General features: G+C 42.5%; 31 protein-coding genes. 15 read left to right on the top strand and 16 right to left on the bottom strand.

Translation table 11 applies throughout. From position 1 onward, the window contains the following. Positions 1–177: 177 nt before the first annotated feature. From JIG41_RS15115 to JIG41_RS15100, 4 genes are all read right to left on the bottom strand, one after another. Entirely contained in the window at positions 178–930 is a 753-nt protein-coding gene (locus JIG41_RS15115; RefSeq protein ID WP_199525042.1) for a hypothetical protein, read from the bottom strand. A gap of 92 nt (positions 931–1022) precedes the next feature. After that, the gene (locus JIG41_RS15110) at positions 1023–2300 is read right to left on the bottom strand and encodes a LysM peptidoglycan-binding domain-containing protein (RefSeq protein ID WP_199525041.1); all 1278 of its coding nucleotides are present in this window, start codon (positions 2298–2300) and stop codon (positions 1023–1025) included. 118 nt (positions 2301–2418) lie between these two features. Further along, a complete protein-coding gene (locus tag JIG41_RS15105; RefSeq protein ID WP_083202792.1) occupies positions 2419–2958 on the bottom strand; it encodes a hypothetical protein in 540 nt (179 codons plus the stop codon). Positions 2959–3091: 133 nt separating this feature from the next. After that, positions 3092–3619, bottom strand: a complete 528-nt coding sequence (locus JIG41_RS15100) for a sugar O-acetyltransferase (protein WP_065979513.1) — start codon at positions 3617–3619, stop codon at positions 3092–3094. Positions 3620–3773: 154 nt separating this feature from the next. Between JIG41_RS15100 and JIG41_RS15095 the strand changes: the two genes are divergently transcribed. The 4 genes from JIG41_RS15095 to JIG41_RS15080 all read left to right on the top strand — a co-directional run bounded on the left by JIG41_RS15095 (position 3774) and on the right by JIG41_RS15080 (position 9202). Next, positions 3774–4535, top strand: a complete 762-nt coding sequence (locus JIG41_RS15095) for a DeoR/GlpR family DNA-binding transcription regulator (protein ID WP_065979512.1) — start codon at positions 3774–3776, stop codon at positions 4533–4535. 95 nt (positions 4536–4630) lie between these two features. Beyond that, positions 4631–6451 carry a glutamine--fructose-6-phosphate transaminase (isomerizing) gene (gene glmS, locus JIG41_RS15090; protein ID WP_199525040.1) on the top strand — a complete coding sequence of 607 codons (1821 nt, stop codon included), beginning with the start codon at positions 4631–4633 and terminating at the stop codon, positions 6449–6451. Positions 6452–6553: 102 nt separating this feature from the next. Continuing rightward, the gene (locus JIG41_RS15085) at positions 6554–7738 is read left to right on the top strand and encodes an alpha/beta hydrolase-fold protein (protein WP_409372741.1); all 1185 of its coding nucleotides are present in this window, start codon (positions 6554–6556) and stop codon (positions 7736–7738) included. A 168-nt stretch (positions 7739–7906) separates the two neighbouring features. After that, entirely contained in the window at positions 7907–9202 is a 1296-nt protein-coding gene (locus JIG41_RS15080) for a DEAD/DEAH box helicase (protein WP_074989534.1), read from the top strand. A gap of 54 nt (positions 9203–9256) precedes the next feature. On the opposite strand, the gene JIG41_RS15075 is transcribed toward JIG41_RS15080, so the two are convergent. Together JIG41_RS15075 and JIG41_RS15070 are read right to left on the bottom strand one after the other, a co-directional pair. After that, positions 9257–9502, bottom strand: coding sequence for a DUF3297 family protein (locus JIG41_RS15075; protein ID WP_174403901.1), 246 nt, complete (start codon positions 9500–9502; stop codon positions 9257–9259). Positions 9503–9587: 85 nt separating this feature from the next. Further along, the gene (locus JIG41_RS15070) at positions 9588–10052 is read right to left on the bottom strand and encodes an energy transducer TonB (protein ID WP_182395884.1); all 465 of its coding nucleotides are present in this window, start codon (positions 10050–10052) and stop codon (positions 9588–9590) included. A gap of 179 nt (positions 10053–10231) precedes the next feature. Between JIG41_RS15070 and JIG41_RS15065 the strand changes: the two genes are divergently transcribed. After that, entirely contained in the window at positions 10232–12316 is a 2085-nt protein-coding gene (locus JIG41_RS15065) for a TonB-dependent siderophore receptor (protein ID WP_199525039.1), read from the top strand. Beyond that, positions 12306–13451 carry a DUF1624 domain-containing protein gene (locus JIG41_RS15060; RefSeq protein ID WP_199525038.1) on the top strand — a complete coding sequence of 382 codons (1146 nt, stop codon included), beginning with the start codon at positions 12306–12308 and terminating at the stop codon, positions 13449–13451. The genes JIG41_RS15065 and JIG41_RS15060 overlap by 11 nt, the downstream gene beginning before the upstream one ends. 64 nt (positions 13452–13515) lie before the next feature. Here the strand turns inward: JIG41_RS15060 and JIG41_RS15055 are convergent, their stop codons facing one another. From JIG41_RS15055 to JIG41_RS15035, 5 genes are all read right to left on the bottom strand, one after another. Beyond that, entirely contained in the window at positions 13516–18459 is a 4944-nt protein-coding gene (locus JIG41_RS15055; RefSeq protein WP_199525037.1) for a S8 family serine peptidase, read from the bottom strand. 161 nt (positions 18460–18620) lie between these two features. Then, on the bottom strand, positions 18621–19814 hold the full coding sequence (locus tag JIG41_RS15050; RefSeq protein WP_199525036.1) for an ATP-binding protein: 1194 nt from the start codon (positions 19812–19814) through the stop codon (positions 18621–18623). Between the two features lie 6 nt (positions 19815–19820). Next, positions 19821–20534, bottom strand: coding sequence for a response regulator transcription factor (locus JIG41_RS15045; protein ID WP_036973631.1), 714 nt, complete (start codon positions 20532–20534; stop codon positions 19821–19823). Further along, positions 20534–20917, bottom strand: coding sequence for a DUF3019 domain-containing protein (locus JIG41_RS15040; protein ID WP_118844767.1), 384 nt, complete (start codon positions 20915–20917; stop codon positions 20534–20536). The genes JIG41_RS15045 and JIG41_RS15040 overlap by 1 nt, the downstream gene beginning before the upstream one ends. 3 nt (positions 20918–20920) lie before the next feature. After that, entirely contained in the window at positions 20921–21808 is an 888-nt protein-coding gene (locus JIG41_RS15035) for a MipA/OmpV family protein (protein ID WP_036973629.1), read from the bottom strand. Positions 21809–22154: 346 nt separating this feature from the next. Here JIG41_RS15035 and tkt point away from each other — a divergent pair, with 346 nt between their 5' ends. Continuing rightward, on the top strand, positions 22155–24155 hold the full coding sequence (gene tkt / locus JIG41_RS15030) for a transketolase (protein WP_075594490.1): 2001 nt from the start codon (positions 22155–22157) through the stop codon (positions 24153–24155). Between the two features lie 124 nt (positions 24156–24279). Here tkt and tal read toward each other — a convergent pair whose 3' ends face one another. Then, the gene (tal, locus tag JIG41_RS15025) at positions 24280–25233 is read right to left on the bottom strand and encodes a transaldolase (protein WP_182395874.1); all 954 of its coding nucleotides are present in this window, start codon (positions 25231–25233) and stop codon (positions 24280–24282) included. Positions 25234–25464: 231 nt separating this feature from the next. On the opposite strand from tal, the gene JIG41_RS15020 reads away from it, so the two are divergent. From JIG41_RS15020 to JIG41_RS14990, 7 genes are all read left to right on the top strand, one after another. Continuing rightward, the gene (locus tag JIG41_RS15020; protein WP_036973626.1) at positions 25465–27117 is read left to right on the top strand and encodes a ribulokinase; all 1653 of its coding nucleotides are present in this window, start codon (positions 25465–25467) and stop codon (positions 27115–27117) included. Next, on the top strand, positions 27114–27809 hold the full coding sequence (locus tag JIG41_RS15015) for an L-ribulose-5-phosphate 4-epimerase (protein WP_036973625.1): 696 nt from the start codon (positions 27114–27116) through the stop codon (positions 27807–27809). The genes JIG41_RS15020 and JIG41_RS15015 overlap by 4 nt, the downstream gene beginning before the upstream one ends. A gap of 23 nt (positions 27810–27832) precedes the next feature. Continuing rightward, positions 27833–29332 carry an L-arabinose isomerase gene (gene araA, locus JIG41_RS15010; RefSeq protein WP_036973624.1) on the top strand — a complete coding sequence of 500 codons (1500 nt, stop codon included), beginning with the start codon at positions 27833–27835 and terminating at the stop codon, positions 29330–29332. 131 nt (positions 29333–29463) lie between these two features. After that, positions 29464–30048: an HAD family phosphatase gene (locus JIG41_RS15005; RefSeq protein WP_036973623.1), complete on the top strand. Its 585-nt coding sequence runs from the start codon at positions 29464–29466 to the stop codon at positions 30046–30048. Between the two features lie 215 nt (positions 30049–30263). Then, entirely contained in the window at positions 30264–31331 is a 1068-nt protein-coding gene (locus tag JIG41_RS15000; protein WP_249406682.1) for an aldose epimerase family protein, read from the top strand. Between the two features lie 12 nt (positions 31332–31343). Beyond that, the gene (locus tag JIG41_RS14995; RefSeq protein ID WP_230236565.1) at positions 31344–33293 is read left to right on the top strand and encodes an RICIN domain-containing protein; all 1950 of its coding nucleotides are present in this window, start codon (positions 31344–31346) and stop codon (positions 33291–33293) included. Between the two features lie 141 nt (positions 33294–33434). Next, positions 33435–34115: a hypothetical protein gene (locus tag JIG41_RS14990; protein WP_065979501.1), complete on the top strand. Its 681-nt coding sequence runs from the start codon at positions 33435–33437 to the stop codon at positions 34113–34115. A 118-nt stretch (positions 34116–34233) separates the two neighbouring features. On the opposite strand, the gene JIG41_RS14985 is transcribed toward JIG41_RS14990, so the two are convergent. From JIG41_RS14985 to JIG41_RS14970, 4 genes are all read right to left on the bottom strand, one after another. Continuing rightward, on the bottom strand, positions 34234–35823 hold the full coding sequence (locus JIG41_RS14985) for a carboxylesterase/lipase family protein (RefSeq protein ID WP_065979500.1): 1590 nt from the start codon (positions 35821–35823) through the stop codon (positions 34234–34236). A gap of 11 nt (positions 35824–35834) precedes the next feature. Further along, a complete protein-coding gene (locus JIG41_RS14980; protein ID WP_065979499.1) occupies positions 35835–36695 on the bottom strand; it encodes an alpha/beta fold hydrolase in 861 nt (286 codons plus the stop codon). 143 nt (positions 36696–36838) lie between these two features. Then, positions 36839–40273, bottom strand: coding sequence for a LamG-like jellyroll fold domain-containing protein (locus JIG41_RS14975; protein ID WP_065979498.1), 3435 nt, complete (start codon positions 40271–40273; stop codon positions 36839–36841). Between the two features lie 296 nt (positions 40274–40569). After that, on the bottom strand, positions 40570–41532 hold the full coding sequence (locus JIG41_RS14970) for a glycoside hydrolase family 43 protein (RefSeq protein WP_065979497.1): 963 nt from the start codon (positions 41530–41532) through the stop codon (positions 40570–40572). Positions 41533–42096: 564 nt separating this feature from the next. On the opposite strand from JIG41_RS14970, the gene JIG41_RS14965 reads away from it, so the two are divergent. Continuing rightward, positions 42097–44928, top strand: a complete 2832-nt coding sequence (locus JIG41_RS14965) for a TonB-dependent receptor (RefSeq protein ID WP_199525034.1) — start codon at positions 42097–42099, stop codon at positions 44926–44928. The last annotated feature ends 176 nt before the right edge of the window (positions 44929–45104 follow it).

Genomic DNA, 45104 nt, shown 5'->3' with positions numbered 1-45104 from the left:
GAAGAGGCACAAGGGCGCGAATACATCATAGGGCCGAGGTAGCTCCTCATTATGAGCCCGCATATAAGTACGCAGTCTAACAAAATTAACGAAGGGTATTGTGCAATAGGAGGAGTCCATATAAGGTACTTTAGTGCCGAAGTACCTGATATGCCCTTCATACATAACCCCTAATATTCACGGCGCTGTGTCTGGCGAATTACTTGATATATCACACTGTTCTATTTCTTTTACATCTGCGCGGCCATCGCTTAGGTAGCATTGTTCTAGTAAAGAGCAATAGCAGATCTCGGTTTTGATGCTATTACGTTGCTTGTTTACTTTGTCCCATTGAGTTTCATTAAATCCCGTTCGCTTGAAACCAAAAAGTTTAAGTTCGCTGCCAGATGCCAGTAAACGGTTATCACTGGCACTCGTCATAATCCAGCCAAATGCTTCGAAAATATTTATGTTGGGAGAATCATCTTGCAGAGTTTGTAGCTGTGTTTCATATGCTTGTGTATCAAAACAGCATGCAGAAATTACTTTATAGATATCTAAATATGATTGGTCGTTATAGTGATACTTCACATACTTTACTATCGCAGGTCCTGATCCTGAATTAGTGAGTACAAAGGTGATTTCAGGTAGATTTTTTTCTTCATCATAATTCCCCGTCATAACTTCAAGCCAAGGCCATGTGGCGGCTTTTACTTGTCGTTCTGCAGCATTTGCTTGCAGGTATGTGGCATAAAAAGACGCTGCTGAAATAATAATGGCACACAGTGCGAGAAAGAGGTTTAGGCGCTCATTGGTAAACCAGGCTTTAGGCTGTTTAGAGTCGTCGGGTTTAGTGCTTACCGTGGTTGATTTTAGTTGGTGTTTATCGCTTGCCTCTTGCTGATGTGTCTCAAGAGTTGATTCGGTGACGTCCTTTTGTTGATTATCCATGACTTTGTCGTTGTTATTTTTATAGACTACTAAAGATACAACTTTAATTGGATATATAAAAGAGACAGGGAGTAAAACTCCCTGATTTGGTATTAACTATTTGAGATAAATACGGTGAGCTTTTCGCCTACTCTTAGACTATCTCTAGAAAGGTTATTCCATTGCTTTAGTTTTGTTATGCTGACTTTGTATTGCTTTGCTATTTTCCATAAGCTGTCGCCAGATCTTACTTTGTATTCAATTTGTTGATCAGCTAATTGCGGTAATATGAGTTTTTGACCTACGCGAATAGTGTTCGTTTTTAAGCTATTAAAGGTTTTAAGCTGGCTGACTGTCACTTTATAACGTTTTGCTATTACGCTTAAGCTATCGCCGCGTTTTACGGTGTAGTGTTGCCACTGGCTGTAATCATTACTTTTCTGATTTGCTAACAGTGTTTTAAAAGTTGACTGTTGATCTTTTGGTACCACAATATGTGGCGCATCTATTACTGCAGGGTAGCGAATTACGCCATGGTTTAACTCTTCGAGTTCTTGCCATTTTGCTTTGTCAGCTAAGATCACAGCCCCTGACACAGGCAAGATGCTAATTGCTTCTTCATTTTTAATCGACGGAAAGACCATTTTTTGATGTTTAAGCAACTGTGCAGCAGCGAGCAGCTTGGGCACATATTGACGAGTTTGTGATGGTAGTTTTAAGCTGAAAAAATCGGTTGGTTTACCTTGCTTTTGATTACGAGCAATGGCTTGTAACACTCGCCCCTCACCGATATTGTAGGCAGCAATAGCATGATACCAATCGCCATCAAAGCGTTTATAAAGATACTCTATAAAATCGAGAGCTGCACGTGTGCTGTCAATCACATCTTGGCGACCATCATACCAAGGGGTAATTTTTACTTTAAAGTATTTGGCGATTGAAGGAGTGAGTTGCCATAAACCCGATGCATGCTTGTGCGAATAGGCACTGGCATCAAAATCGCTCTCTATAAGCGGCATTAGGGCAAGTTCTATGGGTAAGTCACGGTTTTCTACTGCTGTGACGATATGATACAAATACGGCGCTGCACGGCGGCTTATTTCTTCCATATAATTCGGATGAGTAAGGTACCAAGCAATGCGCTTTTGTACATCAGGATGACTTGAATCGCTAAACTGCAGTTGAACGCGAATACGCTGCCACACATCTTCAAGTTCACTTGGTTTTAGCGGTGGCAGCACCGCATCTACTTGTTCTGTTTTAGATTCTGTAACCACAGTATCTGGATTTGCCTTAATTATGGGCTTCTTTTCAGTAAGAGACTCAGGGGCAGTCTGACAGCCTGTTACAATAAGACAAACAACAAGGCCTAAAAATCGATTTAAAAACACGTATTAAAATACTCCGTTAACTTAGGTGCGGGTAAACTAAAGCGCCTAAGCTTAACATAGGGTGAGCTAAAAATGACCATTAGATTAACAACGTGCTAACTCACTCACCCAATTGAAATTAAAACGAAATACTAACTTGTAACCCAGCATAACCATGGTTTTGTGCCTCCCAATAGCGGCTGTCTATTTCTCGGGCTCTAGCATAGATCTCTATCCTGAATGGCTTAGAGTCCACGCCTATACCAACACCCACATAGCCATCGATACTATTGTTATCGTCATCGAAGCGGTCGTTATAGTCATGGTCTTTTCGGTCGTCGTAGAAAGCAAGCTCAATTAAATCTAAGCCTACTTCGCCATAGACAAAAAAGTCACTGAAATAGCCAAATTTTATGCCAGTATCGAGAGTTAAAAATGTCTCCCGATCACCTTTTTTAGTAAACACTTCAGCTGACCCAAGCGCTGTTGTCAATGCTGCGCCAAAATTGCTGTTGTTATTTTTAGCCATAAATTCGACACCTGCCGAGGTGATTGAGTCAGTGCTATTACGTTCTGACTTCACAAACAGGTTTATATTAGGGTTGTCATAAATCCCTGCAAAGCTTGTAGAAGGAATTAAGGCAAGTGGTGCAAAAAGTGCTAAGCCGAGATATTTCATATTGAATTTAATCCATTAACTGTAATGGGTACAATAATATCAATCTTGGTGAGTTCTAATTGTAAGAAAATGTTCTAAATTGGCAGGTTAGCCGACAATGTGTGCTCAATTTAATATCGCTATATTGTAATTTTTAAAGATCTTTAATCTTCACTGCGGGGTTACCTGCTACTAGGGTATTTGCCGCGACATCTTTGGTAACTACGGCCCCTGCGCCAACTATGGCATTATCAGCAACTTTAATACCTGCAAGTATAATCGCGCCTGCACCAATCCATACATTATTACCAATGCTAATCGGCGCTGCAAAATTAGCTTTAGCTAAACGCTCGGTGGGGTTTACTGCATGCGATACTGCAAGAATTTGCACATTTGGGCCAATTAAGCAGTCATTACCTATGGTAATTTGTGCATCAGATAACGGCGCATCAAGTATTGTACAGTGAATATTTATGAAGGTTCGATCACCTATTTTAATACCACTGCCATAATCACAATGAAAACCCGCTTCAATAACGACCTGTTCACCACACTGAGCAAACATGCCTTTTAGTCGTTTTAAATTGCCTTTACTGGGACTTTTGGCAAATAAACGGCAAATCTCATGTGCGTTTTTACGCTGGTCAATCAGGGGTTTATCTAGGCTATTAAACTCTTTCATGGTGATCAGTCTTAGTCAATTCTAAAGATAGCTTATCGCGTAAAAGTCAGAGATCAAAATAAACTTAGTGGGGTTATAAAACATTCACTTGCCATTTATATTGTTTCGTTTAAAATCCCGTAACTTTCGAAACGAAACTTATGTGATCAGGTTAATGACAAAACGAAACACTCAACAACGTCGTCATACAATATTAAGTCAGGTTAATGAACTTGGCGAAGTAGCCGTTGAAGCGCTGGCTGAGCAGTTTCAAACCTCCGAAGTGACCATTCGTAAAGATTTAACAGCGCTTGAAAAAAGTGGCTTATTACTGCGCCGCTATGGTGGGGCTATTGCATTACCGCAAGAGATTGTGAGTGATGAAGTAGACTCAGTACGTAAAATAGCAATCGCTAAAGCGGCTGCGGGCCTTATTAAAGATCATAACAGAGTGATCATAGACAGTGGTCGCACAACGGCTGCCATGATCCCTGAGCTTGCAAGTAAACGTGGCCTAGTAGTAATGACGAATGCCATTAAAGTCGCTAACCGTTTATTAGCACTGGAAAACGAACCGACATTATTGATGACCGGCGGCACCTGGGATCCGCATTCAGAATCGTTTCAAGGCCAAGTTGCAGAGAACGTTTTGCGCTCTTATGACTTTGACCAACTGTTTATTGGTGCCGATGGCATTGATGTAGATAGAGGCACAACGACCTTTAATGAATTAGTGGGCCTTAGCCAAGTAATGGCTGAATCGGCTCGTGAAGTCGTTGTTCTTGTTGAGTCAGATAAAATAGGCCGAAAAATACCGAATTTAGAACTGCCTTGGCAGCAAATTACCACACTTATCACAGACAACAACCTTAGCGAAGAGAAACGCGAGGCGATAAGAAAATGTGGTGTGCAGCTGATTTGTGCAGACATTGAATAACCCGTAATAAGACCGACAACATCTTATTACATAAATTTTATGACAACACATACTGCCCAAAGTAAAACACTTTGGCATGTGCAAAAGGAGAGATTATGTGTGGAATCGTTGGGGCTGTTGCAGAACGCCCAGTAAATAAAATTCTTGTTGAAGGCTTAAAGCGCCTTGAATACCGTGGCTATGACTCAGCAGGTGTGGCTTTACTTAAAGGTAATGAACTAAACACAGTTAAAGCAGTGGGTAAGGTTGCAAACTTAGAAGCTGCACTTAATAATGCCGCTGTTAATGGCACTACCGGTATTGCACATACGCGTTGGGCAACGCATGGTGGTGTAACAGAGGCCAATGCGCACCCGCATATTTCAAAAAGCGAAATTGCCCTTGTTCATAATGGTATTATTGAAAACCATGCCAGCCTACGTGAAGCGTTAAAAGGCGATGGGTATGAGTTTTTATCAGAAACTGATACCGAAGTAATGGTGCACCTTATTCACCAGTTACGTCAGCAACATGACACGCTATTAGCAGCAGTACAAGCTGCAGTTAAGCAGTTTGAAGGTGCATTTGGTACTGTTGTTTTCGATAAAGCGAACGACAACGAAATCATTGTAGCGCGCTCAGGTAGCCCACTGGTGATTGGTTTAGGTCTTGGTGAGAACTTTATTGCATCTGACCAACTTGCCTTACTACCTGTTACACGCAGCTTTATTTACCTTGAAGAAGGTGATGTAGCGCGTATTACCCGTGATAGCGTGGAAATTTTTGATGCGAATGGCGAAGCTGTAGAGCGTGAAGTGATTGAATCAAACATCACCCAAGATGCATCAGGTAAAGGCGAATATCGTCATTACATGCTGAAAGAAATTTACGAACAGCCACTTGCGGTTCGTAATACACTTGAAGGTCGCCTTGTTAATGACACTGTAGCGATTGATGCCTTTGGCGACAGTGCCCAGCAAATCTTTAAAGATGTAAAACACGTGCAAATTATTGCTTGTGGGACGTCTTATCACTCAGGAATGGTGGCTCGTTACTGGCTTGAACAGTTTGCGGGTGTGAGTTGTAACGTTGAGATTGCGTCTGAGTTCCGTTACCGCGAATCATTTGTGCATGAAAATAGCTTATTAGTCACTATTTCTCAGTCAGGTGAAACAGCCGATACCCTAGCTGCATTGCGATTAGCTAAACAGCAAGGTTACATGGCATCGATGACCATTTGTAACGTACCGGGTTCACCTTTAGTACGTGAATCTGATTTAGCCTTTATGACGAAAGCGGGTGCCGAAATTGGCGTTGCATCAACGAAAGCCTTCACAACACAACTTGTTGGCTTATTAATGCTAACAGCGTCTATTGCGCAAGAAAAAGGCCTCGACCAACGTGCAATTGTCAATGCAATTAAAACACTCCCTAACAAGCTTGAAGAAGCATTGTTATTAGCGGATGGCATTGAAGAGTTAGCAGAAGAATTTGCCGACAAGCATCACTCACTATTCTTAGGCCGTGGCTCACAATACCCAATTGCGATGGAAGGTGCGCTTAAGCTGAAAGAAATTTCATACATTCACGCGGAAGCATACGCAGCAGGTGAGCTTAAACATGGCCCGCTAGCTTTAATTGATGCCGACATGCCAATTATTGTTGTAGCACCCAACAACGAGCTACTTGAAAAGCTTAAATCAAACGTAGAAGAAGTACGTGCTCGTGGCGGTATTATTTATGTATTCGCAGATAAAGATTCACACTTCGAATCTGACGAAACAATGCGTGTGATCAACGTAAACCATGTTGATGACGTGATTGCACCAGTTGTATATACAATTCCACTACAGTTACTTTCATACTACGTAGCGGTGATTAAAGGCACCGACGTAGACCAACCACGTAACCTAGCGAAATCGGTGACAGTTGAGTAAAATCAATTAGTTGAATTTTTAAAAAAGGCGTTCTAGGCGCCTTTTTTTATACCTGTAATTCTGTTAGCTTAAAAAATTACCAATATTTCTTAAGGATAAGTCGTGCGATTATTTAAGTTACTCTGTATTAGCGGTTTTTTACTCTGTACTAACCATGTAATGGCTCAACCAGCGGCAGATGAGCCGGTTATAAATTACAGCCAGCAAACGCATACTTTTGAATCAAGTATGCTTAATGAGCAGCGTACTGTCGTTGTGCAATTACCGAAAAGCTATCAAACATATCCAAACAAAAGATTTCCCGTTATTTATCGTTTAGATGGGGCAGGTAATTTACCATTAATTAATGCAGTGCTTGAGCGCTTACAACAAGATGACCAAGCGCCAGAGGTGATTGTAGTTGCGATTGAAAGTACCAATCGACTTAGAGATTTTTATCCCACCGTGAACAAAGAACCGCAAGGACCCGTTGGCGAGGGCGGTGGTGCAGCAAAGTTTTTAGCTTTCGTAGAGCAAGAGCTGATGCCTCTGGTTAATAAACAGTATCGCACTCATGATTATAGCGTTATTGCGGGAGCCTCAGCTGCAGGTGTATTTGCTCTTTACGCTATGCAGGCTAAGCCAGAGCTATTTCAAGCGCATATTGCTTATAGCCCCGCGGTATGGTGGAACTATGGCGCTCCGGCTAAGAGCTTAAAAACCTTTGTTACTAAAGCCAACAGTATCAACAGCTATGTATATATAAATATCGGTGAAGAAGTCGGCATTATGCGCGAAAGATACGATGATATGCAGCAAACTATGCAAAATAGTAAGGTGCAAAATCTGCGTTTTAAGAGCGACGCCTTTGCTGGCGTTTCGCATAACTTAACCTCAGCTGCCGGAGCATTTAATGCTTACCATGGCTTATTTTTATCTAAACAGATGCCTTTGAGTGCATTGAGCGATGATGTTTCATCAATTGATGCTTATTATCAACGCTTATCTCAGCAATGGGGCGAGCAAATAGCGCCACCAGACCGTGCTGTTAGGCTACTAGGTTACAGCTTAACGGATAACCAGCAATTTGAGCGGGCTATTGAGGTGTTTAAGTACAATATCAAAAACTATCCTAAATCAGCGTATGCACTGTCAGCTTTGTCATATGGCTATGAAATGCAAGGTAATACTCGACAAGCTCTGGTTCAAATCGAAGCTGCAATAGCGGTCGCAGATGACACTTACCCCTATCTAGATTACTTAAAAGAGACAAAAACGAGGTTAGAAGCACAGTTGAGTAAGAGTTAATAATATGGCCAACTTAGTTGTTGGCTTTTTAAGTGCCTCTTTTAATATTGAGCAATTATCATAAACCAGTGGCTATCATCTAAAAGGTATTTAAATCACTAATCCCTACTTACCGGGCAATAAATGCGTTAAAATTGCAGGCTATTTTAGTAATGAGCCCACACCTTTATGACCTCAGCCTCAAACCCTAGTAATTTCAATGCACTTGGCCTTATTCCAGAGCTAGTTGCTCGATTGTCTGATCTTGAATATACCCAGCCTACACCTATTCAGGCAAAAGCAATTCCAAGTATCTTGGCGGGACATGACTTAATTGCAGGAGCGAATACGGGCTCAGGTAAAACAGCGGCGTTTGCACTACCTATATTGCAAAAAATATCACAGGGTGCATTAAAGCGAGATGCTAAAGGTAACTATGTATCGGCGCTTATTTTGGTGCCGACGCGTGAGCTTGCAACGCAAGTGGCTGATAATGTTAAATCGTATTCTGCTTATTTTAATGGCGCGATTAAAACGATGGCTGTATTTGGTGGGGTGTCGGTTAATACACAAATGCAGGCACTACGCGGCGGTGCCGATATTATTGTGGCAACTCCTGGGCGTTTGCTCGACTTAATTTCAAGCAATGCCATTAAGCTAGATAAAGTAAACACCTTAGTGCTTGATGAAGCTGACCGACTATTGAGCCTTGGTTTTACAGAAGAGCTTGCTGAGTTGTTGGCGTTAATGCCTGCTAAAAAGCAAACGATGTTGTTTTCAGCTACGTTCCCTGAGCAAGTAATGCTATTAACGCAAGAGCTGTTAAAAAATCCGCTAGAGATTCAGTTACAAAACAAAGATGAAAGCACCTTGGTGCAGCGTGTATTCACGGTAAATAAAGGCGAGAAAACCACCGTTTTAGCGCATTTAATTAAACAGCAGCAATGGCGCCAAGCACTTATTTTTGTGAACGCCAAAAAAGACTGTGAGCACTTAGCCAATAAACTAGAAAAACGCGGTATTAACGCACAAGTATTCCATGGCGATAAAGGCCAAAGCGAGCGTACACGCGTAATCGAGAAATTCAAAGCGGGTGAAATTGACGTACTAATTGCCACTGATATTGCTGCCCGCGGTTTAGATATTGAAAAACTGCCAGTGGTGATTAACTTTAATTTACCGCGCAGCCCCGCTGATTACATGCATCGCATTGGTCGAAGTGGCCGTGCTGGTGAAGTGGGTTTAGCGTTATCACTGATTGATTATGAAGACTTTCATCACTTTAGAATAATCGAAAAGAAAAATAAGTTACGCTTGGAGCGAGAGCAAGTGGGAGGTTTTGAAGTGAATAAAGCAAACCTTGATGCTGCACAGGCGCTTAAAAATGATAAGCCAATGGCAAAACCGGAAGGCACGGGTAAGAAAAAGAAGAAAAATAAAGTGAACAAAGAAGACGATGTTTGGAGTAGCTGGCGTCGTAAGTAACAAAAATGAACAAGCCGACGAAAGTCGGCTTGTTCATTTACAGTAAGACAGAGTTTACTTATAAAAAACCTCAACAGTGCCTTTTACTTTCATAAGTAATGGCTGGCCGCGACGGTCTAGTGCTTTAGGTGCTGCAATTTTGATCCAGCCTTCGCTGATGCAGTATTCTTCTACGTCAAAACGCTCTTTACCGTTTAGTTTTACACCAATTTCATGTTCGAATACTTCTTCTACATAAAATTTGCTACGTGGGTTGATAGAAAGTTGATCAGGTAGTGCTGGTTTTGTTGTATCGGTCATAGTTGCGATCTGCATTGAATAAATTGTGCGCCATTGTAGGCAATACCGCGCATTCGCTCAAGTATCAGTGGTGCAAATTTGTTGTTTACTCACACGCTTGCGCTGAATGATCTATACACTGTGCAATGGCATCACTCTTTTTATCGAAATCATGGGTTAGGCAGTAGTCAAAACGCATGGTTAAATCAACCACCTGCTCATCGGTGCGCTCTGGCCAGCGCCAGTCTCTGACGATTTTCCTTGCGGCTTTTCTGACTTCTTTGCTGTATCGCTTAGGTGCAGATTTTTCAATATTTATCGCTTTTACTTGGCCTTGTGGTGTGACTTTAAAATTAACAATCGCGCAACCACTGCCTTGCTTATTTAAAAGCTCACGAGGGTATTGAACATTTGGAATTTGCTGCAGTCGCTGCCATGTTAGCTCACCGGCTGAGGTATCAAGTACCTGTGCTTGAATATCCACAAACGGTACTTTACGTGATAAGTCTGGGTTGGCGTATGCGCTTACAGATGTGCAAGCCAGTGATAGTGCGAATAGCGATTTGTACATAGTCATCCGTAACATGTTTGTTTTTTGTTCAGCGATAAATACTAAAGATAAGAAAGCCGGATGTAAATAAGTGGTGTGGGTATAAAACAGCAACAAAATGATTTGTTATACTATATCAATACGATTATTTGTGTTATTTTATAACAAATAATCGTTTAATCTTTTTGAAGTACCAACCTATGACGTTTTCAACCCTTCCCCTTAGTTTAGCTGTTGTAATAAGCACGGCTGTGAATGCGACTGATAACAGTGATATAGAAACTATTATTATTGAACACAAGCAAGCGTTTCGGGGGGATATACCCGCCAAAGAGCTACCGCAATCGATCACGACCTTAAGTAAAGATATGCTCACTAATAATGGCATAACTAAGTTTCGTGATGCGCTCGATTTTTCGGCGAGTATCAGCCGTAAAAATAATGGAGGGGGCTTGTGGGATAGCTACTCTATTCGCGGTTTGTCTGGTAATGAAAACATGCCTTCGGGGTATTTAATTAATGGCTTTAGTGGTGGAAAAGGCTTTGCAGGGCCAAGAGATGTGTCGAATATTGAATACATTGAGGTGTTAAAAGGGCCTGGCTCTGCGCTTTATGGTCGTTCTGAACCGGGCGGTACGATTAACATCATCACGAAAAAACCGCAGTTTTATCAGCAAGGTCAACTTAAAGCGGAGTTCGGCAATGATGACCACACGCGTATTCAAGGTGATTACACCAATGGCTTAACCGATGATTTAGCATTTAGAATCAATGGTGCATGGCAAGATAGCGATAGTTTTCGTGATTATGTGCACCACGATAAATTAGTGATTACACCTTCGCTTTACTATCAAGTGACTGATAACTCATCGCTCACCTATGAGTTTGAATATGTTGACCAACAACAAATGTACGACCGAGGTGTTGTGATTCTTAATGGCAATATTGAGACTGTGCCGGAGTCACGCTTTTTAGGTAACCCAAATGATGCGCCAACAAAAGTTCACTCCAGAGGCCATCAACTCAACTATAACTATAATTTTAATAATGATTGGTCATTACTTGCTGGCGCTAATTATCGTGCAGCCACTTTAACTGGTGAGTCTTCAGATGCGGAATTATCGCCATCGCGCCAATCATTATTTGATGATGGAACAACCTTAACGCGCCAGCACCGCTATCGAGATTATGAATCTGAGGATGTTTCCGTGCGTTTTGAGCTGAGCGGTCAGTTTGATATTGCAAGTATTACCAATCATGTTTTATTCGGTGCTGATGCATATGAATACGAGTTACGTACAGGGTTATATCGTTACCGCGGTGGTTATGGCACTTATACAATTGATATCCATGAGCCAGATTACACGCCTATCGAAGGCCCTGAAATGGGCATGCAATATGAGAACAATGAGGAACAACGTGCTTACGGTCTTTATATACAAGATCAGTTAGATATAACTGACAACCTAAAAGTGATGGTTGGGTTACGTTTTGATGAAATAGAACAAGATATTTTCGAAACGAAGTCGGGCGTTGCATCACACAGTAAAAAAAATCGTATTAGCCCACGTTTTGGTATGGTGTACGTGCTAAACGATAACATTAATCTGTACTCAAGTTACTCAGAGGGTTTTTTACCTCTAAGTGGCACCGACGCTGAAGGTAAGCCATTTGGCTTTGAAGAGAGTGACTCGTTCGAAGTCGGTGTGAAATTTAGCAGCGAAAAAATCACTGGTACAGTGGCAATATTTGATGCGACTAAGAGCAATATGCTGGTGGCAGATCCTGTTAATGTGGGGTATTCAGCCCCAATAGGCAAAGCCAAAAGTAAAGGTGTTGAGCTTGATTTAACAGGCTCACTGGGCGCGAACACTGAGTACAACCTATCTTATGCCTATGTTGACGCTGAGACAGCAACAGACAGTTTAAATGTTGAGTGGATAGTGCCTATTCCAAAGGGCAGCCCGCTTGTTAACGTGCCAAAGAATAACTTTTCTGCAAGTTTTAATCATGATCTGACACTATTTTCTCAAGAGCTTAAGGTCGGGGGGCATTATCAATATGTGTCAGATCGTTTAGGGGACCCTGCCGATTTAACTTTTCGCATCCCACGCTATCAATTAGTGGGTTTATTCGCAAAATGGCGTGCAACAGAGCAAACAACCGTGTCACTAAATGTCGATAATATCTTTAACGAAAAATATATTGCCAGTAGCTACAACGCACTGTGGGCTTATCCTGGAGCGCCAACGCAATTTAAACTGGGGGTGAGCTATGACTTCTGAGCAGCTTAAAAGTCGTATTCATAGTATCGACATTATGCGGGGGATCGTTATTTTAATTATGCTCCTAGATCATGTCAGAGAACGCTTCTTTTTGCATATGCAAGTGTCTGATCCGATGGACGTTGATGTTACTTCACCCAGCTTATTTTGGAGTCGTTTTGCGGCCCACTTTTGTGCACCAACCTTTATCTTTTTAACGGGGCTGTCGGCGTGGTTGTACAGTCACCCAGCAACGGGTGTCGCACGCTCAGCTCGCGGCTTTTTAGTAAAACGAGGACTGTTTTTAATTGCGCTTGAAGTAACGTTGATTTGCTTTTCGTGGATGGGGTATTACCACACGATTTGGCTGCAAGTGATGTGGGCTATTGGCTTGTGTATGTTGGCTCTGGCATTGCTAATTAACTTACCGCAACGACTATTGTTAGCATTGGGTTTAGTGATTGTATTCGGCCATAACTTACTTACTCCAATCAGTTTCACGCCCGATGAGTTTGGTTATTCGCTGTGGACGATTTTGCATGATCGAGGTTATTTATCACAAGGTGGCTTAATTGACGTAAAAATTAGCTACCCTGTATTGCCGTGGATTGGTGTGATTTTACTGGGTTATTGCGCAGGGCCACTATATGCACATACGCAAAAAGCGCAGTCGCGTAAACGAGCATTGCTGCTGTTAGCACTATTATGTGTAGGATCATTCGCGGTACTGCGTGGTTTTAATATTTATGGTGAAACGTTGCCTTGGCAAACCTTTAGCACCACCACAGAAACGATAATGTCGGTATTCAATGTAACGAAGTATCCGCCATCATTAAACTTTTTATTGATAACCTTGGCGGGGATGTTTCTTGGTTTATGGGCGTTTGAGCGACCCCTTAACCGCGTGACCAATGCGCTGCGCGTTTATGGTTCTGTGCCTATGTTTTTTTATATATTACACCTGTATGTGCTGCTCGCCATGTATCAAGTCGGTATGTTGATATGGGGGGCAAACCAAGGGCACTATTTTGGGGTAAGTGATATATCAAGTGTTTGGTTAATTACTTTACTCTTAATAATTGGACTCTATTGGCCAACCAAAAAGTTTAGTGAATACAAACGTAAAACTAAAAAACCGTGGCTTAAGTATTTGTAAAATGAAAAATGCCGATATGCAAGCATATCGGCATTACTTCTTAACTATCCTAATTAACTCATCCTTAGTTAATTTGAGATTTCTTACGACGAAGCGTCAGAAGTGGTGCAAACGCTAGTAATAACCAGCCAAATGAGCCACTTGATGATTTTTTGCTTTCTTCCACTTCAGGGTCTGGGATAACGGCCTCAGGGAAAGTACAACTGCCATTGTCAGTATTTGCATTTTCATCATAATTTGTTGCTGCGCTGTCAGTACAACCCAACTCAATACCATCTGACATAACCATTAATGAGAATGAGCTCATTGCAGCATCTGCAGAGTTTACTCTGTCGCTTACTTTTACCATGACATCAATTTCACCATTAAAGTGCTCTGTAGGTGTGATTGTTACTGTGCTACCTGATGTGTGACCTGAAACTTCAGAAGTAAAGTTTTCACCCATCACTTCAATCACGTTACTTACGTTGTTTTCATCCGCGTAAAGTACATCGAAGCTAATAGAGTTGTTTTCTTCAACTTGCATATCAGGGAAGTCAGATAATGAAATATTACCCAGTACGTTAAGCTCTAAGGTTAACACTTCGTCATCAGCGCCTTCTAAGCCGTTATTAACCGTCAGCGTATGCATTTGTGCTGCAGCTGCTTCGCCAATATACGCTTGGAACTGAACGTCAAACTTAGACACTTCAGGGCCTACATAATCCATACATACGACAAGCTCATCATGAACAACTTCATTAAGATTGTCGTATGCAAAACCATCACCAATATTAAGATCTACAGGCATATCACCATTAACAATAATACGACCGTCAGCAGCTTTGAAACCAATAGAACCTTGGTTATCAGCGAGGTTAACGTTGTCATAAGCAAACATCATTTCATATTCGCCTGGCTCATAAGCAATATTCATACGCATGAACAATTCAACGTCAACTGATTGCCCTTCTACTTGAGAGCGTTGGATGTTATCCCACTCAAGGACAAGCCAATCACGTGCTTGAGTATAAGTTGGTGTAATACCCGCGTTAGCTTCATAGTTACCATAAGTACCATCTACACGCTCAGGGATTGTGTTATCACCAACCCAGAAAGGCGCAATAAGATACGGAGGTGGTGGTGGGAAACCGCCGCCTGATGGAAGTTCTACATGGAATGGCGTTGTGCGGCCGTTAGAGCCAAACGTCACTAAACCAGCTGGGTTAAGTTTGATTGAATCAAAATGGTATTTATTAAAGAATGGGAAAGAAACATCGAGATCTGTTGCCATTAACTCTTTAAATGAATACTCAAACTCGTTCCAGTATTGGCCTTGAACTCCTTCAAGTGTACGCCAGCCAAGTGTACGCAAGTCTAAATAGTTAGGGTACGGAGATTTAGCTGCTCCAAGAGAACACATTTCATCTGTTAGATTCGTGGTAATTTTATAGTTACGAGCCACATCTTTGGTCGTCTCTTGCGTACCTTGAAGTGATAATACGTTGTCTACCAGTTCAGGTGTTGCTGGAGTTGATGCTGTCGCAACAATGCTGTCTTCAATAATTTCGATGCCTTCTGGGAAAGCAGTATCAATTGTGAAATTACGAGCCGCTTGTTCATTATTTGCGATTACTTCAATCTTGAAATCAACTAATTCACCCACAGTCGCTTGTTCTTTATTTGCTGTAAAGCGCATGTCTTTATCAATTTGATTGATAATGACAGGAACAAAACCAAGGTTACCAGCGTCTTCAGGGTTGCTACCTAAGTCAAAACCACCAAAATATATATCGCCCACTTCCATGTCAGGTAAGTTGTACGACAGTGTTAGTTCGTAGTCTTTGTAACCTGCAATTTTCTCTGGAGCACTGACTGTTAGGTTGCTTTGACCTTCTTGAACCACTGCTGTTGCAAAAGTGATATCTCGGCCTTGGTCTTCTTCACCCGAAGGAACATTTGCTAAGCTCATGTAAACGGTGAAATATTCACCTGCTTCTGGGTCAACAATGTTACAGAAGTTGGTAACAGTAAAGCTGGTAGACATACAGATAGTTTCATCCATGCTTGCTAAACCATCGTTATTGCTGTCTTTACCCATAAACATAAGCACGCGAGAGGCTTCGCCTACTGGGCTTGCGCTCAGCATTTTTGCGTCTTGTGGTACGGTAGTCCACTCAATATGGTTAGGGTTAACCATTTCACCATCGACGTCGACTAAATCAAATGGGTCGCCGCTGGTGGTGTCTGTGAATAATTTTACGGTGTTTTGTTGGCCTTCCACTAACCCAAAAGAGCGCGATGTGAAATCACTCACTTCATCGGTGTTGAAAGGACCTACATTAATTGTTGAAGAACGACGATGCGCATCTACTTTAATAAAGCTCGGTAATCCTGTATCACCGTTAAATGTCCATACTGGCATTTCTAGAACGGGTGAATTAGGGTTGCTCGAAACCAATTTTATTTGACCTTGGTTTCCTGATACCTCAATATTATCAATTGCTTGAGCAACTTGGTTCATTTTCACTTCAACAACAATGTTTTGTGTTTCACCGGCTTTTAGTGAAAACTCACTCGGCGTTACAGTAATTGTGCTGTTACCAATCCACTCTTCAGCTGATACGCTCCACGTTGCATCTTCTGTTGCTGTCACTGTACGCATAAAGCTACATTCTAGGCCACAGTTATTATCAACCATGTAAGCCGTGTTAAGTGCTTTTAAGCGGCCGCCTAAATTAGGATTTGCCGCTTTCATATTTTCGATGCTTTCATGCATCACTAAACCGGCTTTATCAGCAAGGTCAACATGCATACGACCCGCACCCATATCTTGTAAAGATGAATCAAAGCCTTCATCTTTATAGTTATCAAGGTATTGTGCATTTTTAAGGTTGTTGCTTGCCGTTAACATCAGCGCTGATTGAATCTCCATTAAAGACCATTCAGGATGAGACTGTTTAAGCAATGCGGCAGCACCAGCAACGTGCGGACTTGCCATTGATGTACCCGACATCGTTTGCCAGTCTGTTGATGATGGGTTTTTAGAAAACGGTTGGTCGTCTGAACTCGCTGCGAACACATCAACACCCGGTGCAGCAACATCAACTAACAAGGTATCAAAACCAAAGTATGATGGACCGCGACTTGAGAAGTACGCAATGCGCTCTTCATCTACTTCTTCGGTGCTAGCTGAGTTTGCTGTAATGGTTCCTTTATGACCTGAGCCTGTGCTTAACCAATTAAGTAGTTTAACACCTTCTGCATTGGTTACATGTGCTGTAGGCGCAGGGTAAGGCAGTTGAGGTGCTGGGCTACGGTCTTGGTATGACGATAGGTTGTAAATAATGACACCCTCAGCGCCACCGGCTAATACGTTATTTGCTTTTGCGTAAAGCGGTTTATTGCTTCGCTTACACACAACAATAACGTCTTCTTGGCTTTCGTCGATATCCGGCGTGTTAGGGTCATCGGTAAAGTCAAAGGTGCCCGCTGGATAAGGCTGATCACAGTCTGTTTGGTAGCGTGACACTGGCTCATTTGGGTTAGGGTAATCAGACGCAGAAACAATTAAACCCGTTAGCTCGTCAAAGGTAATGCCTGCAGCAATCATATCTGTTGGTGCGTCAGTGTCGCCACCTGATAAGTTCTCAAGAGTTTTATCGCTAAACACAACTTGCGAAGATGGAGTATGCGCAGCAACCGTTGTTACCCAAGGAGATGAGTGATCAGCTGATTGTAAGTAAGGGCCACTGTTACCGGCTGCAACAGCAACGAATACACCTGAGTTTGCCGCATTGAAAAATGCTTGCTCAATAGGTTCAACCCAAGGATCTTCCTCAAAACCACCGAGTGAGGCATTAATGACATCAACGTTATCAATTGCTGATTGCTCGATAGCGGCAATAATTGCACTACCTGGACAGCCCGCATATGGGTCGCCAGCAGCTCCAGGCCAACAAACTTGGTAAGAAATGATATTTGCATGCGGTGCCATACCTGACACTTGCGGGAAGATAAGGTTCGTTTCAGTGCCTGAGTTTTGGCTACCGTAACCAGGTTCTTTATAAGTAATATCATAAAGTACGTTACCCGCTGCGGTGCCTGCAACGTGAGAACCATGAGAGTTATAATCTTCACCATACGCTGGACGCGATTCTTCAAATACAGGATCAGAATACGCTACTGTGATTTCTGGGTATGAATACACACCAATTAGCTTATCGTTACAGCGATCTGCGAATTCAGCTTTAGCACAATCACCTAAGTAAGTATCACCCAGTGGATTGGTGTGTGTATAGCCATCATCGCCTACGGCAGCAAATGATGGGTGATCAGTATTAATACCCGTGTCAATAATACCGACAACAACGCCTTCACCTTTGTTACTTGTTAGGCCACTTTGACTGTTGCTCCACAGTGCTTTTGCACCTGTTTGCTCAATCGTGTTAAACGTAGTTAGTGGGTATATCTTAGAGCGTGCGATATGCTTAATGCCAGGCACTTTTGCTAAACGCGCAGCTTCTTCTTGGGTCATTCGGGTGGTGAAGCCGTTTAAAGTGACGCTAAATTCACGATCTACTTTTAATTGCAGGCCTTGAAGTGTCAGTGCAGAGTTCACAACATTTTGACGCTTGCTTGCGAGGTGATTTGAGTAGCTTGCAATTTCAGGTTTATTTAAATCAAGTGGCTTTGCGGTTGTTTGTCTAGCTGTTGCCACTGTTTCACGTGTACTTGCTAGGCCTTTTAGGCCGCCATCGTAAGCTGAAATAGGTGCATCAATTAATTGAACAATATAAGTTTGAACACCAGTGATGTCTTTTTCTGGCGTGAAAATGCGGCTTTGTTTCTTCACCGTTTGGTTGATTTTACCATCCCAATTAGTTTCAGCAGAAACCATTGGTTTTGGCGCATAATCAGCGGGTTGTTCAGCCCATTCTTGTGCTTGATTCAGTGCAGCATGTGAAGTGCCAGCACTGATATACAGTGCAGAAGCGACCATCACTGATACTTTTTTCATATTGAACATGTGCTTTAGTTCCCTAGAAGGATTTTTTAATTATGAGCTCGCTATTTGTTGCGAACGATTTTAATCACTAGGGATAGTGTTCAGTTGTGTATCTAACATCAATATAATGTAAATAAATGGCACACACTGATACATCTTGGTACATTTTCGGGGAGGGGGTATCAACGCAAAAAATGAATACTTGCCTTGGCGCCAGTGAGCTGGCTGCTATTGTCTAAACTAAACTGTGCGTTATTCCAAATACAGAGTTGCTTCACAATTGACAAGCCTAAGCCGACTCCCTTATAGCCACGTTGATGCACAGAGGCCGTTTTAGAAAAAGGCTGCATTAAGGTTGCGCGCATCGCTTCTGGTATACCTGGCCCGTCATCTTCGATGATGAGTAACGTGCCTTTTTTAGTGTGTTTTAAGGTGATCTCAATATGTTGTTTAGCAAACCGCACAGCGTTACCAAGTAAGTTTTGCAGTAAGCGCTGAAAGCTTTGCTTATCAACACTTATTTTTTCTAGTTGGCAATCAATACGAATATCAAGCTGACAATAACTCATAAACTTAGCAATACAGGGCTGGAGTAATTCATCAGGGCTGTAGTCTTTAATTAATATGCGTGGCTCACACTGTTCAAGCTCTGCATAAGTTAAAAACTCTTCAACTAATAGCTCTAACTCAATAATGTCTTGCAAAATACTGTGGCGATAATGGTTGTTATCGTCAACGGCTTCGAGGGCAAACTTAGCGCGTGAAATCGGGGTTAAAAAGTCATGTGAAACGGCGTTGATAAGTTCGCGCTGACTTTGGTTTCGGTTATAAAGTGCCTGTGCCATATTATCAAAGGTATCGCCTATGCTTTTTAATAAACTAAAGCGGCTAAATTGAACTTGCGGGCTAAAATCAGCATTTGAAATTTTGCTACTTGCTCTGCGTAATTTACTTAAATCAATCAGTAATGGGCCGGTAAAAATAACCACCGCTAATGCAACACTACTATAGAAAACCAGACTCACGAGGGATTGTGATGCTGTTTCTTCTGTTTGTACGTAAGGGCCAGCGCTTAAAATGGTGTCACCATCGACAGCAAGTCGATGAAAATACACATTCCCTTCAGGGTCCTTAACACTGATCACTTCGCCTCGTAACAGGGGTTGTTTTAAAGCATCGCCTAAGTAGAAACTGGCAAGGGGCGATTTTTTTATTAACGCATTATCGACTTGGCTTTCTACACTTAGCAGGTGGTGTGCGAGTTGCTGTTCTAACGAGTGAGCGGGAGGAGAAGGAAAATAAGTCTCTAGTACCCACGCTGCGCTACTTAGGCAAACAGCGAGGGTTAAATAGAGGTAAAAATACAGCCTAAACAAGGCAAGTTAGCTCCAAGCTTGAGGTGAAAAAATATACCCTTTGCCCCACACGGTGACTATTTTTTGGGGTGGCACAGATTCGTCTCCGAGCTTTTTTCGGAGCCGACTTATACGGCCATCAATTGTGCGGCTTTGACCATCATATTTACGACCAATTGCACTATCAAAAAGCTGATCGCGACTGATAAGTTGCCCTGGAGCCTTGGCTAACTGTATTAGTAATTCAAACTCTGCACTGGTTAATTCAAGAGGTTGGCTATGCAAATAAGCTTCGCGCTGAATGGTATTTATACTCAGTGAGCCAAACCGTATGTTATGGGCGTTGTGTACAGTACTTTGAGGCTTAACCTGTTGAGTGCGGCGAATCGTGTTGTTAATTTTTGCTAATAAAATAGACGGTGATACAGGCTTGGTAAGGTAGTCATCGGCTCCTAATTCTAGCCCTGTTATATGATCAACCTGACTTTGTCTGGCAGTCATAAAAATAATCGGACTGTCTTGATAGCGCTTTAGCTCTTTGAATACGTCAAAACCATCTTCGTTACCAAGGCCGATATCGAGTAAAATCAAGTCGAACTTCTTCATACTTGCTTGGTAGCACGCATGGCAGCCATTATCAAAATGATCAACCTCATACCCATTACTCATCAGGTAATTTACGACTAATTGAGCCAGTTTTAGGTCATCTTCAATATATAAAATTTTATTATGCTTGGTCATTAAAAAATACTCCATGCGATATCACGGCGACGTTTTTTAATATTTTGATAAAAAACGTTTATTTCAGTGCTTTCTAACGGGATAAGTTGCTCGGTTAATAGCTCTAGAACAATATTTCGATTGTTTCGTACAGCGATAAGGAAGTTGTGCCCTTGTTTTGGCTTTTGACAAAATAGCCTGACTTGCTGATCAGTAACACGAATGCACACCGTGCTGGTGGCCTCTGTGAACCAATCTACCTTAATATTCATCACACAATCTTGCTCAATAGTTACACAGTTACTGGGTGTTACTTCAATATGACTCGACTCAGCAAAGGCAAGTTTACTAAGGGTGAAGCTGAGGATAAGCATCATGAGTAAAAATGAGTTAGTTCGCAGCATTGTTTAGTAATTCCATGCAATGCCAGCATAAAAAGAAAGCAAGTTGCTATCGTTTATGAGTGGACTGTCGGCGATGCCCGAAGATAAGCGCTGGTACTTTACATCACTAATAAATTGCCATTGCTGACTAAAGTGGTATTGGTAGCTGGCCTTAAGGCCATACTTTTGACTTGAGCGACCTTCAAAGCGGCTAAACCCCACCTGCACGTCTTGTTGGCTAGTGCCATAATAGTAATCAACTAACCCTCTGTTTAAATGCTGTACTTCGATACCCAATAAAAGTAGATGCTGATCAATTTTATATAAGCGCTGTGCAGAAAGTGCGCCTTGTAAACCCTTATGATAGTTGGTTAGCTCCATTGCCCAACTCACGCTAAAGCGCCAGTTTTGCCAATCGTATAGCGCTTCTGCGCCAGTCATAAAAGAGAGTTTACGGTTACTAATACTGCCTATATCGCCGCGTCTTTTTTGGGTCGTGGGCGGCATGTCACCCATTGCCGGTGGAATTGACCCCATTGGAGGGCGGCCACTTATAGTCCTTATTGCTGCGAGTGCAGCGGAATGCTTAGCAAAGTAAAGCCCGTCTTCGTTGAGTTGAGTGAACACTGAGAGTTGATAGTTTTCACGTGTTATCGGTGTCCAGGTTAGTTGCGTATTTGCGAACGAGAAATCACCGACAAACAGTTCCACGCGCGGCAGCACATAAAGTGGAATATCCCCTTTATTATAAACCGGATTATCGAGCTGCCCATACCCTAAGCTAATGCCAAGGCTCAACCCTTCATCTGCTAAATAGGCAGGCGCGGTACTGTGAGCCTGAGGAGACAAGTAAAGCGTGCTTAAGAGTAAAATAATGCGAAGCCCAATAGAGCAACCACTGTTAACTATCACAAATAAAAAACCTCAGCGAAAAAACGTGTTAACACTAAGGTGTTCTTGTTAACTTGAACAATGAAATAATGTACCAAATTGTAGCATTGGTTGGTTTTTGTAAACTAAATAATGTAAGCGCATGAATTAATAATTGATGTGTTTGTGATGCTGAGGTCGCTAAAAAAAGCGTGAGCAACATAAACAGAGTATTGCAAGGTATTAAACGGTGCATATTCACGCTCATTTAACACTTTAAAACCCCGTTAGGGGCACGTCATTACTGACATGACACTTTATTAAGTTGCTATTTGACTGAGTTTTTGCGATATTAATTATATTATAATATTAACAGGAAGCTAATAAGATGACTCTGCCTAGTTCTCAATCTGCAAATGCTATTCGCATACTTGCTGTCGATGCTGTTCAACAAGCTAACTCAGGTCACCCAGGTGCGCCCATGGGGATGGCTGATATTGCCGCAGTATTGTGGCAAAACTTTCATCGTCATAACCCATTAAACCCAGACTGGTCTAACCGTGACCGTTTTGTGTTATCAAATGGGCATGGCTCAATGTTGCAATATGCATTGTTACATCTAAGCGGCTACGACGTTAGCATCGAAGATATTAAGCAATTCCGTCAGCTTCATTCTAAAACACCGGGTCACCCTGAATACGGTTACACACCGGGTGTTGAAACAACAACAGGCCCATTAGGTTCGGGGATTGCTAACGCAGTCGGTATGGCTATCGCTGAAAAAACCTTAGCGGCACAATTCAATAAACCGAACTTTGATATTGTTGATCACTTTACATACTGCTTTATGGGTGACGGCTGTCTAATGGAAGGTATCTCGCACGAAGCATGTTCGTTGGCAGGTACGTTAGGCCTTGGAAAACTCATTGCATTTTGGGATGACAACGGTATCTCGATCGATGGTGAAGTAGAAGGTTGGTTCACTGATGATACACCTGCGCGTTTTGAGTCGTATGGCTGGCAGGTTATTCGTGATGTTGATGGTCACGATATGAATGCAATTGCGGGCGCAATCGAGGCGGCGCAAAGCAATACCACGCAACCTACACTGATTTGCTGTAAAACCGTGATTGGTTTTGGTTCGCCAAACAAATCGGGTAGCCACGACTGTCATGGTGCGCCACTTGGTCACGATGAAATCGCTGCGGTACGTGAGCAATTAAACTGGCCACACCCTGCATTCGAAGTACCGCAAGACGTGTACAACGAGTGGAATACTCAAGCGAAAGGTCAAGAGTTAGAAAGTGCATGGCAACAAACGTTTGCTGCCTATAGCAAAGCACACCCTGAACTAGCTAAAGAATATACTCGTCGCGTACTTGAAAAAACACTCCCTGCTAACTTCGCAGAATTAGCTGATGAGTACATTGCTAAATGCCAAGCTGGCATGCAAAACATTGCAACGCGTAAAGCTTCACAAAACGCAATTACTTTCTTTGCAAAGCAGCTTCCTGAACTAATGGGTGGCTCTGCTGACCTTGCCGGTTCAAACTTAACATTGTGGCCAGACGCTAAAGGCTTACAAGATGCCGCTGATGGTAACTATGTTTTTTACGGTGTACGTGAATTTGGTATGAGCGCTATCATGAATGGTATTGCACTACACGGTGGCTTTATCCCATTCGGTGCGACTTTCTTAATGTTTATGGAATACGCGCGAAATGCTGTGCGTATGGCTGCATTAATGAAAGCACAAAGCATCTTTGTGTATACTCATGATTCAATTGGTCAAGGTGAAGATGGTCCAACTCACCAACCAATCGAGCAAATTGCAAACCTACGTATGACCCCGAATATGACTGCGTGGCGTCCGTGTGATGAAACAGAAACAGCGGTTGCTTGGCGTCAAGCGTTATTAAAAGAAACAGGCCCAAGTTCACTCATTTTCAGCCGCCAAGGCACGAAAGCGATGGCGCGCGATGAGCAGCAAGTAGCCGATATCGCTAAAGGTGGTTATGTACTTGTTGATAGCGAACAAACAGCTGAACTTATCCTAATTGCAACAGGTTCAGAGGTTGAACTGGCGGTTAATGCTGCCGCTGAACTGACAGCACAAGGCAAGCAAGTTCGCGTGGTATCTATGCCGTCGACTAATCAGTTTGATAGCCAAGACAAAGCATACCGTCAAAGCGTACTACCAGCGGGTACTCCAAAAATTGCAGTTGAAGCTGCGCACCGTGACTTCTGGTTCAAGTATGTTGGCCAAGATGGTGACGTACTCGGTATGGATACATTTGGTGAATCAGCGCCTGGTGCTGTATTGCTAGAGCACTTTGGTTTCACGGTTGCTAACCTCGTCGCTAAAGCAAACGCATTACTTGCTGAATAATGTTGTTAGCTAAAAATTTATCGTAATCGCAACACGATAAGCCTGCCTTCACGATTATAAGGCAGGCACAAAAAAAGCCCGCAAACCTTAGTTTGCGGGCTTTTTTCTGCTTAAACAATCAGGTTTAAACTAATTCGCTTAAGATTGACTCTAGTTTCTCTTGGTCAATGGCGAACTGGCGAATACCTTGGCTTAGCTTTTCAGTGGCCATTGCATCTTCATTCATTTCCCAGCGGAATGCGTGCTCTGTCATCGCTGCTGGCGCGTCTGCTTTTTCAGTCGCAGGTTGTAGCTTTTGTGTCAAAGGCGCTTGCGTTGCTGCCAGTTCTGCAAGAAGTTTAGGGCTGATAGTTAAGCGGTCACAGCCTGCTAGTTCTTGAATTTCACCAATGTTACGGAAGCTTGCACCCATAACGATTGTTTCAAAACCATGTTTTTTGAAATAGTTGTAGATGTGAGTCACTGACTTAACGCCCGGATCGTTTGCACCGTCGAAATCTGCGCTTACATTTTGTGCTTTATACCAATCAAGAATACGCCCTACGAAAGGAGAGATTAGGTATGCACCTACTTCGGCACAAGCACGCGCTTGAGCAAATGCAAACACCAGTGTTAGGTTACAACGAATGCCTTGCGCTTCAAGTACTTTAGCGGCTTGAATACCTTCCCATGTAGAAGCAATTTTGATTAACACGCGCGATGTGTCGATACCTTGCTCTTTATAAAGAGCAACAAGCTCAAGAGCTTTATCAACGGTTGCTTGGGTATCAAATGATAAACGCGCATCAACTTCAGTTGACACTAAACCCGGTACTTGCTCCATTAATTTAGAGCCAATTAACACTGCTAGTTTATCAGCTGCTTTGCTTATTACTTCATTTGCATCGTTACTTTGTGCTTTAGCCCATGAAACGGCTTCTGCAGCAAGTGGACGGTATTTCTCAATTTGAATCGCATTTAAGATGAGTGATGGGTTCGTTGTTGCATCTTGCGGTTTGTATTCGTTGATTGCTTCAAAATCACCCGTGTCAGCAACAACGGTTGTCATTGCTTTAAGTTGTTCTAGTTGGTTAGACATAATTATCCCATTCTTATCATACAAAAGTTAATTTAGTGGCTTTAACCTGTTATTTGTGCTGAAAAAACAATCTAATCTTCCAGAAAAACTGCGCAATAAATCGCCCGCCAGCAGCAAATAATCCTGTTAATAATATTTTTATAATACCTTTACAATCTGGTATTGTTGATATTATCATACAAATAAAGATAATGACTAACAATGTTAGTAAGCAATTAGTGAAAGGTAATTATGTCTCGTTATACGTTGGGATTAGACTACGGGTCAGACTCGGTAAGAGCATTACTCGTTGATGTTGCAACTGGTGAAGAACTAGCCAGCCATTTAGTGAACTACCCGCGCTGGGCACAAGGTTTATATTGTGACCCAAGTAAAGATCAGTTTCGTCAGCATCCACAAGACTACATTGATAGCCTTGTTGAAGTAGTGAATGGTCTTTGGTCGCATGTTCCAGCAGGTACCGCAGACAAAGTAGTGGGTATGAGCTTTGATACGACAGGCTCAACGCCTGTGGCTATTAATAGCCAAGGTACACCACTGGCATTAACTGAAGAGTTTGCAGAAAACCCAAATGCAATGTTCATTTTGTGGAAAGACCATACGTCTATTAAAGAAGCAAATGAAATCACTCAAGCTGCAACTAACAACGATGTGAACTACCTTTCACACATGGGCGGTATTTACTCTTCTGAGTGGTACTGGGCTAAAGCATTACATATTTTCCGCGTTGATAGCAGTGTTAAAGCAGCCACTTATTCATGGGTTGAACACTGTGATTGGATGACCGCGCTCATGTGCGGCACAACTCACCCTGAAGCATTAAAGCTAGGGCGTTGTGCAACGGGCCACAAACAAATGTGGAACGAGCAGTGGGGCGGTTTCCCACCAAACAGTTTCTTTACAAGTATCGACCCACTATTAGATGGTGTTGTTGATACTTTAAATGCAACCACAGAGCCAAGCGACCAAGTTGCTGGCAACTTAACCGCTGAGTGGGCCGAGAAGCTAGGTTTACCACAAGGCATCGTGATTGGTTACGGTGCATTTGACTGTCACATGGGGGCAGTAGCTGCCAATGTTCGCCCAGGCGTTCTAACTAAGGTAATGGGTACCTCAACTTGTGACATCACGGTAACGTCTAAAGAGCAACTAGGTGATACCTGCGTTAAAGGTATTTGTGGTCAAGTTGATGGCTCAGTGATCCCAGGATTAATTGGCTTAGAAGCCGGTCAGTCTGCTTTTGGTGACTTATACGCATGGTTTAAAAATCTAGTACTTTGGCCAACTCGCCAACTTACAAATCTATCTGACGCTGAGCAGGCGTTAGTTAACAAGCTAGAAGACTCAATCTTAGTTGATTTATCAAACGCGGCGGCAGCACTCCCTGTAACAAGCAGCGACGTAACTGCGCTTGATTGGGTAAATGGTCGTCGTACGCCAGATGCTGATCAAAGCGTTGCAATGGCATTAACGGGCTTAAAAATGGGCACCGATGCACCTAAATTCTTTAAAGCACTTGTTGAAGCAACGGCGTTTGGCGCACGTGCTATCACTGAGCGTTTTCAAAGTGAAGGCGTGCCAATTGAGTCAGTGGTTGTTATCGGCGGTATTTCTAAAAAATCAGACTACGTAATGCAAACCTGTGCTGATGTTTGGAACTGTCCAATCGACGTTTTAGAGAGTGAGCAAAGTTGTGCATTGGGTGCGGCAATTATGGCTGCGGTTGCTGCGGGTGAGCACGCAACAGTGGCTGATGCGCAAAAAGTGATGGCGTCATCAGTCTGTCATCAGTACTTACCAAACCCTGAGCGTGTAGCGGTGTATGACGCGCTTTATGCCAACTACCAAGCACTTGCAAGCTATGTAAACGGAGACAAAGCATGAGTTTTACTGAACTAAAACGTGAAGTTTATGAAGCGAATATGGAGCTTCAACGTCGTGGCTTAGTAATTTATACCTTTGGTAACGTATCGCAAATCGACCGCGACAAAGGCGTGATTGCGATTAAACCAAGTGGTGTATCGTACGACCAAATGAAAGCCGACGACATGGTGATCGTCGACCTTGAAAACACCATTGTTGAAGGTGCTATGCGTCCGTCTTCTGACACCAAAACACATGTTCATTTATATCGCCACTTCGATGAGATTGGCGGTGTAACACACACGCATTCGACCTATGCAACTGCATGGGCACAAGCAAAGCAAAGCATTCCTTGCCTTGGCACAACTCACGCTGACTATGTACACGGTGACATCACCTGTACGCGTGAACTAACTGATGAGCAAGTGAATGGCGATTATGAGTTAGAAACCGGTATTCAAATTACTGATGCGTATAAAGACCGCGATCCGAAAGCTGCACCTATGGTGATTGTTGCGGGTCATGCGCCTTTCACGTGGGGTAAAGATGCCGCTCAGTCTGTATACCATGCCGCGCTACTCGAAGAGATTGCTCGCATGGCGTATTTAACACGCACTTTAGATCCACACGCAGCTGAACTTAAAAAAGCAGTGATGGATAAACATTATCTACGTAAGCACGGTAAAAACGCGTATTACGGTCAGAGCAAATAGCAAGAATTTAGAGGATTATTAACATGACGACGATGACGAAAGAAGTCTGGTTTGTTACCGGCTCACAACATCTTTATGGTCCTAAGGTGTTAGAAACGGTTGCCAAAGACAGCGAAGCAATTGTAGCGGGCTTAAACAGCGAAGCGAACCTACCAGTAAACTTGGTATGTAAGCCTACCGTTAAGTCACCTGAAGAAATTCACGCTGTTTGCCAAGCGGCAAATACCGATCCTAACTGTGTTGGTTTAGTATTATGGATGCACACTTTTTCACCTGCGAAAATGTGGATTGCTGGCCTAAGCGAATTACGTAAGCCTTGGTTACACCTTCATACTCAGTTCAATGCAGCCCTTCCTTGGTCTGACATCAACATGAACTACATGAATACGCACCAAAGTGCACACGGTGACCGTGAGTTCGGTTTCATCGGTACAGTAATGCGTAAAGAGCGCAAAGTGGTTGCGGGTCACTGGCAACGTGCTGACGTACAACAGCAGTTAGATGACTGGTGTCGTGCGGCGAAAGGCTGGGCAGAAAGCCAAACACTTAAAGTAGCGCGTTTTGGCGACAACATGCGTCAAGTAGCGGTAACGGAAGGTAACAAAGTTTCAGCACAAATCACCTTTGGTTATGAAGTACACGCGTTTGGTGTCGCTGAGCTTGTAAAAGTGGTTGATACAATCACAGAAGACGAAATCGATGCACAGTTAGCGCTTTATAAGCAAGACTATGTGATTTCTGACGAAACTCTACAAGACGATTACGCCGTGAAAATGCTGCGCAACGAAGCACGTTTAGAGCTTGGTATGGAGCGTTTCTTAGAGAAAGGCGGCTTTAAAGCATTCACAAACTGTTTTGAAGACTTATCAGGTCTTTCGGGTCTTCCGGGTCTTGCTACACAGCGCCTAATGTCGAAAGGCTATGGCTACGGTGGTGAGGGTGACTGGAAAACAGCTGCGATGGTTCGCATCATGAAAGTAATGGGTGAAGGCCGTGAAGGCGGTTGTTCATTCATGGAAGATTACACTTACAACATGGGTGAGACTGACCAAGTACTTGGCGCGCACATGTTAGAAGTATGTCCTTCAATTGCAGCACAAAAACCACGCTTAGAAGTTCACCAACACACGATCGGTGTGAAGTGTGATGTAGGCCGTTTATTGTTTACTGCAAAGCCAGGCGCTGCAATTAACGTATCACCAATTGATATGGGTAACCGTTTCCGCATTCTAATCAACGAAGTAGATACAGTGGCTCCGCCAGCTGATTTACCTCACTTACCAGTGGCTTCAGCACTGTGGGAACCAAAACCAAATCTATCTGTTGCATCTGCTGCATGGATCCACGCTGGTGGTGCACACCACACTGCATACAGCCAAGCAGTCACAACTGATATGATCGTTGATTTTGCTGAAATGGCTGGCGTTGAAACGATGATCATCGATAACGATACGACAATTCGTGGTTTCAAAACAGAGCTTCGTCATAACGCAGCTTATTACATGCTAAAACGTGGCCTGTAAAAACGAGTACATAAAGTACTAGGGCATGCTTTTAGCATGTTCAGTCAAATTTTGTTGTCGATTAAGCCAGTGATGAGCCTCGCTCCTCGCTGGCTTATGCTATTGTGAAGTAACACTTTTTAGGAGTAGATATGATCGACTTAAGCGCCTACCAAGGCATTATTTTTGATATGGACGGCACCTTAATTGACTCAATGGGCAGTCATTTGCAAGCATGGCAGAAAGCCTGTGAAGCGTATGGTTATCCGTTCGATTACGACTACATGTATAGCTTGGGTGGCATACCGACCGTTAAAACCATTGAAATGCTCAATGAAAAATTTGGTTTAGATCACGACCCTCTCGTTGTTGCTAAAGACAAGCACCAATTTTGGGTTGATTTACAGCACCATCCATTGGTAATTGACGAAACCGTCGCTGTACTTGAGAAATACCATGGTGTACTGCCAATGGGAGTGGGTACAGGGGCTGACCGCGAGCATGCAATTGATCACCTAACAGATACTAATTTAATTAATAAAATAGGCGCCTTAGTTACCGCAAGTGATGTGAGTAAAGGTAAGCCAGACCCAGAAACGTTTTTAAAAGTGGCTGAGCAATTAGGTGTTGAACCCAGTAAATGCGTGGTGTTTGAAGATACGCAAATTGGCTATCAAGCAGCAAAAAGTGCGGGCATGGACTGCATTATGGTAAAAGACGGCAAAATCCAATTTTAGCGATTAAATTTGCAATGATCCCCTTATTTGTATTATAAAACTATAAATACAATTAAAAAAAGGTTATTCATATGTCATTGCAATGTGTTTTCCAAGGTTTAAAAACAACTCATCAAACAGCCGGTTCGAACACGAAAAAGTCGCGCGGGCTTTATGCATTGTTGGTGACATGTGGGATTGCCCTTACACCAGCGTGTGCTCATCAAGGAGACAATATGACAACTTCCCCTTCAGCATCTATGACGGCTTACGGCGTGCTTGCAGATCAAACCCCTGTAAATCAAGTAACACTCACTAACAGCAATGGCATTAGTGTTGATGTAATCAACTACGGCGGTATTATCACGCGCATTGAAACGCCAGATGCAAAAGGCGAAATGGGTAATATTGTACTGGGTTTAGATAACCTAGACGCTTACACAAAAGCAACGACTTACTACGGTGCAATCATCGGTCGTTTTGGTAACCGTATTGCGAACGGTAAATTCACGTTAAATGGCACCGAATATCAGCTTGCCACTAACGACGGCGACAATCATTTACACGGGGGTGTGCAAGGTTTCGACAAAAAAGTATGGAACATGACACCGTTCACTACGCAAAACAGTGCAGGCGTGACCCTAAGCCTTGTTAGCCCCGATGGTGACCAAGGATACCCAGGTGAAGTAACCACTGAAGTGACTTACACGTTAACCAATAACAACACGCTAGACATGCAGTTTATTGCTACAACGAACAAGCCTACCATTATCAATATGACGCAGCACAGCTACTTTAACTTAGCGGGTAAAGGCGACATTCTTGATCACCAAATGCAAATTAACGCCAAAGCGATTACGCCTGTAGATGGTGGCTTAATCCCAACGGGAGAGTTAATGGATGTAGCAGGCACACCGTTTGACTTCCGTACTGCTAAAGCAATTGGTCAAGATATAAAAGTAAGCAATGAACAGCTTCAGCTTGGTAAAGGCTACGACCATAACTTTGTACTAAAAGACACACCAAGCAAAGAGCTTGTAGAAGCGGCAACGGTTTACGAAGCAAACTCAGGTCGTACATTAACCGTTTACACCGAAGAGCCTGCCGTACAGTTTTATTCAGGTAACTTCTTAGACGGTAGTAGCAAGCAAGCGTCTGGCTTAGTGCATAACTTCAGAAGTGGTTTTTGTTTAGAGCCACAACACTTCCCTGATGCACCCAATCAGCCAACGTTCCCAAGCACAACATTATTACCGGGTGACGTGTACTCAACACGCATCGTGTACGAATTTGGTACAAAATAAAGGAACACAAACGTGAAAACAACAAAGCTTAAAAGCGCAATGCAAAAGGCCGGTTTAGCCAGCCTATTTGCCTTGTCGTTTGGCGCGCTGACTGGCTGTCAGACAACGGCTGAAGACAACACCGCTAAAAAAACTGATGTAGCAGCCACAGAAAAAGCGCCCATTCAAGATAATGGCATATTTACCAATCCGCTGTTTCCTAATGGCGCCGATCCATGGCTTGAGTATTGGGATGGTAACTATTACTTAACCACAACAACATGGACTTCTGAATTAGTGATGCGAAAATCGCCCACACTTGCTGGTCTTGCAGATGCAACACCTGTCAATGTGTGGTCAGATTCAAACCCTGAACGTTGTTGTAACTTCTGGGCGTTTGAATTCCATCGCCTAAAAGGGCCAAATGGCTATCGTTGGTACATGATGTACACAGCCGGTACCGATGGCACGCTAGATAACCAACACTTAAATGTTTTAGAAAGTGCCGGTGATGACCCTATGGGTCCATACGAATACAAAGGGGCATTAATGCCAAACGTATGGAATATCGACGGTAACTACCTTACATACAACGATAAACTGTATGTGATTTACTCACAGTGGCAGGGCGATCAACAGTTAAACATTATTGCTGAAATGGAAAACCCATGGACACTGAAAAAGAACTCTCCACACACGGTAATCACGCGTCCTGAGCTAGACTGGGAAATTAGTGGTCGTAAAGTAACGGAAGGCGCTGAAATTATACAGCACAATGGGCGTACGTTTATGACGTACTCAGCAAGCTTCTGTAATACCCCTGACTACAAGCTGGGTATGCTTGAGCTTGTAGGTGATGATCCACTTAAAGCCAGCAGCTGGAAAAAATACGACAAGCCGGTATTTGAGCGCACAGAAGACGTATTTGGCCCAGGTCATAATGGTTTCTTCACGTCGCCAGATGGCACTGAAGATTGGCTGGTTTACCATGGTAATGATTCAGTAGAGCACGGTTGTAGCGCAACGCGTTCTTTACGTGCGCAAAAATTCACTTGGAACAACGATGGAACACCAAACTTTGGTAAACCATTAACGCCGGGTGTTGAAGTCGCCCCACCATCAGGTGAATATGGCCCGCTGGTAACACGTGTACAAGGTCAACGCTACCAATTAGTGAATGCCACAAGTGGCCTATGTTTAGACATCGCTGCAGACCCACAAGATGCGCGCGCAGTGCAGCGCCAGTGTGCAAGCACCAATGGTCAGTGGGTTATTGATGCAACAACAGACGGTTTTGTTCGTTTAGCCAACCGCGAAGACAGCAAGTTCTTAGAGCTTGAAAGCTGTAACGAGGCTGACAACGCTAAAGTACAATCTGCGGCATGGCGCAATAACTTCTGCCAGCAATGGAAAGTAGCTCCAAGCACAGATGGTAATGTATCTATTACTAACCGTTACACAGGCAAACCTTTAGCGGTTGCAGGGTGTTCGGCTGCGCAAAATCAAGCGGTTTTACAGCAAAGCGACACAACAGCGTGTGGCGACTGGCAATTACGCCCTATGGGCAGTGTTGTGGTATTAAGCCAACAAAGTGGTAAAGCGTTGAGCGTAGCTGGTACAGTTAAAGCAGGTACTAATGTTGAGCAACACGCTTATACGCATAAAGACGCACAGCAATGGTTCTTCACACCAACAGATACGGGTTATGTAAGCCTTAAACAAAGCGCTGACAGCGAGTTCTGTGCTGCAGTAGCCGATAATGCACTCGTGCCGGGTGCCAATGTAGAAATGGCTTCGTGTGCCGCGAAAACAGCACAGTGGCGCATTGCCCCAGTTGAAGGCGGTGGCATCATGCTTATCAACCGTTACACAAAACAAGCATTAGGCTTAAGTAACTGTGGTTTGGCTGAAAACACTAACTTTGCACAACAACCCGATTTAGGTAACAAGTGCCAAGTGTTCCACCTGCGTGAACCACATTAAGTCATAAGTAAAGAATCGACTCAAACCAAAGCCACTTCATTTATGAGTGGCTTTTTTTGTTCCGGTTAATATAACGTGAAGGTATAATTATACAGTTTAAGGGAATGCGCTGGTTGCTTTCTCAGGGAGTAGGAGTTGTAAATGTCTTATTTAATTAATTCAAGTAAACCAATTTCAAGTGTGCATCAGCTGCAAAGTGAAGGTGGTCAGTACATTGAGTTAGCTGAAGCAGGTTATCAAATACCAATAGTCTGGTTAATGTTTTTCAATGAAGATGATTTCATCGAGTCTAAAATTGAATACATGGATGGAGAGGGTAATTTACACTACGATACGATCTCTTTACCGTGTACGACGGTCAAAAAAGCGAAAGAAAATATAGAAAACTCACATCGGTTTTTTACTGAATTATTTCAAGAGCCTGAAATAGCGATAGGGTATTTAGATAAGACAATCGCGCTTTTTGATGAGCTAGAGTACGAGTATCTCATTCTGGATGCGAGTGAATATTTTTATATGAATATTGATGATGCTGAATGGCATTTGTTTCGGAATGCATTCCTTAGAAATGAAAAAGCGAAACGTTTTATTTTTGAATATTCAGGGTATGACGAGGCTTATTTACCGTATCCAGTCGAAGAGTTTTATTCTAATCCCCACTTAGATGACTATGATCGAATGAATAACTCAACGGCACTGAACCCTGCCTTTAGTGATCCGTCTTATCGTATAAGGTATCCCCATGAAACAGCAAGCTCAGCGTTGAGTAAAGCAGATACCGCGAGTAGCAAAAAGTGGTGGCAGTTTTGGAAAAGTGAGTAAAACTGCGCACTAGTCACCTTATTAAGACACGTTCAACGACCCATTAAAGTAAGTTAATACGGGAGCATGGCGCAGGTTTTTTAAAAGTTAAACCTGCACTGCTCTATAAGATTAATGTTTAATTAGCCGCTTTATTTGCCCATTTTTCGCCTTCTGCTGTTCGACGCCACTGAAAATACTGATCTAACGTTTCGAGTGCTTTGATGTCTGGCACAGGCCCTATTTTTGGCTGTTGTTGGAAGTACATTGTACTCGGCTTTTCATCATCAAAAGCTGGCCAGTTTGGTAGTGCGTTATTATTGGGATTCCCGTTTTTAGCGAAGTTAGTCCAATACGTTGCCATAACCTCTGACATTTTTAAGTCGTTTGGTGTGACATTGGGATCTGACTTATTCAAGTTTTTAAACACGTACGCAATTTCATGACCGTGAGCAGAGCCGTGATCTTCATCTTTTGCCCCACTCTTTCGGGCAGGGTGATGATCGAAGTAGTACAGGTACACAGGCGCATTACCATATTGTGTTTGTAACTTTGCCCAGCTCCATGTGTGCCAACCAAAAGCCGCATCACGAACTAGGTTACGGGCACTGCGAGGTATACTGTTTTTGGCAACTGGGTAGGCGTCTAATAACTTTTCAGCAAAAGGGCCGTAGCGTTTTTTGATGCCAGCTACAAATTTATTTACATCAGGATCCCATACAAAACTTAATCCTTCATCAGAGTTATAACCAATAAGTGCAGGTACATCATTGAATTGCCCGTGTTGATAAAGTGTATATTGATCGTCTTTAATCACGTAACCATCAACAATTGGCCACCCCCCAGGTAATGACCAGCCTTTAGGAATAAATTTAGTGGCATCCATTTCTCGAAGCTCTGCAATTGATGTTGCACCAAATTGTTTAACATAGTCGACCCCCTCAGCCTGTGCTTGCTGTAGTGTTGACATGTTTTCTCCAGGGTAATTGTTAGTACGAGTGGGGCCAAATGACCCACCACTTTGTGATATCACCTTGTTAATTAAGCCTTTTGCTAAAGGGGATGCTGCAAGCATACTGACCGAAATTCCCCCTGCTGATTCGCCAGCGATAGTCAGGTTATTGGCATCTCCACCAAAGGCACTAATATTTTTTTTCAGCCACTTTAAAGCCGCTATTTGATCAAGTAGACCATAGTTACCAGACACTCCCGCTTTACTTTCTTTATTTAACTCAGGGTGCGCTAAAAAGCCTAATTGCCCTACTCGATACGCGATTGAAACGACAATAACACCTTTATTCGCGAGTTGAGTGCCATCAAAGATAGGATCTGATGAACTGCCAAAACTAAACCCGCCACCGTAAATCCATACAAAGACAGGAAGTTGCTCGTCTGCTGATTTCGCGGGTGTCCAAATATTTAAATACAAGCTATCTTCACTGATACCTGAAACCGGGTTACCTGCTTGCATGGGGGCAGGAGCATACTCTTTGGCTTCGCGTATACCTTGCCAGTTTGCCGGTGGTTGTGGCGCTTTCCAGCGCAACTCGCCAACAGGAGGTTTGGCAAAAGGTACGCCTTTAAAAACTGTTAAATTAGCTTCAGCAACGCCTTTTAGCGTACCTTGTTCAACATTAACTTGCGTCAGTGCTGACGCATTAGCGACATGCGATATTGTTGTTAAGGTTATGATTATTATTAAATTTTTGAGTCGTACTGATGTGTTCATGTTATTCCTTTTTAAAATTGTTTAGCTTTGATGTTCCAGCGCGGAAACGAGGTATCTTGTGAACTCAAAAAAAGTGTGGCATTGGTGTCAATATTCTTTAGCTGCCAATCTAGCCACTTGATAGCTAGGGTTGAAAATGAGCCCCCATAAGGTTGCTCAAACGTACCTGAATGACCGGCTGTCCGATGATTTGCAAACACAATGGGCACGTGGTTAATACGTTGATAGTCAAGTTGAGCATTGTTAGTTGCAATATCTGTAGGCCCACCCACGAGGTAAATTATCGGCGCATGCACGTTTTTTAGTGATTGTTTATCTGCATTGGCCATCGTCATATCGCCAATGCCCGAATTAAACATTAAATAACTGCTTACTCTTTTATCTGCCGCTGTGGCAAGGAGTTGTGCACCACCACAAGACTGGCCAGCAATGGCAATGTTCTTTAAATCGACCATTTGAAAAAAGTCACTCAGGGGGTTAGCTGCTTGAGCGGTTACCCAATCGATAGCAAGAGGGATCATCGTATTGCTGGCTTTATTAAGTTGTCTATCATCGAGACTGTATTGCATCTTCCCCAGTGCGATGACTAAATAACCATGCGACGCAATATTGCTGAGCATATTTTCAAAAGGGTATGAGGTATCCATACATCCACCATTTGCAAACACAACAACGGGTAATTTTGATGAGTTTTTGACGGTAGTTAAAAGGTCTTTGGGGCGGTAAATTACATAGTTTTCAAGTGATGAATCGGTAGTTGCAACAGCATTGAAAGGGCCATTCCCGCCATTATCTAAGACTTTTGAATCGATTATTTTTGCTGTACATACAGAGGATAGAAAACACATTGAGAAGATGAGAAAACGCAGCATATTGAGAACCCCTTAATTGTATTATAAATATTACAATACAATGTGTTTGCCTTGTTTAAAAGCGCTTTGTGCATAAAAAAGCCAGACAGAGTCTGGCTTTTTACGACAACGAATAAGGAAGGTGAGACAGCTCACCTTACTTATTACTCTTCTTGTGCAGAAGCTGCGTCAAAGAGTGCTTTTATTTCTTCAGCACTACTAACAGTGCCGTTGAAAATTTTCAGTTCATCAATAGCCCCGTTATAAGGGGTATCCCAGTAGTTAACACCCAAGGCAAATTCATTGGTTTCACCAGGTACAGTGAACACGCGAGGGAAACCGCCCGCTTCTAGCTGAAGTTCACCATTGACGTACATTTTTATCGTATCGCCGTTGGTGCCATCAACCGTGAAGGCAACATGTGTCCACTCTTTGAGAGGGATACGGCTATCTAGCTCTGCATTATCAAAGAATGCGCCATTATTTGCCCACAAACGAGTTAGGCCGCTATCCATTTCTGGCACTAAGCTCAGCCAAGTTTCTGCATTTGCACCTGCGAAGAACGCAGTTGTGTAATCTGTGAAGCTTTCTGGTTTTAACCACATAGATACAGAGTAATCATTGGTTGTAATAAGGTTATCTGGTAAGCGGACACCTGAGCCGTCAAGGAATACGGCTTGACCAATGATACCGTCAACGTATGTAACATTACCGCCAGTATTATTGATTAACCCACCTGTTGGTTTAGCTGTTGCGTAGGCACCATTAAGCGCACTTAAGTCACCTTCGAAGCTGTATTCAGCTGGTGCAAGTGATTTTAAGGTCACATCGAATGACTTAGTATCAGTAAAGTCTTTGTAGTTAATGGTTGCCGTTAATGTTACAACTTGGTCGCCAGCAGAGGCACTTGGTTGAGTCACAACAGCTGTGCCATTGACTGGTTTTAAATACTCTTCGTTGTTTGACGTCCAGCTAATACCTGACACAAATGGACCGACACGTGGTAACTCGAAGCTTTCACGTACTGCAGAGACATCACCTAAATCAAGCGCACTCTTAATAAATGCTGGGAAGTTATCTGGGTTGGTTTGGTTTGTCATTGCCGCAGCGTTAATATTAAAACTATTCAGGGCGTAGTCATACACAATGAGCTCATCAATTTGACCTTGGAAAGGTAAGTCCCAGCCATAGTTCACACCCAGCGCAAAGTTGCCGGTTTGTGTATTAAACATGTCGGGTCTTTGTATTGAGCCAATTCTTTTGCCATCTTTATAAAGTGTAGCTGTTTGGCCTACATAAGTAATTGCAATATGTGACCAGGCTAATGGTGCAGGTGTAGTCTGGTTTACATCACCCCAAACGTCTTTATTATTTTCATCTAAATAGTGGCTCCAAAGGAATGAAGGTGAATTTGCTGGTACGATACTTATCCAGTTATCAACGGATGCTGCTGCAAAGAAAGTTGGAGAGAAGTTAGTGATCTCCTCAGGATTGATCCAGTAAGAAACAGTGAAATCTGAGGTTGTAATTAAATTATCTGGTAAACGAACACCGGTCGCCCCATCAAAATTAAACGCTTTGCCTGTTTGGCCATCAGCGAAAGCGGCTGTGCCTGCACCCACATTTAATAGATTGTTGTCAGTCACTCCAGCATCACCTAGATTGCCTAAACTATCGCTTAGTGAATCTTCAAATTGATAATGTGCAATCGCATTTCTAAATTCAGGCCGTGCTTTTAGGTTTACATTGAATGTTTTCGTTGCAACTTCACCATTAAGTGTCATCGTTGCGGTTAAAGTGACAGCTTGATCGCCGCGATCTGGCGTAGGGATAAAAATAGAACCATCTGTATCAATATAATACTCATTGCTAGACTGCCACGTAATTGTTGTACCTGCTTTACCTTTCGTAGGAAGAGAGTAACCATCGTCAGCGACACTCAGTTCCGTTTTTAAATTTAACGCATCTTGTATCGTTGCTAGAATTGTCTGTGTTTCACCGATCTCAGCAACTTTTGTGCCCCATATCGTCGCATTATCTAAAGATGAGGCTGAGAAAGTAACAACTAAATCCTGTTTATTGTCATTCCATTGCCATTTTGCGACCCCGTAATAAGTGCCTGAATCAAGCTCTAGTTTAATATTAGAGTCATCAATCATGTACCAGACACCCACATCATCACCGGTAACAGAATGGTCTTTGTTTAGTGCAATATGTGTTGAACGAATTGCATCAGTGTTTACATCAGTGCCGTGATTGATAAATTTGTAGTAACCGTAAAGCTCATCAGCAATTACCATGTTGTCGCCCTCAAGCGGTACATAGCGTTGCGGTGAAGCCATCGGCCAATCTAATGAGTTAATAAACATTTCATGCACACGAACTTGGTGTGCTTCAGTATTGTTAGGGAACTCAGTCGATGTTTGTGGGAAACGAGTGTGTGTAACTAAAAGGTAACGACCAGTTGCTTCATCGTAGTAAGCCGAGTTATGCCCCGGAGCCTGATAACCCCATGCGGGTGCTGTTTCGCCAAGCTCTTGGGTGTATTCAAAGCCGCCCATTAGTTTTTCACCAATTTCAAGGCCCCCTATTGCTGCAATGTCATTACCCGCGTTATCTAGGTACGGACCATCAGGCGTTTTTGAGCGAGCAACACGAATGTTATAGCCGCCATTTAAATCAAGTCCACCAGTCGAGTAGAATAGGTAATAATATTCATTCTCTGGGCTGTACATGACAAATGGACCTTCTATAAAGCGGCCTGCACCACCAAGAAGGTGCTTACCATAGCCTTGACCTGCTTTAGGCTTTCCGGTTTCGGTGTCCATCTCTAGAATAAAAATGCCCCCATGATGTGAGCCGTAAACCATCCAAAGTTTGCCGTTCGTATCATAGAATGCTGCAGGGTCGATCACGTTAGGATCAACGCCACCATTGTAGGTTGTTTGGCCATTATCGAGTGGGTAGGCTGTAAACTCGGCTTCATTACGATAGCCGCTTCGTAAAAAAATGCCTTTATTTGTATAAGGGCCTTCGATGTTGTCAGCCTCAGCTAATCCTAAGTAGCCGCGCTCCAAACAAATTTGATCATTGGGTATCTCTTTAGTACTGGTATTATCTTCTCCACAGCTATTGTAGTAAAACCAGAACTTACCATTAGGTGCTTGAATAACGTTAGCAGCCCAGTTACTTGGGTAATCATCAGTCCACTCAACGCCATCGGCTATTTCTGCTAAGTAATTGTAATCGAATAAAGGACTTTCATTGACTTGTAATACATCTTGTCCGTCAATTTTTACTACAGAGGGCGAAGAAATCATTTCCCAGTTCAGAAGATCTGTTGATTTAGCGGCAGCAAGGTGTGAACCAAAAATATAATAAGTGTCGTCAACTTTAACAACAGAAGGGTCATGTACACTGACATTAGTAACCATTACGCTCCCTGATTCTGTGTATTCAACACTGCTACTTACACTGGGTTTTGCGCTTTGGGGTTCGGTGACAGCAAGAGACGAGTTAAGCTTAGTGCCCTCTTCTTTGCCACAACCTGTCACAGCCAAAGAGCAGGCTATGACTATGACTAATTTATTTAATTTCATGTTATGTGTCCTTTAAATTAGGGATTTATTTTTATGTAATTGTTGTCAAAAATGTTGCCGCTATAAAAAATCAATAATAACGTAGTATTGTAATTTTATAATATTATTTGCATTGTGCAAATGATTTCACAAAGGTAACTGCATTGTAAATACTTTGTTTTGTGGGTTTTGTTGTTTGCAGAAGGGTTAAGGTGTTAAAAATGGGAAGATGGAAAGTGTTTTAGTGTTTTAATAGTGAAGATTGAGCAGCGGATGATTCAAAAGTAAGAGGGCTCTGCATCAGAGCCCTAAGAGTATTATTTGCTTTGTTTACTTAACCCTTCGGTAGTCATGATAATACGTTTAAGGGTGCCGTCTTCATTGTAGTAAAGTGGTTCGATAGCCACGGAACGACGAAAACGCCCACCACTTGGTTTGCCATCAATTGGTGGTACTGCCCCTGTGTGGTAAATAAAATAATCTTTACCTTTGTATTCGATAATTGATTGGTGGTTGGTTTCACTGTTGCCCGCGATTTCATTCAAGATACCTTTATATTCCCACGGTCCATGAATACTTTTACTCATTGCATAACAGATTTTCTCAGGGAACTCACAGGCGTACGATACATAGTAGTTATCATTTTTTTTATGCACCCATAATGCTTCTGTAAAGTTTGGCAAATCGAGTGTTTTGATTTCCCCATCAAGCGAAAGTAAGTCATCGCTCAACTTTACATATTTTGGCACTAAGTTACCAAAGAACATGTAAGTGTCGCCGTTTTCTTCGGTATAAATAGCAGGATCAATATCATCCCAATCATTCGGTGTGTGCTTGGTCATATCGTCTGTAACAAGCGCATGGCCAATGGCGTCTTTAAATGGGCCTGTCGGTGACTTAGACGTTGCAACACCAATAGCAAAGCCCGGTTTTGTATCGTTGTGGCGAACTGTGGTAAAGAAGTAAAAGGTGCCATCACGCTCAATCATGTGTGAAGCCCACGCTTCGCCTTTTGCCCATTTAAAGTCAGTGGCTTTCATAATTGGGCCATGCTTTTTCCAATTCACCATGTCGGTAGACGAAAAGGCAAGCCAGTCATGCATTTCGAAAAATACATCGTTATTAGGTGCCTCATCATGGCCAGTGTAGAGATATACAGTGTCATTATGAACAAGTGCTGCGGGGTCTGCAGTAAATACATCTGTGAATAATGGATTTTGTGCGACGGCTAAGCTGCTTGAGAAAAGCAGTGGTAGCGCTAAGGCTTTCAATTTACTCATGAGTGTCCTCTGTGAATGATTGTTGTTTTAAATGCTGATTTTTACTCATACGCAGTTAATACATCGTGTATTTTTAATTGTACTGAGTAACTGATTGTTTACACGAAACAATTTGTTTGAAATACAGCAAAAAGGCTTATTTGTACTATTGTATTTTTATTATCATAGTAACAGCAAATTACTTTACGTAAATAATTTGTGGTCTTTTTTTCTACACTTTGTATCTTGATATTAAATTAATGCACATTTTAACCTATTGAAAATATTGATGTTAACTATTATTTGAAATGAAAGTGTTATGCCTTTTACATTATTGAAATATTTCTAGTAATACGCTTTATATTAACGAGAGTGCATTATTTTTTAATTAATATAATCGGTTGATCTCAAAATAATCATACAATATGATTAAAGCTGAGCTGCAATACATTCAAATGAAAAATAGAGATTTAATCGCGCACCGTTTCGACAACACACGATGCACTATGCAGTGAGCACAACTCGGAAACTGAGAGGGAATTCCCTCAGAAATCCGATATAACTATAATTTGGAGAACACCGCTTATGTTTAAAAGAACACACATAGCCAGTGCTGTAGTTATGGCATTTACTTGTCAATTTGCTTTTGCTCAGGAGGAAACATCAAATACTCCCGAGAAAAATGCCAATGAAATGGAAGTTATCCAGGTATCTGGTATACGTGGAAGTTTAAACAAAGCACTTGATGAAAAACGTGCAAGTGTTCAAATCGTGGATGCTATTGTCGCTGAAGATATTGGTAAATTCCCTGATAATAACGTGGTTGAAGCGCTTCAACGTGTGACGGGTGTACAAACAACGGGCCGTGGAGCGGGTGAAGTAAGTGCGGTTTCAATCCGTGGCCTTACTGACGTCAATACGACTATTAATGGTCGTGCTATATTTACTGGTGCGGGCCGTGACGTCTCATTACAAGACATTCCAGCAAGCTTACTATCAGGTGTTACAGTTTTTAAGACTCGTTCGGCAGATCAAATTGAGCGTGGTATCGCAGGGGCGATCGACATTAAAACGCATCGCCCATTCAACTTTGACGGTGAAAAAGTGGTTTTAGCGGCGCGTGCTATTTATGCTGATCAGCCAGATAAAGTTGATCCAAATATCAGCGCATTAATTAGTAATCGCTGGGAGCTCGATGGTGCAGGTGAGTTTGGTGCATTATTTAATATCTCTTATTCGGAAACTAATTATCGCGATGATACGATGACTGCAGGTGCTGCATTCCCATTTTTTACCGATAAGCCCGCCGTTGGTTATTCACCTTATTCTCGTATTCCAAATAATGACTCTCAGGGTAATTTAGTTTGGCAAGCAGGTCTTGAAAGTGGTTTGCCAACTTCTTCAGGTTCTACATTAAATGTTGACGGTGTACCAACTGAGTACCTGCTAGCCCGAGATGCGATTTTCGGTACTTCTTTTACAGGTGAGCGTAAACGTCCTGCTGCTTCAGTATCACTTCAGTGGGCTCCAGATGAAACATTAGAAATTACAGCTGAAGGGTTCTATACAGGCTACGAGAATCAGTCTCAAAATGCATTATGGTTCTCAAATACCTTTGAAAACGGTAATGGCTTTATTGAAACCCCCACAGTATTTGATGGCACTAATGTCGTTAAAGAAAAACAAGCAATTGGTGCTGGTGGCTTCCAAAGTGGCGACTCTAACTCAGAAAAAACAGACAGCTACTTATATGCATTAGGGGCTCAGTGGCAAGCAAGTGATTACTTAACAATTAATACTGAACTGGTTTATCAAGAAAGTGAGTTTGAAAGTGACTTTTTCGGTATGCGGTTTAACCGAGTTGCACCAGGTTTAGATGTAGATTTTAATGACAATGACGGAATGCCAGGCATTGCATTTTGGGATGATCCTAATACTGCAGTAAATGAAGCAGATATGGCTGCCATCGAAAACTGGAATGCCAGTACATTATACGATAATGGAGGAGGTAACCGAGGAGACGCACTGACGTTTACTTTTGATGCCGAATACCTAATTGGTGGTACATATTTCGATAGAGTTAAATTTGGTGGTCGTTATGAAAGCCGTACTGCAGAAGAATTTACACGCACTCAAGAAAGCGGCATAGCGGATACATCCCTTGCAAGTTTAATTGAACAACTTGCAGCAGCTGGGGCGTCAGGTGATGGCTCAGGTGTGGTTTATCAAGTAAATGATTATTTAGATGGCCGTGCAGACGCTTTTGATAGCTTTATTACTGCCGATGGTGGTTATTTACTAAATAATGCGAACGAGATCCGAGGAATTTATGGGCTTGAAGCGGAAGATAAATATAAAACCTTTGATATTGAAGAAGATTCATATGCACTTTATGCAACAACTAACTTTTTCTTAACGGAAGATATCAGTGGTGAAATTGGTGTGCGTTATGTGAGCTATGAACAAGATATGAAGTTTACAGCTGAAACAGGCACTAACACTAATGTGTTTGATACCAGTGCTGCGACTGCCGATGTAAGTAAAGTCTTACCAAGTTTCATGCTTAACTGGAATATTACAGATGACCTAGTCGGGCGAGTTGCGTATACAGAAACATTGCGTATGCCTAACTTCGCAGACTTAAATGCGCTTCAGTATTGGACGGATCCACTTACAGAGGGGGCTATTTATGGTGAAGGCACTGGCGGTAACCCAGAATTAAAGCCTACAGAGTCAACTAACTATGACCTTTCACTTGAGTGGTACTTTGCGGATACAAGCTCACTATACGCTGCTTACTTTAAGCGTGAAATTGAAGGCTTAGTTGTTCCTGGAAGAAAAACTGTTGTACGTGAAGGTAATGATGGTGTAACCCGCCCGTACGTATTAAGCGCGCCTGTAAATGCCTCTAATGGTGAATTATCAGGCTTAGAATTAGGTCTAGTTTATTTCCCAGAAGAATTACCTGATTACTTAAATGGCTTAGGTGTGCAAGCAAGTTTCACACTACTTGATTCTTCACAAGATACCCCTGACTTTGACGAGGCTGGTAATATCGCTAACTACGTTGAATCAGAAATGGCGGGTGTTTCAGATGAATCATACAGTATCGTGGGTATTTATGAGCGTGACTCATTCGATATGCGTTTATCTTATGTATGGCGCTCTGAGTTTTATACAGGTAATGAGGCTGCAATCTTTGCCAACCCTTTACAGTTCTGGAGCCGCCCAGAGCAAAGTTTAGACTTCCAGTTTAGCTACAATGTGAATGATGACTTTGTTGTGACATTTGATGCAACAAATATTCTGGATGATGTATATCAAAGCTACTACGGAGAAGGTAACGATAATTTATTTAACTTTAGCAATGCGATTTATTCACGTACATTCGCACTTGGTGCACGTTATTCCTTCTAAACTTTTCGATTAGATAAAAAACCCCGACTTAGCTCGTAATGCCAGTCAGTTAAGCAGTTTTTTGAATAAATATGTGAATATTATTCAGTTAAAGCTGCTTAAAGCAGGTGGGGACAAAATTAGCTAAAGACCATATAGCAAAAGGGCTTCAGTAAGATTTTTATAAATCATCGCTG

Origin of the sequence: Pseudoalteromonas sp. bablab_jr011 (assembly GCF_016464045.1) — a bacterium.
Lineage (GTDB): Bacteria > Pseudomonadota > Gammaproteobacteria > Enterobacterales > Alteromonadaceae > Pseudoalteromonas > Pseudoalteromonas lipolytica.
This window is presented reverse-complemented; position numbering and strand designations above follow the sequence as displayed.

Bases quoted from the DNA above. Each gene is read 5' to 3' on its own strand.
- tal (WP_182395874.1), bottom strand. From the start codon at position 25,233: ATGTCTAACCAACTAGAACAACTTAAAGCAATGACAACCGTTGTTGCT.
- JIG41_RS14965 (WP_199525034.1), top strand. From the start codon at position 42,097: ATGTTTAAAAGAACACACATAGCCAGTGCTGTAGTTATGGCATTTACT.
- JIG41_RS15060 (WP_199525038.1), top strand. From the start codon at position 12,306: ATGACTTCTGAGCAGCTTAAAAGTCGTATTCATAGTATCGACATTATG.
- JIG41_RS15055 (WP_199525037.1), bottom strand. From the start codon at position 18,459: ATGTTCAATATGAAAAAAGTATCAGTGATGGTCGCTTCTGCACTGTAT.
- glmS (WP_199525040.1), top strand. From the start codon at position 4,631: ATGTGTGGAATCGTTGGGGCTGTTGCAGAACGCCCAGTAAATAAAATT.
- JIG41_RS15040 (WP_118844767.1), bottom strand. From the start codon at position 20,917: ATGCTGCGAACTAACTCATTTTTACTCATGATGCTTATCCTCAGCTTC.
- JIG41_RS15065 (WP_199525039.1), top strand. From the start codon at position 10,232: ATGACGTTTTCAACCCTTCCCCTTAGTTTAGCTGTTGTAATAAGCACG.
- JIG41_RS14980 (WP_065979499.1), bottom strand. From the start codon at position 36,695: ATGCTGCGTTTTCTCATCTTCTCAATGTGTTTTCTATCCTCTGTATGT.
- JIG41_RS15020 (WP_036973626.1), top strand. From the start codon at position 25,465: ATGTCTCGTTATACGTTGGGATTAGACTACGGGTCAGACTCGGTAAGA.
- JIG41_RS15015 (WP_036973625.1), top strand. From the start codon at position 27,114: ATGAGTTTTACTGAACTAAAACGTGAAGTTTATGAAGCGAATATGGAG.
- JIG41_RS15095 (WP_065979512.1), top strand. From the start codon at position 3,774: ATGACAAAACGAAACACTCAACAACGTCGTCATACAATATTAAGTCAG.
- tkt (WP_075594490.1), top strand. From the start codon at position 22,155: ATGACTCTGCCTAGTTCTCAATCTGCAAATGCTATTCGCATACTTGCT.
- JIG41_RS15115 (WP_199525042.1), bottom strand. From the start codon at position 930: ATGGATAATCAACAAAAGGACGTCACCGAATCAACTCTTGAGACACAT.
- JIG41_RS14970 (WP_065979497.1), bottom strand. From the start codon at position 41,532: ATGAGTAAATTGAAAGCCTTAGCGCTACCACTGCTTTTCTCAAGCAGC.
- JIG41_RS15080 (WP_074989534.1), top strand. From the start codon at position 7,907: ATGACCTCAGCCTCAAACCCTAGTAATTTCAATGCACTTGGCCTTATT.
- JIG41_RS15000 (WP_249406682.1), top strand. From the start codon at position 30,264: ATGACAACTTCCCCTTCAGCATCTATGACGGCTTACGGCGTGCTTGCA.
- JIG41_RS14990 (WP_065979501.1), top strand. From the start codon at position 33,435: ATGTCTTATTTAATTAATTCAAGTAAACCAATTTCAAGTGTGCATCAG.
- JIG41_RS15070 (WP_182395884.1), bottom strand. From the start codon at position 10,052: ATGTACAAATCGCTATTCGCACTATCACTGGCTTGCACATCTGTAAGC.
- JIG41_RS15075 (WP_174403901.1), bottom strand. From the start codon at position 9,502: ATGACCGATACAACAAAACCAGCACTACCTGATCAACTTTCTATCAAC.
- araA (WP_036973624.1), top strand. From the start codon at position 27,833: ATGACGACGATGACGAAAGAAGTCTGGTTTGTTACCGGCTCACAACAT.
- JIG41_RS14985 (WP_065979500.1), bottom strand. From the start codon at position 35,823: ATGAACACATCAGTACGACTCAAAAATTTAATAATAATCATAACCTTA.
- JIG41_RS15045 (WP_036973631.1), bottom strand. From the start codon at position 20,534: ATGACCAAGCATAATAAAATTTTATATATTGAAGATGACCTAAAACTG.
- JIG41_RS14975 (WP_065979498.1), bottom strand. From the start codon at position 40,273: ATGAAATTAAATAAATTAGTCATAGTCATAGCCTGCTCTTTGGCTGTG.
- JIG41_RS15005 (WP_036973623.1), top strand. From the start codon at position 29,464: ATGATCGACTTAAGCGCCTACCAAGGCATTATTTTTGATATGGACGGC.
- JIG41_RS15100 (WP_065979513.1), bottom strand. From the start codon at position 3,619: ATGAAAGAGTTTAATAGCCTAGATAAACCCCTGATTGACCAGCGTAAA.
- JIG41_RS15105 (WP_083202792.1), bottom strand. From the start codon at position 2,958: ATGAAATATCTCGGCTTAGCACTTTTTGCACCACTTGCCTTAATTCCT.